Annotated in this window: 51 protein-coding genes and 3 tRNA genes (1 of these 54 cut by a window edge); 22 read left to right on the plus strand and 32 right to left on the minus strand. The window is 49.6% G+C overall.

The annotated features are described in order from the left end of the window. The coding region (locus ABFZ84_RS06720; RefSeq protein WP_369313196.1) for a calcium-binding protein at positions 1–407 on the plus strand (407 nt) is incomplete at its 5' end. An 89-nt stretch (positions 408–496) separates the two neighbouring features. Here ABFZ84_RS06720 and ABFZ84_RS06725 read toward each other — a convergent pair. The 8 genes from ABFZ84_RS06725 to queF all read right to left on the minus strand — a co-directional run bounded on the left by ABFZ84_RS06725 (position 497) and on the right by queF (position 6170). Next, positions 497–572, minus strand: a tRNA-Lys gene (locus ABFZ84_RS06725). Between the two features lie 145 nt (positions 573–717). Beyond that, positions 718–1845 carry a tRNA guanosine(34) transglycosylase Tgt gene (tgt, locus tag ABFZ84_RS06730; RefSeq protein ID WP_369313197.1) on the minus strand — a complete coding sequence of 376 codons (1128 nt, stop codon included), beginning with the start codon at positions 1843–1845 and terminating at the stop codon, positions 718–720. Next, entirely contained in the window at positions 1842–2180 is a 339-nt protein-coding gene (locus ABFZ84_RS06735) for a tRNA-binding protein (RefSeq protein ID WP_369313198.1), read from the minus strand. The genes tgt and ABFZ84_RS06735 overlap by 4 nt, the downstream gene beginning before the upstream one ends. Then, positions 2177–3226: a tRNA preQ1(34) S-adenosylmethionine ribosyltransferase-isomerase QueA gene (queA, locus tag ABFZ84_RS06740; RefSeq protein WP_369313199.1), complete on the minus strand. Its 1050-nt coding sequence runs from the start codon at positions 3224–3226 to the stop codon at positions 2177–2179. The genes ABFZ84_RS06735 and queA overlap by 4 nt, the downstream gene beginning before the upstream one ends. A gap of 34 nt (positions 3227–3260) precedes the next feature. Continuing rightward, the gene (cysE, locus tag ABFZ84_RS06745; RefSeq protein ID WP_369313200.1) at positions 3261–4094 is read right to left on the minus strand and encodes a serine O-acetyltransferase; all 834 of its coding nucleotides are present in this window, start codon (positions 4092–4094) and stop codon (positions 3261–3263) included. 11 nt (positions 4095–4105) lie between these two features. After that, positions 4106–4726, minus strand: a complete 621-nt coding sequence (locus ABFZ84_RS06750) for an NUDIX domain-containing protein (protein WP_369313201.1) — start codon at positions 4724–4726, stop codon at positions 4106–4108. Continuing rightward, positions 4723–5628, minus strand: a complete 906-nt coding sequence (locus ABFZ84_RS06755; protein WP_369313202.1) for a peptidylprolyl isomerase — start codon at positions 5626–5628, stop codon at positions 4723–4725. Before ABFZ84_RS06755 ends, ABFZ84_RS06750 begins: the two co-directional genes overlap by 4 nt. Before the next feature lie 17 nt (positions 5629–5645). Then, on the minus strand, positions 5646–6170 hold the full coding sequence (gene queF / locus ABFZ84_RS06760; RefSeq protein WP_369313203.1) for a preQ(1) synthase: 525 nt from the start codon (positions 6168–6170) through the stop codon (positions 5646–5648). A 151-nt stretch (positions 6171–6321) separates the two neighbouring features. On the opposite strand from queF, the gene ABFZ84_RS06765 reads away from it, so the two are divergent. Next, positions 6322–6397, plus strand: a tRNA-Phe gene (locus ABFZ84_RS06765). Positions 6398–6419: 22 nt separating this feature from the next. Here the strand turns inward: ABFZ84_RS06765 and ABFZ84_RS06770 are convergent. Together ABFZ84_RS06770 and ABFZ84_RS06775 are read right to left on the minus strand one after the other, a co-directional pair. After that, complete coding sequence (locus ABFZ84_RS06770; RefSeq protein ID WP_369313204.1) at positions 6420–7892, minus strand: lipopolysaccharide biosynthesis protein; 1473 nt, start codon at positions 7890–7892, stop codon at positions 6420–6422. Between the two features lie 66 nt (positions 7893–7958). Next, positions 7959–8789, minus strand: a complete 831-nt coding sequence (locus ABFZ84_RS06775; RefSeq protein ID WP_369313205.1) for a nucleotidyltransferase family protein — start codon at positions 8787–8789, stop codon at positions 7959–7961. Positions 8790–9001: 212 nt separating this feature from the next. Here ABFZ84_RS06775 and ABFZ84_RS06780 point away from each other — a divergent pair, with 212 nt between their 5' ends. Then, positions 9002–10231 carry a hypothetical protein gene (locus ABFZ84_RS06780; RefSeq protein ID WP_369313207.1) on the plus strand — a complete coding sequence of 410 codons (1230 nt, stop codon included), beginning with the start codon at positions 9002–9004 and terminating at the stop codon, positions 10229–10231. A gap of 10 nt (positions 10232–10241) precedes the next feature. Here ABFZ84_RS06780 and ABFZ84_RS06785 read toward each other — a convergent pair whose 3' ends face one another. The 5 genes from ABFZ84_RS06785 to ABFZ84_RS06805 form a co-directional block, all read right to left on the minus strand. Further along, complete coding sequence (locus ABFZ84_RS06785) at positions 10242–10910, minus strand: HAD-IB family phosphatase (RefSeq protein WP_369313208.1); 669 nt, start codon at positions 10908–10910, stop codon at positions 10242–10244. A 32-nt stretch (positions 10911–10942) separates the two neighbouring features. Continuing rightward, a complete protein-coding gene (locus tag ABFZ84_RS06790) occupies positions 10943–12532 on the minus strand; it encodes a peptide chain release factor 3 (RefSeq protein ID WP_369313209.1) in 1590 nt (529 codons plus the stop codon). A gap of 131 nt (positions 12533–12663) precedes the next feature. Then, a complete protein-coding gene (locus tag ABFZ84_RS06795) occupies positions 12664–14382 on the minus strand; it encodes an alkaline phosphatase D family protein (RefSeq protein WP_369313210.1) in 1719 nt (572 codons plus the stop codon). Between the two features lie 92 nt (positions 14383–14474). Next, entirely contained in the window at positions 14475–17132 is a 2658-nt protein-coding gene (locus tag ABFZ84_RS06800; protein WP_369313211.1) for a TonB-dependent siderophore receptor, read from the minus strand. 279 nt (positions 17133–17411) lie between these two features. Then, a complete protein-coding gene (locus ABFZ84_RS06805) occupies positions 17412–20555 on the minus strand; it encodes an efflux RND transporter permease subunit (protein WP_369313212.1) in 3144 nt (1047 codons plus the stop codon). A 210-nt stretch (positions 20556–20765) separates the two neighbouring features. Here ABFZ84_RS06805 and ABFZ84_RS06810 point away from each other — a divergent pair, with 210 nt between their 5' ends. After that, positions 20766–22370: a phytoene desaturase family protein gene (locus ABFZ84_RS06810; protein ID WP_369313213.1), complete on the plus strand. Its 1605-nt coding sequence runs from the start codon at positions 20766–20768 to the stop codon at positions 22368–22370. 11 nt (positions 22371–22381) lie between these two features. On the opposite strand, the gene ABFZ84_RS06815 is transcribed toward ABFZ84_RS06810, so the two are convergent. After that, positions 22382–23353: an NAD-dependent epimerase/dehydratase family protein gene (locus ABFZ84_RS06815; protein ID WP_369313214.1), complete on the minus strand. Its 972-nt coding sequence runs from the start codon at positions 23351–23353 to the stop codon at positions 22382–22384. A 112-nt stretch (positions 23354–23465) separates the two neighbouring features. Further along, a complete protein-coding gene (locus ABFZ84_RS06820; protein WP_369313215.1) occupies positions 23466–25076 on the minus strand; it encodes an alpha-amylase family glycosyl hydrolase in 1611 nt (536 codons plus the stop codon). A 121-nt stretch (positions 25077–25197) separates the two neighbouring features. On the opposite strand from ABFZ84_RS06820, the gene ABFZ84_RS06825 reads away from it, so the two are divergent. The 4 genes from ABFZ84_RS06825 to ABFZ84_RS06840 all read left to right on the plus strand — a co-directional run bounded on the left by ABFZ84_RS06825 (position 25198) and on the right by ABFZ84_RS06840 (position 28535). After that, the gene (locus ABFZ84_RS06825) at positions 25198–26379 is read left to right on the plus strand and encodes a glycosyltransferase family 4 protein (protein WP_369313217.1); all 1182 of its coding nucleotides are present in this window, start codon (positions 25198–25200) and stop codon (positions 26377–26379) included. Between the two features lie 32 nt (positions 26380–26411). Further along, positions 26412–27362: a glycosyltransferase family 9 protein gene (locus ABFZ84_RS06830; protein ID WP_369313218.1), complete on the plus strand. Its 951-nt coding sequence runs from the start codon at positions 26412–26414 to the stop codon at positions 27360–27362. Positions 27363–27435: 73 nt separating this feature from the next. Next, the gene (infC, locus tag ABFZ84_RS06835) at positions 27436–28020 is read left to right on the plus strand and encodes a translation initiation factor IF-3 (RefSeq protein WP_369313219.1); all 585 of its coding nucleotides are present in this window, start codon (positions 27436–27438) and stop codon (positions 28018–28020) included. Positions 28021–28217: 197 nt separating this feature from the next. Then, on the plus strand, positions 28218–28535 hold the full coding sequence (locus ABFZ84_RS06840; protein WP_369313220.1) for a hypothetical protein: 318 nt from the start codon (positions 28218–28220) through the stop codon (positions 28533–28535). 60 nt (positions 28536–28595) lie between these two features. On the opposite strand, the gene ABFZ84_RS06845 is transcribed toward ABFZ84_RS06840, so the two are convergent. Then, positions 28596–29009 carry a DUF1801 domain-containing protein gene (locus tag ABFZ84_RS06845; protein ID WP_369313221.1) on the minus strand — a complete coding sequence of 138 codons (414 nt, stop codon included), beginning with the start codon at positions 29007–29009 and terminating at the stop codon, positions 28596–28598. Positions 29010–29106: 97 nt separating this feature from the next. Here ABFZ84_RS06845 and ABFZ84_RS06850 point away from each other — a divergent pair, with 97 nt between their 5' ends. The 3 genes from ABFZ84_RS06850 to queD all read left to right on the plus strand — a co-directional run bounded on the left by ABFZ84_RS06850 (position 29107) and on the right by queD (position 30686). Further along, positions 29107–29550, plus strand: a complete 444-nt coding sequence (locus ABFZ84_RS06850; RefSeq protein ID WP_369313222.1) for an ion channel — start codon at positions 29107–29109, stop codon at positions 29548–29550. Between the two features lie 80 nt (positions 29551–29630). Beyond that, the gene (gene queE / locus ABFZ84_RS06855; protein WP_369313223.1) at positions 29631–30269 is read left to right on the plus strand and encodes a 7-carboxy-7-deazaguanine synthase; all 639 of its coding nucleotides are present in this window, start codon (positions 29631–29633) and stop codon (positions 30267–30269) included. Between the two features lie 48 nt (positions 30270–30317). Next, entirely contained in the window at positions 30318–30686 is a 369-nt protein-coding gene (gene queD / locus ABFZ84_RS06860) for a 6-carboxytetrahydropterin synthase QueD (protein WP_369313224.1), read from the plus strand. Here queD and ABFZ84_RS06865 read toward each other — a convergent pair whose 3' ends face one another. The 5 genes from ABFZ84_RS06865 to ABFZ84_RS06885 all read right to left on the minus strand — a co-directional run bounded on the left by ABFZ84_RS06865 (position 30687) and on the right by ABFZ84_RS06885 (position 38225). Continuing rightward, positions 30687–31358, minus strand: a complete 672-nt coding sequence (locus ABFZ84_RS06865) for a hypothetical protein (RefSeq protein ID WP_369313225.1) — start codon at positions 31356–31358, stop codon at positions 30687–30689. It abuts the gene before it with no gap. A 129-nt stretch (positions 31359–31487) separates the two neighbouring features. After that, positions 31488–33587, minus strand: coding sequence for a hypothetical protein (locus ABFZ84_RS06870; protein ID WP_369313226.1), 2100 nt, complete (start codon positions 33585–33587; stop codon positions 31488–31490). Next, positions 33584–36307 (minus strand): DUF4159 domain-containing protein, encoded by a 2724-nt coding sequence (locus ABFZ84_RS06875; RefSeq protein WP_369313227.1) that lies wholly within the window; start codon positions 36305–36307, stop codon positions 33584–33586. Before ABFZ84_RS06875 ends, ABFZ84_RS06870 begins: the two co-directional genes overlap by 4 nt. Beyond that, positions 36307–37212, minus strand: a complete 906-nt coding sequence (locus ABFZ84_RS06880) for a DUF58 domain-containing protein (protein ID WP_369313228.1) — start codon at positions 37210–37212, stop codon at positions 36307–36309. The genes ABFZ84_RS06875 and ABFZ84_RS06880 overlap by 1 nt, the downstream gene beginning before the upstream one ends. A gap of 17 nt (positions 37213–37229) precedes the next feature. After that, a complete protein-coding gene (locus ABFZ84_RS06885) occupies positions 37230–38225 on the minus strand; it encodes an AAA family ATPase (protein WP_369313229.1) in 996 nt (331 codons plus the stop codon). A 320-nt stretch (positions 38226–38545) separates the two neighbouring features. Here ABFZ84_RS06885 and sppA point away from each other — a divergent pair, with 320 nt between their 5' ends. From sppA to ABFZ84_RS06910, 5 genes are all read left to right on the plus strand, one after another. Next, complete coding sequence (sppA, locus tag ABFZ84_RS06890; protein ID WP_369313230.1) at positions 38546–40441, plus strand: signal peptide peptidase SppA; 1896 nt, start codon at positions 38546–38548, stop codon at positions 40439–40441. Positions 40442–40526: 85 nt separating this feature from the next. Beyond that, entirely contained in the window at positions 40527–41108 is a 582-nt protein-coding gene (locus tag ABFZ84_RS06895) for a DUF1285 domain-containing protein (RefSeq protein WP_369313231.1), read from the plus strand. A gap of 8 nt (positions 41109–41116) precedes the next feature. Then, entirely contained in the window at positions 41117–41794 is a 678-nt protein-coding gene (locus ABFZ84_RS06900) for a CoA pyrophosphatase (RefSeq protein ID WP_369313232.1), read from the plus strand. Next, complete coding sequence (locus ABFZ84_RS06905) at positions 41791–43029, plus strand: CCA tRNA nucleotidyltransferase (protein WP_369313233.1); 1239 nt, start codon at positions 41791–41793, stop codon at positions 43027–43029. Before ABFZ84_RS06900 ends, ABFZ84_RS06905 begins: the two co-directional genes overlap by 4 nt. Before the next feature lie 177 nt (positions 43030–43206). After that, positions 43207–44814: a long-chain fatty acid--CoA ligase gene (locus ABFZ84_RS06910; protein WP_369313234.1), complete on the plus strand. Its 1608-nt coding sequence runs from the start codon at positions 43207–43209 to the stop codon at positions 44812–44814. A 72-nt stretch (positions 44815–44886) separates the two neighbouring features. Here the strand turns inward: ABFZ84_RS06910 and ABFZ84_RS06915 are convergent, their stop codons facing one another. Further along, positions 44887–45570 (minus strand): ChrR family anti-sigma-E factor, encoded by a 684-nt coding sequence (locus ABFZ84_RS06915; protein WP_369313235.1) that lies wholly within the window; start codon positions 45568–45570, stop codon positions 44887–44889. Then, a complete protein-coding gene (locus ABFZ84_RS06920) occupies positions 45563–46210 on the minus strand; it encodes a sigma-70 family RNA polymerase sigma factor (RefSeq protein ID WP_369313236.1) in 648 nt (215 codons plus the stop codon). Before ABFZ84_RS06920 ends, ABFZ84_RS06915 begins: the two co-directional genes overlap by 8 nt. 111 nt (positions 46211–46321) lie before the next feature. Here ABFZ84_RS06920 and ABFZ84_RS06925 point away from each other — a divergent pair, with 111 nt between their 5' ends. Genes ABFZ84_RS06925 through ABFZ84_RS06935 form a run of 3 tightly spaced genes read left to right on the plus strand, consistent with a single transcriptional unit; the run spans position 46322 to position 49013 of the window. Beyond that, complete coding sequence (locus tag ABFZ84_RS06925) at positions 46322–47689, plus strand: NAD(P)/FAD-dependent oxidoreductase (RefSeq protein ID WP_369313237.1); 1368 nt, start codon at positions 46322–46324, stop codon at positions 47687–47689. Further along, a complete protein-coding gene (locus tag ABFZ84_RS06930; RefSeq protein WP_369313239.1) occupies positions 47686–48489 on the plus strand; it encodes a DUF1365 domain-containing protein in 804 nt (267 codons plus the stop codon). The genes ABFZ84_RS06925 and ABFZ84_RS06930 overlap by 4 nt, the downstream gene beginning before the upstream one ends. An 8-nt stretch (positions 48490–48497) precedes the next feature. Beyond that, positions 48498–49013: a DUF3833 family protein gene (locus tag ABFZ84_RS06935; RefSeq protein WP_369313240.1), complete on the plus strand. Its 516-nt coding sequence runs from the start codon at positions 48498–48500 to the stop codon at positions 49011–49013. Here the strand turns inward: ABFZ84_RS06935 and ABFZ84_RS06940 are convergent. After that, a complete protein-coding gene (locus tag ABFZ84_RS06940) occupies positions 48994–49740 on the minus strand; it encodes an SDR family NAD(P)-dependent oxidoreductase (protein WP_369313241.1) in 747 nt (248 codons plus the stop codon). The two genes, ABFZ84_RS06935 and ABFZ84_RS06940, sit on opposite strands and share 20 nt — an antisense overlap. Before the next feature lie 133 nt (positions 49741–49873). Between ABFZ84_RS06940 and ABFZ84_RS06945 the strand changes: the two genes are divergently transcribed. After that, a complete protein-coding gene (locus ABFZ84_RS06945) occupies positions 49874–50380 on the plus strand; it encodes a fasciclin domain-containing protein (protein ID WP_407067074.1) in 507 nt (168 codons plus the stop codon). 65 nt (positions 50381–50445) lie between these two features. Here the strand turns inward: ABFZ84_RS06945 and ABFZ84_RS06950 are convergent. Then, positions 50446–50532, minus strand: a tRNA-Leu gene (locus ABFZ84_RS06950). A gap of 245 nt (positions 50533–50777) precedes the next feature. Between ABFZ84_RS06950 and ABFZ84_RS06955 the strand changes: the two genes are divergently transcribed. After that, on the plus strand, positions 50778–51746 hold the full coding sequence (locus ABFZ84_RS06955) for a complex I NDUFA9 subunit family protein (RefSeq protein WP_369313242.1): 969 nt from the start codon (positions 50778–50780) through the stop codon (positions 51744–51746). On the opposite strand, the gene ABFZ84_RS14760 is transcribed toward ABFZ84_RS06955, so the two are convergent. The 5 genes from ABFZ84_RS14760 to glmS all read right to left on the minus strand — a co-directional run bounded on the left by ABFZ84_RS14760 (position 51743) and on the right by glmS (position 56942). Next, positions 51743–51919, minus strand: coding sequence for a hypothetical protein (locus ABFZ84_RS14760; RefSeq protein ID WP_407067075.1), 177 nt, complete (start codon positions 51917–51919; stop codon positions 51743–51745). The genes ABFZ84_RS06955 and ABFZ84_RS14760 overlap by 4 nt on opposite strands. After that, positions 51882–52808: a UDP-glucose 4-epimerase GalE gene (gene galE, locus ABFZ84_RS06960; RefSeq protein WP_407067076.1), complete on the minus strand. Its 927-nt coding sequence runs from the start codon at positions 52806–52808 to the stop codon at positions 51882–51884. The genes ABFZ84_RS14760 and galE overlap by 38 nt, the downstream gene beginning before the upstream one ends. A 7-nt stretch (positions 52809–52815) precedes the next feature. Next, on the minus strand, positions 52816–53862 hold the full coding sequence (locus ABFZ84_RS06965) for a mannose-1-phosphate guanylyltransferase/mannose-6-phosphate isomerase (RefSeq protein ID WP_369313243.1): 1047 nt from the start codon (positions 53860–53862) through the stop codon (positions 52816–52818). Further along, positions 53859–55010 carry an AGE family epimerase/isomerase gene (locus ABFZ84_RS06970; RefSeq protein ID WP_369313244.1) on the minus strand — a complete coding sequence of 384 codons (1152 nt, stop codon included), beginning with the start codon at positions 55008–55010 and terminating at the stop codon, positions 53859–53861. The genes ABFZ84_RS06965 and ABFZ84_RS06970 overlap by 4 nt, the downstream gene beginning before the upstream one ends. 105 nt (positions 55011–55115) lie before the next feature. Continuing rightward, a complete protein-coding gene (gene glmS / locus ABFZ84_RS06975) occupies positions 55116–56942 on the minus strand; it encodes a glutamine--fructose-6-phosphate transaminase (isomerizing) (RefSeq protein WP_369313245.1) in 1827 nt (608 codons plus the stop codon). A 233-nt stretch (positions 56943–57175) separates the two neighbouring features. Between glmS and ABFZ84_RS06980 the strand changes: the two genes are divergently transcribed. Continuing rightward, a protein-coding gene (locus tag ABFZ84_RS06980) for an ATP-dependent zinc protease family protein (protein ID WP_369313246.1) crosses the window boundary here: on the plus strand, positions 57176–57434 show its start. 266 nt of this gene lie beyond the right edge of the window; the window shows 259 of its 525 coding nt (coding positions 1–259); its start codon is at positions 57176–57178; its stop codon lies off the right edge, out of view.

Here is a 57434-nt window from a genome sequence, read left to right on the forward strand (position 1 = left end):
GGATGAAGGAACGCGTCATTCAGATTGGTAATGGCGGCGATGACACTCTGGTCGGTGGTGCTGGGAACGACTATCTGCGTGGTGACGCCGGTTCAGACACGTTAACGGGCGGTATAGGAAATGATACACTAGTCGGTGGCGATGACTCTGACGTCTTTGTCTATGAGCTCGGTGACGGATCTGACCGTATCTACGGTGGTTCAGGTTGGACTGATACGATTCAACTCGACCTTGGTGATATGACGATGGCCGACTTTGGAACCGACTGGACAGTTAATCTGACCCAAGGCTCTATCGTTTCGCAAGACGATAGTGGACTTGTCTTTAGTGATGACGCGAATGGGATAATCAACTTCGAAGACGGTTCGACAATTCAGTTCACTGAAATAGAGCAGGTATTAATCTAACGTGTTGGGCAATCAGAGTGCGGATTTCCTGATTGAATGAAAGTTCGCCCGTTGCTTGGTGAATTTCAGTTTTTGATCAATCAAGAAAATGGTGAGCCCAGATGGGTTCGAACCATCGACCTACTGATTAAAAGTCAGTTGCTCTACCGGCTGAGCTATGGGCCCACGACGTCGGGGATTTGAAATAGGCATCCCGTCTAAAGAAATGCCGCCCACGATCCCGTGAAGCGGCAACCGCCTTGGAAGGCGCGGAACATAGGGGCGCGTTTTGACGGGGTCAACCGATTCGGCACCATAAAATGATGCTTTTTTACACTAATTCTTCGCCCGTATCGTCTTTGAACTTTGACACAAATTCGTTGAATTGACCGGCGCTAATCGCATCACGTATCTCAGACATAAGGTCTTGATAATATTGAAGATTGTGCCAAGTCAAAAGCATGGGTGCCAGATATTCGCCGGCGCGGAACAGGTGGTGAATATAGGCTTTTGAATAATCGCGGCTGGCTGGGCAGTCGCTTTCGGGATCAAGAGGGGTCGGGTCATCAGCAAATTTGGCGTTCTTGATGTTGATGGGACCTGTTTTCGTCCACGCCTGCCCATGGCGTCCCGATCGGGTTGGGGCCACGCAATCGAACATATCAATGCCGCGAGCGACTGCGCCGACAATGTCAGCGGGCTTCCCGACCCCCATCAAATAGCGTGGTTTAGTTTGGGGCATGTGCGGCGTGGTGAAATCAAGAACGCGGAACATTTCCTCTCTGCCCTCACCAACGGCAAGGCCGCCGACGGAATACCCAGGAAAATCGATTTCCATTAATCGATCAAGGCTTTCCCGCCGTAAATCTTCGTAATTTGCGCCTTGCACAATGCCGAACAATGCTTGACCTGGTTTGGACAGGTTTTCAAAAGCTTGTTTGGAACGCTCGGCCCATCTCGCTGACAATAGCATAGAGTTTCGCGCGTCTTCATGAGCAATTGGAATGGCCGGACATTCGTCGAGTTGCATTTGGATATCCGATCCCAAAAGGCACTGAACTTCTATCGAACGTTCGGGCGTTAACATGTGCTTCGAGCCGTCAATATGGGACTGAAATGAAACACCTTCTTCAGTTAGCTTTCGTAATTTAGAAAGTGACATGACCTGAAACCCACCCGAGTCCGTCAGGATAGGCCGAGGCCAATTCATAAATTGGTGAAGCCCACCAAGTTTTGCTACACGCTCAGCCGTAGGTCGAAGCATCAAGTGATAAGTGTTGCCTAGTACAATGTCCGCACCGGTGGCCCGCACGTGATCGGGCAGCATTGCTTTGACTGTCGCTGCGGTGCCAACTGGCATAAAGGCTGGCGTTCTTATCTCACCTTTTGGAGTTGAAATATGGCCGGTGCGCGCTTGTCCGTCGGTGGCGGCAAGTGAAAAGCTGAATTTATCGGTCAATGCATCCTCCCGCCATTAGGCACTTTGCGTTCTGGTCCAATCAAAACGATTGCGCCGTCATTGTCGGAAAATCCGAGGACGAGGACCTCTGACATGAAATCGGCAATTTGGCGTGGTGGAAAATTGACTACCGCCGCTACCTGTCGGTCGATTAGATCTTTTTCGGTATAATGAACGGTAATTTGTGCGGAAGTTTTTTTGATACCAATTTCTTCACCAAAATCGATCCAAAGTTTCCATGCCGGTTTGCGTGCTTTAGTAAACGGTTCAACCTTTTGTACGGTGCCGACACGAATATCCACATTTAAAAAATCGTCTATTGAAATTTGGCTCATCTATCCCGCTCCAGCAAACATGCATCACCATATGAATAAAACCGGTACTCATTTTCGATCGCGTGTTTATAAGCATGTTTCATTTTTTCAACGCCCGCAAATGCGCAGACCAACATAAATAATGTTGATCGGGGCAGGTGAAAATTCGTAAGAAGAATATCTGCGGTTTTGAACTTGTACCCCGGCGTAATGAAAATATCAGTTTCATCTGCAAAAGATTGGATCATACCACAATCATCCGCAGCGCTTTCCAATAACCGCAATGAGGTCGTTCCCACTGCGACAATGCGGCCGCCGCGAGCTTTGCAGCTGTTTATTTGATCGGCTTGCTCTTTGGTAATCTCGCCCCATTCGCTATGCATTTTGTGAGCGGTCGTATCTTCTACGCTCACGGGCAAAAACGTGCCTGCACCAACATGGAGTGTGATCGAAATCTGGTCGGCACCACGTTCCTGAATTTTAGATAATAGTTCTGGCGTAAAGTGCAGGCCTGCTGTTGGCGCTGCGACCGAACCGGGCTCGTTAGCAAAGACTGTCTGGTAATTGAATTTGTCTTCGTCGACGGCGGCGCGTTTTCGTGCGATGTATGGTGGTAAAGGCATTACGCCGACTTGCTCTATGGCATCATCAAAACTTAGATCGCCAGTATCAAATTTTAAAATTGCTTCCGCACCTTCGCGTTTCATCACCTCACCACAAAGAGCTTCTCCGAATTGAACGACGTCACCAATTTTTAGCCGTTTTGCCGGACGGACGAATGCTCGCCAGCAGTTATTCCCAAGGTCGCGGTGTAGCGTGGCTTCGATTGAGACACGGTTCCCATCATTACGAGATGGACGAGTGCCAAAAAGTTGTGCCGGGATGACTTTAGTGTCGTTAGAAACAAGTAAATCGCCTGGACGTAATATATCGACCAGATCTCGGATGCTTTGGTCACCGATCCCGCTCGCACTGACGTGAAGCATCCTGGCACTATCTCTAGGAGATGCGGGCGCAACGGCTATACGTTCTTGCGGTAGTTCAAAGTCAAAGAGGTCTACGCGCATGCTCCGCGTCCAATCATCAGGCTACGGTACAATACTAAATTGAATAGGTGTCGTAATTAAATTTTTGATCCATCGTTTCTGACGGCGATGTATCTTGGCACGCGCCAACTGGTTTGGCTGGAACACCAGCAACAGTACAATGTGGTTCAACATCTTTTAGAACTACACTACCGGCTGCGATTTTGGCCCCTTCGCCAACGACAATGTTGCCGAGCACTTTGGCCCCAACGCTAATCAAAGCGCCGCGGCGGATTTTGGGGTGCCGGTCGCCTTCGTCTTTGCCCGTACCGCCAAGGGTAACGTTTTGAAGAATTGAAACGTCATCCCCAATTTCAGCTGTTTCTCCAATAACAATTCCGGTGGCATGATCGAAGAAAACGCCCTTGCCGATTTTTGTAGCGGGATGAATATCAACGGCGAAGAGTTCTGACATTCGGCTTTGAAGAAACTGAGCAAGTGCTTGGCGGTCGTTGCGCCATAACCAATTGGCCACGCGCTGCGCTTGTAGCGCGAGGTAACCTTTAAAATAGAGAAATGGCTGCATAAATTCGTGACAAGCAGGGTCGCGGTTGAACACGGCGCGTAAATCATAAAGGCCGGCATCGACGATGCCCGGCGCGCGACGATATGCTTCGGCACAAACTTCGCGCCAGAGCATCGCATTCATTTCTGGATCTGAGAGCTTTTGAGCCAGCCGATAGGAAAGAGCGATCTCAAAGCTTTCGTGATTTAGTATTGTGGCATGTAGGAAGCTAGCAAGAACTGGTTCAGACGCGGCGGCAGAGGCGGCTTCTATACGCATTTTCGACCAGGTTTGGTCCTGGGACAGCGCAACAACGTTTGATTGATCTGCGGAAGGTTTTGCCATGGCTTAGTTTCCTACTTTCGCTCGTGCGCATCAAGTATGTGGGCGGAAATAGGCGCTGGAACCTCGCCGCGCAAGGCCTTGGTATAAGCGGTCAGGGTCATCACGATTGTGAGACTGTCCGAAATTTCGCCGCTGAGAACCATTTCCAACAGTTTTTTGAACGGTACTTTCCGTATGGTTAATTCTTCTGAGGGCTCGGGTGCCGAAGTCCCTTGCTCCAAATCCCACGCTAAAAAACATATTGCGCGCTCGTCGGTCACTGAATTTGATACGTCGAATTCGGTCAATTTGATCCATGAATTAGCGCGTAATCCCGTTTCTTCGGCTAATTCTCGCGCGGCAGAGTCTAAGGCGGGTTTGTCTTTCTGCCCGCCGCCTTCGGGTAACTCCCAACTGTAGCGGTTGAGCGGAAATCGATGTTGGCCGACTAAAGTCACATTACCTTCCGCGTCAATCGGCAAAATACCTATGGCTAGGTTTTTGAAATTGACCACTCCATAAGTCCCGGATGATCCGTCGGGCTGAATGACGTTATGGCTAATTAACTCAATCCAAGGGTTGGTATAAATCTTTTCCGTAGACTCTATTTTCCAAGGGCCGACCATTGGCCTGGCATCGCCATTTTTTGTCATTCTTTGGCTGAACTGTCAGCGACAACCCGAACAGGCACGTTTGCCGCGCAGATATCGATATGGTCTGGCCGGAAATAGAAAAAGTCTTCCGGACGGTTTCTGCGGGCCTCAACGTATTCTTTGTATAGATCTGTATCGGTACGGAGGTATTGTAAGCGAGGCTGTTCTTTTGTGGGTAAGTCCGCAGCTATTCGCATGGAAACTATGATCTCGCCGGTGTCGTCTTCCGGTGTTTCTGCCGGGGCCACACGTCTTAGGGCTTGTAGATGTTCCATCCCTTTTACCACGCGTCCAAATACGCTCAGATTGCGATCGAGATAACGCTGTGGCTGAAGGGTAATATAGAATTCGGTGCCGGCAGTATTTTTGGCGGTATCACGCGCCATTGCCATTGCACCAGTGCAATGTAGATGCCAAATCGAATCATTCTCTGTATCGCGACCAGTGGGAAGGAACCCAAGGAACCCGACCTGCTCTGCATATCCATCGTGGTCCTTCAGCGCCGAAAATAATGACGCATCGCCGATTGTTTCTTCAAACTCAGCGGCCAATGATTTCATTGCAGTGTTTAGGGGGCGTGTTTCAAATTGATCGCCGCCCTGCGCAACAAAGCCGTCAATGACGCGGTAAAAAGACAAACCGTCATAAAACCCTTCTCGGGCGAGTGCTTTGATTTGGCTTGTGTGGTTGTTCGCTAGCTCGGTCGATAGTGCGACCACGACGTCACCTCGCTCTAGTTTTATAACAACTAGATTGTCGGGATCGAAACGTTGCCAATCGGACTCGGCTGTTGCTTCCAAGATTTCGCTGCTTGATCGTTTGCCTTCAAGCTCGTCCGCCGTTGCTGTGGTCAAGGAAATTGCGCTCACTGCCCACAAGCCTAGTAGGATATGCCGGTTCATAGCTCTTCCCTAATAATTTACCCTCGGCCACGATAAGGCGCTACGCCCGGTTCGGGAAGCCATAGCCCTTTTGGGGGGATTCCGGTCTGATAGAATACATCAATAGGAATACCGCCACGGGGGTACCAATATCCGGCAATTCTTAGCCATTTTGGCTTGATCGTGTCGACAATCCGCTTGCCGATCGCAATGGTGCAATCTTCATGAAAAGCGCCGTGATTTCGGAACGATGTTAGAAACAGCTTTAATGACTTAGATTCGACAATCAGTTTTGACGGGACGTAATCGATCACAAGATGCGCGAAGTCTGGCTGTCCGGTTACAGGGCAAAGTGATGTAAATTCGGGCGCTGTAAAACGCGCCAGATATAAATCAGTCGGATGGGGGTTGGGTGCAGTCTCTAAAATTGCCTCCTCGGGTGAGGCCGGCGCTGCTGTCTGCGCCCCAAGCTGAGACAAGTTATCCGTTTGGCTGCCAGGATTGGCCTTCGGTTTGGTTGATTTGGCGCGAGAATGCGTCGTTTTACGAGATTTTGTGGTCATGTTCGCCTTCTGAATTTACTTCTCCATAATGGAGTACGGTCAATCACGCAAAGAGGGGAGATTTTGGCGGCACTCCCCATAGACAAGCGCAGTAATCTTGGCCTATAAGCCCCGCTCCGCCAGATGGGTTTACTCATTTTTGGTGGCAGATGCCCGGGTAGCTCAGTTGGTAGAGCAGCGGATTGAAAATCCGCGTGTCGGTGGTTCAAATCCGCCCCCGGGCACCACTTTCCTGACAATTCGTCGATCTCAGTTGGCTTTGACTGGTTTCTGTGGCCGCAATAATTTGCGCGCAATCATAATATAACAAGACAGGAAAATAGATCCGGCGATAAATTGCATTGGCAATTTGTTGTCACCGAACTCGAGAATTCCGTATCCCAAAATGGTCGTGATAATTGCCAGAGTGAGAATGTGAAGGTAACTCCAGTTGAAAATCATGAAACCGAAAAGTCGCTTGACCAATATCAGTCTTATGGATGCGAGGGTGAGCATGGCCAATAAGAAACCTATTGCCGCGCCCATTGCGCCAAAATAGTGAGCAAAAAGACCAACTAGCATGCACTCAATGAAAACGGTGAATAAGATCGAGCGGGGCGGCCAGCGGGGGTGACGAAACACGACGGGAAGCTCAGTTAAGGCAACGGTTCCATCAATCAATTCTGAGAGCAACAGAATGACTAGGACGCTTGCCCCAACGGCGAAACCTCCACCGAACCAAGTCATGATCTGTTCTCCGAACAAAACGGTGAAGCTCAACATGCCCAACTGTACGGTAAATATAAAAAGACAAAGCCGGCTAAGGTGTTCGCCAATTTTCCCGTCCGTTTGCGCCTGTGCAATGATCGGTGCGAGCATTGGTTCATACATGTATCGGATTTTTTCAACCACTGTCGCCAGTTGTCGCCCTAGGTAATAAACTCCGGATGCCGAAGGGCCCACGACCAATCCAAGAATAATAATATCTATACGCCGTAAAGCAAAAATTCCGGTCTCATTAATTGCAATCGGGAAGCTTCGTTGACCCATGCGAAGGCTGTTTTTAATGAGTGGTGATTGCTGGGGCAGACCATACATTTTTGTAGCAACAAAAAATGCAAGTAGAGCCGCACAAAATAGCGATAATATGTAGCCGCCTATAAGGGCCTCAATCAGCGACACTTTTAGCTGGTCCCCGAGTATTTGGCTTGAAGATAGGAAATAGCCAAGTAGGGCGAAAATCAAAAACCCCCAAGGTTTCACAATAGCTTTTGCGATCGTGTCCCAAGCAACCGTACGAAAGTGACGAGTTGCGGTAAGTGCTACATCACTCATAGCAATCAATGGCACGCCCAGAGCAGCGAGGCGCGGCGTCGCGCCGGTGGGAAAAATTACCCCCCAAGAAAACCACAACACGATGGCAATAGTGATTGATATGATTGTCGCGAGCAAAAGCCCTTCATACACCGTAGAACTAAGGGAATGAGCGGTGCCATCGGTATTTGCCAATTCACCCAGCAAGGTCTTGTTTAAACCAAAGGTGGAAAAAGCGGCGCAAAGCTCGATAATTGCGACCGTTTCGCCAAGTCGCCCAAAAGCGGCTACGCCATACATTTTTGCAACAAAAACGATCAGAAGTATCCGGGCGATCATCCGAACACCCGAACCTGATAATATTTGACGAGCACCGCGAGACAGGTCGCGTTGATCACGGATCATTTCACTTTGTTCGTGGTGAGGCATTTATAGCTCGGCTAATGGAAGTGTTACTGGCATTGGTGAATGCGAATTCGGGAGCCTCTTGTTGGATTACTGTTCAGTCCGGAGTATATGATTTACCGTCTCAAGATCGGAAACTTTGTCCACATCCACGGCCGCATTGGCATGCGACAGTGTAACAGGTCGCACCGAACAGCCGAGCTTATTTGAAACCCTGCGGAATGCTGTTTCCAGTGTAAAAATGCGTAGGGCAAATCCGACCAAGTTCAGTACACCAAATTGTGAAATCATTTTCCACGGGCGTTTTCGATTGGCTTCAATTCGCTGAAAGAACTTAATTGCATCGCGTCCGTCTGAACCACTGATCGCAAATAGGTTTGCGCCGGATATTTCTGTGTCGCGCAGCCGCAGATAGGTTCTATTCATCTTAGGGTGTGCGGCTTCAATCACGGCTTTGTTAACGAATGCTATATTGATCCCGACCTGCTGCTCGGCTTCACTAAGGAAGTCGTCCACCATCTCCGCAGTAAGAAGAGGGTGGTCAGATGTCGTAATCAAAAAACGGCTGTCATTCGGGCGCTGATTAATAGCGTCTATGACGCTGTCGCTGATTGTATTTCGAGCTGGCGATATCGAGTATGGAGTTCCCCCAAAGGCACTCGGCAGCCCGGTAATATTTTCAACGGAGCCAAGATCATCGGCTGCGACGAGAATGACATGGTGGATGCGTTTTGTTCCGCAAAGAGCGCGTATTACACGGGTCAGCATAGGTGTGCCGTTGACCTCTACCAGCGCTTTATAGGTTTGGTTGTGGGCGGCAGCTACTGGATCAATGCCGGGACGTTTGCCGGCGAGAACAATTGCGGTATACCCTCCCGAATACTGAGGGGCCGCGCTATTATCGGTGGCCACAGATGGCATATTTTGGTTCCTCCAAGTCGACGATTACAGCCAATAAGATGCGGCTAAAACTCCCAGCCATGCACATTTTTCGTAGATTTCTAGTTTGGTGGAGGGCTAACTATCGGGTATTTATTCGAAATTATTCCCTCGGGCACTATTGGGGGAGTTCTGCGGATATCCAGAAAGTAGACATAGGCGAATTTCGTCGAGTTCCCTATAAGTTAATTGCGATGACAGGTTTGAGCACATTTGAAGCCTCTGAAAAGGTAACGCGGCGGGTCGAAAACCGCAAAACCAATAGCGCTAAGCGCGTTATTGGTTTTTTGTTCTTGCATGAACAGCCGCATCAAATTCCGCATCTCGCACCGATCCTAGAATCGCTAACAAGCATCAGCGAATATGACGAAATCCATGCTTATGTGATGGGGCAGGAAAATGCGGACCTGCTCAAGGCATTGATGTCCGAGGAAGTCTTTGGCCAAATTAATTTAGTTGTTCTCGAGCCGCCGGTTTTATCAAAGGTGTTGGAAGCTTTGATTGGTAAAGCTGCCCCTTTGAGACGCATCGGCGCGTTATATTCTATCCGCAAAGATTTAGCCCGGATGGATGTGATCGCATCGCCTGAGATGACCTGCCTTCTTCTAAAAACGCATTTCGGAATTAAAAATGCAAAACTAGTGTGGACGCAGCATGGGTGTGGCGATCGAGCGGCGGGATTTAAAAAGAGTATAAAAAATTTCGACCATGTATTTGTACCGGGAAATAATCAACGGAACCGGATGTTAAAAGAAGACGTGATTTCCGATGGTAATTTCACGGTTGTGGGATATCCAAAATTTGATCTCGTTCATGATAAAACATCAAACGCTTCGCGATTTTTCGATAATGAAAACCCGACCATCGTTTATAACCCTCATTTTGATCCAAGCTTGTCATCTTGGTACAAACATGGGGAGCAGGTTCTGGAGTTATTCGCTAACCGGTCTGACTTTAATTTAATCTTTGCGCCACATATTATGCTGTTTTCTCGAAAATTGCATATGACGGCAAATTTGAGCGCTATTGAGTGGCGCAAATCTCTAAACAAGCGGTTCTATAACCTTCCGAACATTCATATTGATACAGGGTCGATTAATAGTATCAATATGACCTATATGCGGGCGGCGAATGTGTATTTAGGTGATGTTTCAAGCCAGCTTTATGAATTTCTATTTAAGCCGCGAATGTGCATCTTTTTAAATAGTCATGGCGTTCAGTGGGAAAATGATCTGAATTATGCCAACTGGTCTTTAGGACATGTTGTCTCCCGGCCGGATGAAATAAATGCTCTTTTGGATCGGTACCATGACATTAAAGATGATCACAGAGCCCGTCAAAACTTGACGTTTAGGGAAACATTTGAAGAGCCATTTTTGGGTGGCTCGGAACGTGCTGCGCTTGCGTTGAGCCGAATTCGTTAGGGGCTGTATGTTACCAATTTAAGACCGGATATTCGAGGGCATCAGTCTTCTTTTTGGTTTTTGGATTGGGTGAAATTACGAAGGGCGCTTCAACTTTTTTGAATAAAGCGATGTCGGAATGGTGGTCGCTATAAAACGTCCAATGTTGTTCTTGTCGGCTTTGTTCAAGCGCACCACTCATTTCCTTCGTTACCATATCGAGTTTGTTCTCGCCGTAGCAATTTCCACCTAGAATTATCGGCGGGCCCGAAGAAATTTGCTCAAAATTAGTGACCGTTGAAATACTTTTGTCGAAGCCTAATTTTTCAGCAAAAAGATCAGCATAAAAATCAACACTAGCGGTGGCGAGGACGGTATAATCGCCGTTTTTCTGGTGATGCTTTAACGCTTCAATCGCTTTGGGACGAATACCGGTTAACAGCGTCTGGTCGACGAAAGAATGGGAATGTTTAGCGATTTCGTCGGCCGTAAATTCAGACAGAGCAATCTCCATCATTTTGTTCTTTAGAGAAACTCGATCCAGCCGACCTTGGACGTAGGATACCAATGGCCCAGTAAAGTTCGGCGCTAAGGTTAGTTTTGAAAATGTGTTGGCTCTCGTGCTGAGAAGGAACGGCGTGAAGGTTCCGATTTTTGTAATCGTCCGGTCAAGATCGAATATGGCAACGCGTTGGGTCATTTATAGCTCGTAAAAACTGTGAATTGAGGTGCTTAAACGCGTTCGCGTGTTTTTAGAAATTTGAGTTTAGGGTTTTTTTCTTCGGTGTAGCCAGCTTCCCATTGTGAGCGGGCGAGGAAAACCGGTGAGCCGTAGCGGTCGTGGGCAACAGCGTTTCGATTTTTTCCGATGAATTCGTCGATATCGCTTGTCGCCCCACTTAACCAACGAACGGCGTCATAGCCACACACTTCTAGAGAGGCGGCGACATCATATTCGGCTTTCAGGCGCTCTTGAATAACATCGAGCTGCAAAGACCCGACGACCCCAACGTAAAAATCCGAGCCGAGCGTAGGCGTGAAAACTTGGCTTGCACCTTCTTCGGCCAAGGCAATCATAGCTCGTTTCATCTGTTTCGACTTCATCGGATCATCTAGCCGAACACGGCGGATAATTTCTGGGGCAAAATCAGGGAGACCCAAAAATTGTAACCCGTCCCGTTCTGTCAATGTATCGCCAACGCCCAATGCGCCGTGGTTGGGGATGCCAACAATGTCTCCGGCCACGGCCTCCTCGACCAATTGGCGATCTTGGGCGAGGAAGAAAATGGGGTTCGCGACGGCGAGTGATTTATTCGTTCTCGTTACTTTTAGTTTCATTTTGCGCTGAAACTTTCCGGAACACATACGGACAAAAGCGATGCGGTCGCGGTGGTTCGGGTCCATGTTTGCTTGGACCTTGAAAACAAAACCAGAGACGTAGTCGGCATTAGGCGGAACTTTTTCTTCGATGCCTTGCGCAATACGTGCTTTTTGCATGCCCGGTGGTGGAGCATATTTTCCGACGTCTCGAAGCAATTCCGCAATCGTAAACTGACGCAATGCTGAGCCAAAATAGACCGGGGTTAGGGTGCCTTCGCGAAATGCCTGAAGGTCGAAAGCGCTATAGCCTTCGGCCGCGAGTTCCATCTCGCCACGAACCTCTTCCATTATTTCAGCGCCGACGAGGTCATCGAGGCGAGGGTCTGCTGGCGATGACACATCAACAGCGCGATCAAAACCTATTGCGCTATCTTCGGCGGGCAAAAGCACACGGTTGTGATCCATGTCGTAACAGCCGCGAAACCGCCCGCCGGTGCCAATAGGCCAGACCTTGGGGGTAACGTCGAGCGCTAATTGGTCCGATATTTCTTCGATAAGGTCGAACGGGTCGCGGCCTTCGCGGTCGACTTTGTTGATAAAAGTGATGATCGGAATGTCGCGTAATCGGCAAACTTCAAAGAGCTTTCGGGTCTGCGGCTCGATCCCTTTGGCAGCGTCAACGACCATGATTGCTGAATCGACGGCGGTCAGTGTGCGGTAGGTGTCTTCGGAAAAGTCCTCGTGCCCCGGCGTATCGAGGAGATTGAATACATTCCCCTCGAATTCGAATGTCATAGCCGAAGTAGTCACCGAGATTCCGCGCTTTTGCTCGATAGACATCCAATCGGAATGGGCCCGGCGCCGCTCGCCTTTGGCTTTTACCTCGCCGGCCAATCGGATTGCGCTGGACGCCAATAAGAGCTTTTCCGTCAGCGTGGTTTTACCAGCGTCCGGGTGGGAAATAATGGCGAAGGTTCGGCGATTTAGGTATTCGTCGGTCATGAAACTCACGGAATTTGCGTAGGCACTCTATAAACATATGCCCCCAATTAAAAAAATGGGGGCATTTCTTGAGTGCTTTACTTCTATAATGTCGGTTAGTCACGCAACATCCGGTAAGAATCTGTCCTTCTTTATTCGGTTTTGACCAAGGTTGATGGGCCTTGTGGTGTCAAATGGGATTGTACGGTGAGGAATTTGGTCGTTTCGTAATCCTGACTTTGGGTTGTGCTGACTTTTATATAATCCGCTTTAATTTCGGATTTTGATGCCGTGACAACCACAAAACCATGATCATGAACATTGGCATGTGCCACATCTGAATTCTGGGCGATTACGCCTTTTGCTGCGATTTCAAAAATGGCGGGATCATCGCTCAGCATTTCGTAGCCGCCGGGGGAGGTGATGCCGCCAGTTCCAAATTCAATGCCAATCTGGCTTTCATCTTTTGCGGAATGAAGGTTGTTTGCCCAGAACATATGACTGTCGCCAGAAAGGACGACAAGATTGGCGTTCGTTGCTTTGACTGAGTCGTAAAGACGCTCACGAGCGGCGGGGTATCCATCCCAAGAATCTAAACTAACGGGGAGGCCAAGCTGTGAGCGTTCCAGCCACATTGCGGTGTAGCCACCCTTACTCATCGAATCGTTCAGCATCTTTGGTGGGAGTAGTTTCATAAAGTTTGGCGTATTCATCCGTGCCATGACGGTCTGATTGCCGAGTATTTGCCATGCGGCACCACGATCACGAGATTCTTTTAACGCACCCTCCAGCCACTTTTCCTGCGCGGCACCCATCATGGTCCGCGAAGGGGCACCTAGAACGTCATTTCTGAATAGCTCGATATCTGGCTCCCCATTTTTCATGGGTAAATCGCGGCTATAACTTAGGGGTTCGTTTCGACCGGTTAGTCGTGTTTCAATGACCAATAGGGATGCAATGTCACCAAAATCATACGTTCGGTTTAGTCGTTCGGCGGCGGACCCAGCGACAGGGTCGCGCATGGGCATCCATTCAAAATAGGCGCGCAAAGCGGCATCACGCCGCGTTTCCCACTTTCCTTCGGCATCTTCGTGATGATTGGAAGAGCCGCCAGACCAGCTATTATTTGCGGTTTCGTGGTCATCCCAAATGGTAATGAAGGGTGCATTTGCGTGGGCGGCTTGCAGGTCGGGGTCTGATCGGTATTGAGCGAAACGCTCGCGGTAATCAGATAGGGTGACAATCTCGTGGGCTGGTTTATGCAAACGCCCTAATGCTTCGCCGGTTTTGGAATCATATCCGTCTGCGGCGTATTCGTAGATATAATCACCGACATGTACGACGGCATCCAGGCCTTCGATTTTTGAAATTTCGCGATAGGCATTATAGAAACCTGAAGGGAAATTCGCACAGGAAGCAAGTGCAAACTTGATCGACCGTACATCATTGTTCGGTAGCGTGCGTGCGCGCCCGGTGGTTGATACGTTCTCACCGCCTGTGAAGCGATAAAAATATGTGGTGCCGGGTTCTAACCCGGTGATATCGACCTTGACCGTAAAATCTCTATCGGCGGTCGTTTGTATTTTTCCGCTCCGAATAACGGCATCAAAATTTGTGTCTTTTGCAATGTCGAAACCTACATTGGCGATGTTATTACCATTCGCTGGTAGCGCTCTCGTCCAAATCACAAAGGAAGTTTTTGTAGGGTCACCCGACGCGACGCCGGATTGAAATTCTGCAAAAGTTGTTTTTGCTGAGTTAGAAAGTGTGGTGCAACTGCCTAAAATCGAAAAACCTGCGCCCGCCGAAATGCCCTTCAATGCCTGTCGGCGTGTAACCATCTGATGATGTGGGGTGCCAGAATTTTTCATATAATAAGCGTCCTTCTGATGAGCGATATTACTGGAGTTTATATGTATAAAAGGCGCGATCCATTATGATCGCGCCCCATTAGTTGTCTATTTTAGAAGTCGTAAGAGAGAGACACGCGGAAAATACGTGGAAGACCGGGCATAACGGCTACTTCTTTGTAAACTTCAGCGGATGGTGTGAAGTATCGTTTGTCAAAGAGATTATCGACATTCACTGAGAGCGTAAATTGCTCAAATTCTACGAAAGCGGCAATTTTTGCCAATGTGTACGAAGGCAAAACGATATCATTTTCAAAGATACCGCCTGTTTCCGATACGTAGCTCCCGCCCGCAGTGATACCTGCGGTGGCGTTTCCACCAAAGAAAGTAAATGGGTTCGTTGTGTATGTACCATAAACGCTAGCAACAATATCGGGGATCGTTGAAAGCGTATAGCCATCGGCTAAACTTGGGACGTAACCCGCATTGTTGAATGCGAATGTTCCGCCATATCCAAGAATACCGTCTACCCCAAATTGATCGGGACGTACTTGCAGGTATTCACCGCGACCGGCACCAGGTGCATCGACGTTGGTTTCTTGCTTCGTGAAGGACGTTGTGAAGCTAAGGTTATCGGTAGCGAGCCAGTGAATTTCGGCTTCGAATCCTTCAGCGGTTGTTCCGCTGATATTACCAAGCAAGTCTGTCTGACGGCGGAATTGTTCATAATACGCAAAACTACCGAACAAGTTACCATCAAGAATAGAGAACTTAATGCCTGCTTCTTTAAGTTTGGACGGAGAGATGTAGAGGCCAGAACCGATGGTCCCTTCACTGACGCCACCAGTCTGTGACGATTCAAGCGAACGGGGTTCGGCATAGGTAATGTATGGTGTGACCCCAAATGGCGTCTCATAACGGCCAGATAATGACCAAGTTACCGCACCACTATCACCTTTTACGAGTGTGTTGGCGACGCCAAAAACAGTTTCCCCAGTGTTGATAGCCTGTAGGTCAAAATAGTCATATCGGAGGCCAGCAAGTATACTAAACCGGTTGAATAGCTTGATATCTGACATTCCAAAAACTGAAGAGGAATTCCACTTCATGTCCCGGCGTGAATCCCATGCGGGTTCTCCGCCAATCATGTTCGGTGCTAAGATGCGATCACCGCTAGTTGCGCCGAATGAAAGATCACGACGGTCGAGCGCTACATACCCTGACAGGAATGATTCATATTGTTTTGCATTGTGTCGACGATGAGCAATTCCGACTACGGAGTCTGCCGTTAAATTGTCCCCAAACGAAGTATTAAAGCTATAGCTTGCCCGACCTTCGACGGCTGTAGCTTCGTAATCTGCGGCAAAACCAAAGCTGTTAAATTTTTGATTTTCCATGTGATCAACAAAGAGTTGAAACGAGAATTTGCTGTCGTCACTATAAACGCGTTCTAGCGCAGCGTAGCCAGTGATTGTCTCGGTATTGTTGTAGTCACCTTCGTCAGCGAAAATCTGACTTCCATCCAGCTTTGTAATGCCGACACCTTCGTCGAGTGCAAATTCTGGAAGAGCAGAACCAAAAAACTCTGCAATTTGGCGAATGTTTGAGGTGCCAAAGAATGATCCGATTGCGGTATCGATTTCACCATAATTAAGGTAACCATCGCCATCGAGATCGCGGATGTCAGTATCGCGACCCGTGATATAATTTCCATTATCAACGAGATCTTGTGTGAGGCGGTTCCAACCGGGGGATTGGATGCGGCCAGACTCGGTGAAGTACATCAAATTAAATTCGACACTCCATTGCTCGTCAATATCACCAACATAGGTACCCTGGAGGTTTGTATGTTTTGGATGAATGTTTTGGTAATACGAATCTGAATCTTCATGTTCGCCAAAGAAGTGAAAACCACCATTTCCAACAGGAATAGAAATTTCCCCTGAAAATACTGTTTTGTCATACGAACCGGCGGTTACATTTAGAGAGCCAGAAAGTTCGTCTACATATTTTGAATTTTCACCGCGCGCTGTCTTCGGCATAAAGTTTAATAGACCACCGACTTTTCCGGGGCCATAAATTGGTGACGATGGTCCGCGTAGGACCTCGACATAAGATGCCGCGCTGAGGTTTGAAGAGTAAGTTCCCCGGTTCTCGATTCGTTTGAAGCCTTGGAAATATGTGTCAGCGAGCGTTCCGCGAACGTTCAGGTTCCCCGGTACGCCAAAAAAGCTAGCGGTAAACGTACCTGGAACGGCTGCTAACAAATCATCCACATCTTGCATGCCGTAACGGTCAATCGTGATTTCACTGACCCGGCTTGCCGCGCGCGGCGTTTCTAACAATGAAAGTGAAAGACCTGTGAGTGAGTCTGTCGCGCCTTTTTGCAAAAGGTTGAGCGGATCTAACCGTGTGCCAGTGACGATGATTTCATCGCTTTGCATCGTTGCGGGTTCAACAACGATTGAACCGTCGGAAAGCGTACGATAGCTGAAATTTGTGCCGCGAAGAAGTTCAGACAACGCTTCACGAACTGACATTGTTCCGGATACGGTCGGTGCACGCAGATCGGACAGGCGAACACTATTCGTATTAATCGAAATGTCTGCCTGATTAGCAAGCGCTTCAATGGCAGAGTTAAGTGATTGTGCTTGAATACGTATATTAGTTTGATTGTCCAGATTTCCTTGAGCGAATGCGGTTCCCGAAAATAGGATAGTGGCAACCGATCCCAGAAGAAGTTTTCGGATTCTGGAATTAAAAGTAGTCATTGTAACACCCTGTTTTCTCGCGCCTCGGCGCGATCACTAATTACTAAAGGCAGAAACGCCCCCGAGGATGTCCATGTGCGGACAATGTGACAATAATATGTAGCTTTTGTGAAATGAACTATAAGTTCTTGGATAGTGCACTTATGTCGCTGTCATGCATTTTGAAACAAAGAAATTGTTATGACTGTCGTAACTGAAGGGCGTGATTAAAGAAACTAACGCGCAGTTATGACAGTCATAACCCGGATGATTCGATTACTGTTGTTTTGTTTTTTGCACTTATCGCTTTGGTGCACTGGCTAATTCTTCTGCAACTTTCTGACTTTCCGATGCGCGTGGTTTCGAAAAGCCTGCGAGCAATAAGAATGCTACCGGTGTTAGGAAGAGTGTGAAGAAAGTAGCAAAACCCAAACCACCGACAACGACCCACCCAAGAGCGGCACGGGATTCCGCACCCGCACCACTTCCCAAGATAAGCGGGAAGCCACCCAGAAAGGTTGAAATTGCCGTCATAAGAACGGGCCGGAAGCGCGTAATGGCTGCGCGTTCAATCGCTTCGCGCACGCCGGCACCATCATCGCGAAGTTGGTTCGCGAATTCGACAATCAAGATGCCATTCTTTGCCATGATGCCGATGAGAAGTACCAAACCAATTTGACTATAAAAATTGATAGAACCGCCGGAAATGCCAATGGCGTAAATTGCAGCGGCCAGACCGAATGGCGCAGTTGCCATCAAAATAAAAGCGCTCACAAAGCTTTCAAATTGTGCGGCCAAAACAAGTAATACGATCAGTGCGGCCACGCCGATAACAATTATATAGTTTTGGTTTGAGTTTTCCAGAACGCGGGCCTCGCCGAGCAGCGTTACCGACATGCCGCCTGAAAGTTCTTCGGCGGCTACTCTGCGCATTTCAATGATTGCATCGCCAAGCCGCGTTCCTTCGGCAAGGGTTGCGGTAATCGGGACCGCTCGGCGACGCTGTTCGCGCGATAAATTTGAAGCGACGGCTGTTTCGCTGACAGAGGCGACCGACGATAACGGAACCGAAACCCCGCTACTGGAGCGAAGGAATATATTCTCTAAGTCCGTTGGGTCATTTACGGGATCGCCGCCCGTTGTGGCCAACACTTCAATGATGTCATCGCCAACAAATATATCAGCAGCTCTATACTCATCAGCCATCGTTTGAATGGTGGTCGTGATGCTGTTGATGGGAATATTCAAAGCTGTCGCAGCTTCACGGTCGATACGGATCGAAATTTGAGGTTGCGACACTTGGAAATCCAAACGTACATCATCAAACATTGGATCACTGTTTAGGCTGGTGGCTAATAGCTCGGCTGCGTCAGCGGCATGTCCATAATCGTCACCGATGACCGCAAACTTCAACCCTTGGCCTGCGCCCCGAATACCGAGCGAACTACCGCTTCGTATGAAGATACTGATTCCGGGAATGCCGCTGGTTAAGTTGCGAACGGTATTTTCCAACTCGGCCTGACCATATTCACGTTCGCTCCACGCTGGCATGCGGGCGATGATGAAGGAGCGTGTTCCACCACCAATACCGTTTATCGACTGAATGCTGGATACTTCCCCCGATTCAATTAGAGGGGCGATCCGGTTTTCAACCTCGAGAACTTTGCGGTCGAGATATTCAAAGCTTGCCCCTTGTTGGGCGGCAACCAATATGAAAACACGTCCACGATCTTCTTTTGGCGTGAGTTCCATCGGCAAGGCTTTGAAGGTGAAAAATGCACCAGATGCAAATAACAAACATACGCCGATAACCGCGATGGGGTGCCCTAAAAGGTGGCGTATGACGACGCTGTAAAGGCGTGTGAGTGCACTTTGCTTAATGGCTGTGCTTGGGTTCTCGGTGGCGGTCGCATTTTTAGGGGAGGGCGATTTCTCGCCGCCTCCGAACTTAATCGTTAGAACAGGACACAAGGTCAAAGCGACTAATGAAGAAACAACAACTGCAAAAGCGAGCGTAAACCCAAATTCGGAAAATAATTGCCCTGCTTCGCCGGGTAAGAATGAAATTGGAATGAAAACCGCAGCCAGGGTTGCTGTGGTTGAAAGAACCGCAAAAATAATTTCACGGGTCCCCAAGATCGCCGCGGCCCGGACACCTGCGCCCTTAGAGCGCCAACGCTGAATGTTTTCCGTTACAACAATGGCGTCGTCAACAACAAGACCAGTTGCCATGACGAGCGCCAATAAGGTGATGAGATTTATCGAAAACCCTGCAATCCAAAGAAGCGCGATGGTGCCCAATAGAGAAACCGGTATCGTGATTGCCGGGATTACCGTTGCACGGAGTGAGCGTAGAAAAAGAAAAATGACGCAGACAACAATCAGTGTAGATAGTAAAAGATTTCGAATAACTTCATTCACGGACTGCTGGATAAAAATTGCATCATCGCTGACGATATCAACGATAACGTTGGGCGGAAGTTCGCGAGTTAGCTCATCAACTGCGGCACGAACATTTTTGGCCACTAAAAGCGTGTTTGATTGCGCTTGGCGGACAATACCAATCCCGATGCCGGTCGTACCGTCTACACGTGAGCTTGTTGTCTGATCCTCAAAGCCCCACTCGACGATGGCAATATCAGAGATGCGTGTGTTGTCATCTAGTTTCAGCGCGCCAATCTGTTCCGGTAGGACCGCCTCGGATTCCGTTCGTATCAAAAGCTGTTGGCTCGCGCTTCGTAGTTGACCACTTGGCGCGCTTTGAGAGGCGGTGGCGAGAACCTGCATTACATCGTCTATGGTATAGCCTCGCGCGGCCAAAGAAACTGGCATAATGCGAACGCGAATGACGCGATTTTTAACCCCATAATCATCTGCTTGGGCAACGCCTTCGATCGCTTGTAGTCGGGGAAGGATGACGTCATCGACGAGGTCTGCAAGAACGCCGGGGTCCATTTTTTCGGCGGATACTGCAATACGCATGACGGGTGAGGAATCGGAATCGGCTTTGACGACCCGAGGTTCATCTATGTCATCCGGCAAATCGCGGCTGATGCCTGACACGGCATTTTTGATGTCTGTTGCGGCAATATTGATGTCACTGGAGCTTGAAAATTCTGCGACGACGCGGCTGCGGGCATAGCTTGATGACGACGAAATTGATTGAACCCCATCAACCTTAGCGACGGCGCTTTCAATGATCGATGTAACCTGCGCGTCCATGGCTTCTGGCGTTGCGCCAGGATAGCTCGTGTCAATCGTAACGACGGGACGATCCACATCGGGTAACTCGCGAATTTCGATGCCCTGCATCGCTGCAAAACCGGCAATCGCAACCAGCAGACTAAGCACCGCCGCAAGAACTGGGCGCTGAATGAAAATACCGACAAACCCGGCGGCTTGGCCAGAAGGTTGCTCGGAGGAATGAGAGGAGCCTTGCTGCATTATATTGCTGCTTTCCAAATATTAGCCGTCGCGGCGAGAGATATTCCAGTGAACATATTAAGTCAGCCCTAATGGGCGGGGATATCTATCCCCCAAAAAAATGCATGTTTGCTGTCCCGAGGATTGTCGTGTTTGCCGCGCACGGATAGGTTGAGCGATTGTCCTGTATCGAGCGGGTGGACCAAAGATCAACCACGGGATGGTTCTACGATGGCGAGCAAAAAATATGACGCGGTTGTTGTGGGTGGCGGGCATAATGGGCTCGTTTGTGCCTTTTATCTTGCACGTGCTGGTCTGTCTGTTCGGGTCTGTGAACGGCGTCATATCGTTGGCGGAGCCGCAGTCACCGAGGAATTCTATCCTGGTTTCCGCAACTCCGTCGCTAGTTATACGGTGAGCTTGCTCAATCCCGTCGTTATTTCTGAAATGAATCTTGCGGGGCGTGGGTTAAAAATTGTGCCTCGACCCATCTCTAACTTCCTCCCGACTTTGAATGGGGGCTATCTTAAAATCGGCGGCGACCTTGAGCAGACGCAAGCAGAAATTCGGAAATTCTCTCGGGACGATGCGGATCGGCTGCCCGCATATTATGCGCGGCTAGAGGCGGTGGCGGATCTCTTGCGGGAGATCGCGGTCAAAACACCGCCAAACCCGGGCGGGGGAATTCCGGCGGCACTTCGTGCGGCGACCCAATTATGGCCGGTGGTCAGGGGTGGGGCGGCGCTCCACCAAGATGTTCTCGACCTTTTCACCAAGAGTGCCCGTAGTTTTCTCGATGCCTGGTTCGATTCAGACCCCGTAAAGGCAGTTTTTGGATTTGATGCCGTGGTCGGGAATTATGCCAGTCCGGATACGCCGGGGTCTGCTTATGTTTTGTTGCACCATGTATTCGGCGAAGTGAATGGTGTGAAGGGCGCGTGGGGACACGCCATTGGCGGTATGGGCGCAATAACTGAAGCCATGCGAGACGCGTGCGTCGAACTTGGTGTCGAAATTACAACCGATACGCCAGTACAAAGTGTCACTGTTACGGCAGGGCAGGCAACCGGGGTCGCACTCGAGAATGGCGACGAGATCACTGCTGATCGTGTGGTGTCAAACGTCAATCCAAAATTGTTATATGAAAAATTGACTCCCGCCGATGCTCTTGAACCAGAATTCCGTCGACGGATGGAAGGGTGGCGTTGCGCATCGGGGACGTTACGCATGAATGTTGCGCTGTCGGAACTGCCGAATTTTAATTGCCTGCCCGGCGCGTCTGTTGGTGATCATCACCAATCGGGAATTATCATTGCGCCAACTTTGGACTATATGGACAGGGCGTTCAGCGAGGCAAAGCTTCATGGCTGGTCAAGTCAACCGATCGTTGAAATGCTAATTCCGTCAACGCTCGACGACACGCTTGCCCCAGAAGGGATGCATGTGGCGAGTTTGTTCTGCCAGCAATTTTCACCTGACTTGTCAGATGGTCGCAGTTGGGTTGACCACCGTGAAACAGTAGCCGATTTGGTGATCGACACGGTTACAGAGTATGCGCCGAATTTTAAAAAATCCGTATTGGGACGAATGGTCCTGACCCCCCAAGATTTAGAAGATAAATTCGGGTTGATCGGCGGCGACATCATGCATGGTGCGATGACGCTGGATCAAATGTGGGCAGCGCGCCCAGCATTGGGTTATGGCGATTATCGGGGGGCGTTAAAAAAACTCTATCATTGTGGTGCGGGTGCGCATCCCGGCGGTGGTGTAACCGGTTTGCCGGGGCGGAATGCGGCGCGTGAAATTTTGCGCGATACGGGAAGACCTCTCGGTTGAGGCTCGGTCGACTACTGGCCGGTGTATCGGCGATACCATTCAACAAATTGATGCAGTCCATCTTGGATCGGCGTTGATGGGTTAAAACCGTAATCGGCGATAAGCCGAGAGACATCAGCGTAGGTTTGTTGAACGTCGCCCGGTTGCATTGGTTTCATGTCCAGTTTGGCGGTGCAATTTGTTGCTACCTCCAGCGTTGAAATCATCTCAAGCAGCGGCACCGGCGTATGATTTCCGATGTTGTAGACCTTATGAGGGCGTTCGGATGGTCCAAATTTTGGTGGTTTGTTCGCAATTGCTTCTATGCATTTGGTGACGTCGTCGATGAATGTGAAATCCCGGCGCATATCACCATGATTGAATACTGGAATTGATTCGCCGCGCAATAGTTTGTCGGTAAAGGTCCAATAGGCCATGTCGGGCCGTCCCCATGGTCCGTAGACGGTGAAAAACCTAAGCCCAACCTGTTTAAGATTGTATAGATGGGCGTATGTCGAGCTCATCAACTCGTCACTCTTTTTCGTCGCCGCATAAAGTGATACGGGTGCATCAACCGAATCATCCTCGCTAAAAGGTATTTTTTCATTTCCGCCGTATACAGAGCTAGATGAGGCATATATCAAATGCGATAAGCCAGTTGCGTGACGGCACGCCTCTAATACGGAAAGATGTCCGAGAAGATTAGACCGCGCATAAGCAAAGGGATTGTCAATCGAATAACGGACGCCGGCTTGTGCCGCCAAGTGAATAACGACATCTGGGGCTTGCGCCTTTACATAGGCGCTAAACGCGTCAGCATCCGCGATATCGACCTCGGAGAATGCGATAGTGTCACCAAGTTCGGCGATGCGTGCTTTTTTTAGTGCGGGAGAGTAATAATCATTGAGATTGTCGACGCCAGAAATCGTGTGTCCAGATTTCGCCAATCGTGTTGCCGTATGAAACCCGATAAATCCAGCGATACCTGTGATTAGAATTTTCATGGATGGACCAGCCTCAATTAACCTTCAATATATTCTACATTACGCAAGAATTGCGCCGCAATAAGGTGTGGTTATGGCCCGCTCTGCCGCCAGCGCCAATGCGAACTCTAACTTATTTTCGCGCAATATAACCGCACAGTGGCGGAATGGTGTTGTTGCCCTTCGTATGTTCGATGGGTAACGCGGTTGAAAGTAATATTTCTTGAATTCCGTCAGGTGACCATTCGACGGGCTTATTCGACAGGTTAAACACACAAATCAGATGGTCGCTATTTATCGAGCGTTCAAAAACGACAAGCCCGTCAGGGGCGTCGCAGAAGCGAATCCTTCCTTCGCGCAAGACTGGTGTTTGACGCCTGAGGGCCAAAATCCTGCGCGTGAAGTTTAAGGTTGAGCTGTCGTCAGTGTCTTGTTGCTCGGCTGAAAGGCGTTCGTGGTCTTGATCAATGGGAAGCCACGGTTTCTTTTCTGAAAAACCTGCGTGTTTTGCGTTCTTTAGCCATGGCATTGGTGTGCGTGCGCCATCGCGCCCCAAGGTATGGGGCCAGTTTGCAATCGCTTCAGGGTCTTGTAAGTCCTTAAATGGGACACCCGCTTGGGGTAGGCCTAATTCCTCGCCCTGATAAAGAAAGATGTTTCCGCGAAGGCAAAGCAATATCATTAGGTATAATTTTGCGCTGTTGCTGTCTTTTTGTTTCGACCATCGACTGAGCACGCGGGGCGTGTCGTGATTGGAAAATGCCCAAGACGGCATGGCGGAATCGTCGGAACCGTTCCAGCCATCGAGAGAGTTTTTAATGGTTTCTCGGTTAATGTTATCCGCATAAAGAAAATCAAAATTATAGGCGGTCGTTAAATGCCGGTTTCCTGCGGTGAACGCTTTCATTTCGCCCAATGGATCGGGGCCGACGACTTCGGCTACGGTGAAAATACCTGAATACTCGTCAATGACAGAACGCAACTCGCGTAGGAAAATTGGAATGTCGGGGTGTGATTGATTGTAAAGGTGATTTTGAAAGTCGAACGGACGTGTCGGATGTGACGCATTCGACGGCGGATTGTCGCGTAGCTTTGGATCATGCATTGCAAAGTTGATTGCATCTAACCGAAACCCATCCACACCGCGATCTAGCCAGAATCGAGCAACGTCGATCAGTGCGTCGCGAACAGATTTATTGTGTAAATTTAAGTCTGGCTGACACCGAAGAAAATTGTGCAGATAATATTGCTGTCGCCGCGCATCCCATTCCCATGAAGAACCTGTGAATACTGATTGCCAGTTGTTCGGCGGCGATCCATCGGGTTTTGGATCCGCCCACACATACCAATCCGCTTTGGGATTGTTCTGATCCTGTCGGCTTTCTTCAAACCAGGGATGTTGATCGGATGTGTGGGAATAGACCTGATCGATAATTACGCGCAAACCGCGCGCATGGGATCGAAAAAGCAGTTCATCGAAATCTTCGAGGGTTCCAAAAATTGGATCAACATCACAATAATCGGCAACGTCATATCCAAAGTCTTTCATGGGAGAGGTGAAAAATGGCGACAACCAAACGCCATCTACGCCAAGTTTTTCAATATAATCGAGTTTGGAAAGAATGCCCCTGATGTCACCGATACCGTCATTGTTGGCATCCATAAAGCTGCGGGGATAAATTTGATAAATCACTGCGCCGGTTGGCCAATGACCACCTAATGATTTTTTACCGTTGTCAGCCATCTGCGTCTCACTGGGTCAAAGATATCTAGAATTAATCCGCAAAAGGATATTCTTCGCAATTATTCACCATTCAGCTCTAAAAACGCGTTTGTACCGAGCGAAAACGGTCTATAAACATAACATGATCCGATTTAATAAAACTGTCTTGCAAATCGTCCCACGATTGGATGCTGGTGGTGCCGAACGAACGACGCTCGAAGTGGCCGATGCTGTGACGCGGTCGGGCGGTCGAGCGATTGTTGTTACCGCCGGGGGCCGTTTAACAGAGGCGATAACGAATCTCGGGGGTGAGGTCATTATTGCCCCGGTAGCGTCGAAGAACCCAATTCAAATTTTGCAAAACGCCCGAATTCTAACTGACCTGATAAATCGTGAGCGGGTCGAAATTGCCCATGTGCGGTCACGAGCGCCCGCCTGGAGCGCGCTTTTGGCTGCGCGTAAAACGGGCATTCCTCTGGTTGCTACCTATCATGGGGCGTACACCGCTAAGTCGTCCATAAAACAGTTGTATAATTCGTCTATGTTGCGGGCGGACCGGATTATTGCGAATTCGCGGTTTACCGCTGACAATATTGCAGCCTTAGACAATACGGTTCTTGAGCGGGTTCGGGTTATCCCAAGAGGCGTCGATATTGGACTATTTGACCCGAAAAAGGTGTCGTCGGAACGGGTTAATCAGTTGGCAGCAGAATGGGGCGTTCCTGAAAAGCCGGGATTTCGTGTATTATTGCCGGCTCGATTGACGCCGTGGAAGGGCCATGAAACCGCAATAGAGGCTATTTCCAAGGTTTTTGTTGGGAATGGCAAGCCAGAGTCCTCTGGCCAAGGCCCCGGTTTGGCGTTAGTTTTTTGTGGGGGTGCGTTGGGAAAGGTCAGCTATGAAGACCGTTTGCGCACATTGATTGACGAGCTTGGGGTTGGTGACATGGTGTATTGGGGGGGCGATTGTGCCGATATGCCAGCGGCATATGCGTGGTCTGATATTGTTCTTACTCCCTCAGTGAAACCCGAAGCGTTTGGCCGTGTTGCTATCGAAGCGGGCGCAATGGGAAAACCGGTGATTTCGGCCAAGCATGGTGGCGCGCAGGAGACGATTATTCATGGGGAGACGGGAGTGTTGGTGAGGCCAGCCGATAGCGATGCGCTTGCAGAGTCTATTTCTGCGCTAATGGCCATGTCGATCGATGAGCGAACATCAATGGGTGAAAAAGGCCGGGCGAGGGCAACGAGCTTATTCTCATCAGACGCCATGTGTGACGCAACTATTGGTGTCTATCGAGAGCTTTTGGCGGAACGGGCATAAGTCGAATGTTAGGGCGTAAACAGAGCAATATTTTGGTTATTAAGACAGACGGATTATGTGGCTTTGTTGCTGCCGATCCAGTCTTTGAAGCTATCCGAAATGCGCACCCAAAGGCGAAAGTTAGTTTGCTGACAACGCAAGGGTTACAGCGTATTGCGCGGGCGTCCCCATATTTCGATCAAGTGGCGTCGATGCCTAGCATGGGTGAACGTGACGCGCGCAAGGAATTTGTACGTCAGTTAAAGGCCTCAAAGTTTGAGCAAGTTTACGATCTTTCGGGGGATAGTGCCGCACGCCGCCTCAAAGGGGCTATGGGGCCGTTTCGTCCAAAATGGTTTTCGGCGGAACAAGCACCCAAGGCGTCAGCTAAATCGTCAGCCATGACACCGCTACCCAAGTTAGACAAAATCACTGAGCTTTCTGGAATATCCCTTAACGATCGCCTTCCCGACCTTCGATGGGCAGTTTCCGCGCGAAAAGACAGCGCGAATATGCAGCCGTCCTGGTATGGAATTTCGGGCCCGTTTGGCCTCTTTTTACCAAGTGAAAACCCAGATCGCCGTTGGAGCGTTGAGGGATATGCGAGCCTTGCCGGTCAAATGTCCGAAGCGGGCTTTATGCCGGTTTTGGCGGGTTCCAAAGAATTGCATGGGTTTGGCGATGCCATTGCCAATGAAGCACCTCAACTTCTGGATCTATCGGGCAAGACCGATCATTTGCAACTCGCCGCTTTGGCACAAGAAGCGGCTTTTTTTGTGAGTGATGTCGCCCCGGAAATGGAGCTTGCGCTCAGCGTTGGTTGTGAAGGCGTGGTGATTTGCCCAGCGAAATCACCTTTTTATGCCGAAGGTCGGCATATAGTCACTCTGACGACCGAGAGTGACTTAAATACCGTAGAGCCGTTATTTGTCTGGCGAACACTAGACAATATGGGGCTGATTGATATTGGTTCTGGTGATCAGATGATCGCCGAAGCCCGTTGATTGATGGGCCTAAAACCTTATATACCCTCGTCTCTGACACATTTTAGAGTACGGTTAACCGTTTCTCACAGAAATGGCGTCAGGAATTTGTCCGTTAGTAACCGATGGAGAGAAGTCCATAGCACGTAGACCATTTGCAGCCCCGCCGTCCAAATCAGACGGACCTCGCGTCAATGAAGACATTGACGTTCCGCAGGTTCTGTTGATTGACCATACTGGTGAAAAACGAGGGGTTGTCGCAACCGATGATGCGATCGCGATCGCGACTGAAGCCGGCCTTGATCTTGTAGAGGTGTCGCCGAATACGACGCCGCCCGTCTGTAAGATTCTTGACTACGGAAAATTCAAATACCAGCAACAGAAGAAGAAAGCTGAAGCCAAAAAGAAGCAAAAAGTCGTTGAGATTAAAGAGATCAAAATGCGACCGAATATCGACGCGCATGACTATGGCGTGAAGGTAAAAGCGATGAAACGCTTCTTTGACGATGGCGATAAGGTAAAAGTTACGTTGCGATTCCGTGGCCGTGAAATGGCACATCAGGATCGCGGCGCAGATTTGTTGAAGCGCGTGCAGGACGAATTTGAGGAAATTGCGAAAGTTGAGCAATATCCGAAAATGGAAGGCCGCCAAATTGTAATGGTTATGGCTCCGCGCTAACGCGCGAGCTAACGACGACCGAAATTTTAAACCGCCCGCGTCTTCGTGGGCGGTTTTTTACATCCGGCATTATCCTCGCCATTAACCATTGAAATTTTGGCCCATCCCTTGCTTGATGGAAACGTGAACATACCAGAATTCTGTCTTGGCGCGACGTGCCAAGCATTATCGGGTACGAGTAGTAAGGCGGACGGCCGATGAGTATAGATGCGTTTATTGAGATGCTTGCGAGTGGTTGGCCCCTCGCACTCGCTGGATTTTTGCTTGGTGCGCTGACCGGCGGATTTATGCCCCGAAATGAGAAAAGTGCTGCATCGACCTTAAAACGAATGGCACCGGACGGAGATGGTCTTGCGGCATTGGCATCGGAGTTGGCGGTAGCTAAGGAACTTTTGGAGGCCGAAGAAGCTGAAACCGGCGAAATGGCCGATAACCTCAAAAATCTCGATCATTCGATAAAGCGGGCGAATGGCCGCCTAAAGCTGATTATGAAGGCGGTTAAACGCGCGAAATAGGTCAGTCGCGACTTTACCAATATCAGCATTGAGACGTCGGATACGGAAAAGCTGTTATCGTCAGAGTTCTACGCCCGGCAATGTTGATGCCTGCCTAACCCAATCCGCAATCTGTTCTTGGTCCAGCTCATCATCTTCATAAATGTTGAGATAACGGGTCCCGTCGACTTTTGATGAGACCGGTGGAGTCGGCGCTAACGACGTTCCGCGCATGAATGTCAGTTGAACATATTTCTTGTAGCAATACATGGCCATGAACCAGCCGTCTTCTTTACCGTAAAGCGGCGTATTCCATTTGACGGCCTTGTGGATAGCTGGGAAATTTTGATTTACGATGTCGTCAATGCGGCTGCCGATATCGCTTTTCCATCCCGGCATGGCGGCGATATAGGCTTGGACGGGCGCATCGCCGTCACCCTTGGGAATTTGTGGATTGCCACTCGAGAGAAGCTTGGTTTTGTTGTTGTCGGTCATGCGCGTAGGTTAGCATAAGCTCTGATGGTGCCCAATACTGTATTGTTCGATTTAATTTAGAGTGCAGTCTAATATTGGAACAAGTCACGGTGAGGAAATGACAGGTGCAGACTTACATCTCCAACTTTTGACGTCGGCGGTTCTTATTGCCGCGACAACATTTGTACACGGTGTATTCGTCGCTGCGGCTGCGGCGGTATTTCGGGCGACCACACAGCAAGCACATGGTAGTATTCGGTTTGTCCGTGATAGTATTGTTCTTGTTTTGCTGGTGTCCTGGCTGATGATTGCCCATGCGATCGAAATCTGGATGTGGTCGCTTACATTTCTTCATTTCGAATTGTTCGATAATTTGGAGACCGCATTATATTTCTCGGCTTCGAGCTATACGACATTGGGTTTTGGTGATGTTTTGCTTCCCGAAGGCTGGCGTTTGCTGGCTGGTGCTACTGCCGCAAATGGGTTTTTATTGTTTGGCCTATCTGCTGCGTTTTTGTTCGATGCCGCGCGGCAGCTCCATTTAGGTGGCACCCGAAATTAAAGGCATCTTCGAATATTAGGCTGACGTGGTGGGGTCTTTCCTATAGGGAATGGCCGACACGCCACAAGAAATGCACTGATATGACCTATGCCGTAAAAGAGATTTATTACACCCTACAGGGAGAGGGCGCTCAGGCCGGGCGGCCAGCGGTCTTTCTTCGGTTCGCCGGGTGCAACCTCTGGTCTGGACTAGAGCGAGATCGCGAAAGCGCCGTGTGCACATTCTGTGATACTGATTTTATTGGTACTAATGGGCCGGGCGGCGGCAAGTTCAAGACCGCCTCCGCCCTTGTTGATGCGGTCAAAAGCGAATGGCCCAAAGAGAGTACACGCGGCCAACCCTATGTCATTTGCACTGGTGGCGAACCATTGTTGCAGTTGGATAAGCCTTTGATTGATGCATTCCATGCTGAGGGATTTGAAGTTGGCGTGGAGACAAATGGTACTATCGAAGCACCCGCGGGGCTGGATTGGATTTGTGTCAGCCCTAAATCGACAGCGCCGCTTGTTCAGCGCACGGGAAGCGAATTGAAGCTGGTTTATCGCCAAAAAGATGCGCTGCCGGAGAAATTTGAAGATCTGGCATTTGACTTTTTCTATTTGCAGCCTATGGACGGGGCCTCTCGCGTGGCGGAGACCGCAGCAGCGATTGAATATTGTCGGACCCATCCCCAGTGGCGACTGAGCCTACAGACCCATAAACTTGTGGGCATTCCATAGCTGTTAGGGTTGGTAAAAAACGCCCTTGGTATAAGAAAGAGGATCACCATGCGCATCATCAAGTCGATGAATTTCGATGCCGCGCACTTTTTGGATGAAGAAGGCGAGGCAGAGCCTAATGCGCGCCCGTATGCACGTATGCATGGCCATTCGTTCCAATTAGAAGTGATGATCGAAGGCGAGCAAGCACAGAGCACTGGTTGGGTGGTTGATTTTGGTGATGTCACTGATGCCCTGGCCGAGCTTCATGATGCGTTGGACCATCGACTTTTGAATGAGATTGAGGGGCTGGAGCGCCCGACGCTTGAAAATATTTGTAAATGGGCCGCGGACAAACTAAAGCCGCGCTTTCCGGGCCTCGTTCAGGTTCGGGTGTCGCGGCCATCAAATGGCGAAACCTGCATTCACGATCTGTGATTACAGGTTCGCCACTTCTACTTTCATTCGTGCAATGAGGTATTGCGCATCTCGGCAATAGCTAGCAGCGGCGCTATCCGCTCGACTAAGGGCGTTGTCGAGTTGAGACAATACACTATCTATTTCGCTATGATCCGAAAATGCGTCAACCGGTGGCGCAAGGTTGAGGCCTCGTTCGCCTATATCGAGACGGACCGGAGATACGGAGTATTTAGCCCTGCCGCCAAGCGTGACGTCCAAGTGGTGTTGGCTTTTTCCAATGAGTGCCGCCGCCCGGGGGTCAGTTTTCTCAAGCGCTTCATTTATCGAAAGCCGCAACTCGTCATAACTTTCCGCGAGTAATGCGCGCCCACCGATATCATCAACATCCTTGGCAGAAATGGTGACTTCGCAGGCTTGCTCCAAAATGTCCCGCACCCGGTCGATCGCATATAGTGCGGCCTCGATCGCCGAGAGCGTTTCACGGATGGGGTTTTCCTGATGGTTATCTTCTGGCTGTTCCAAAACCGCAATTTTATTGCGTAAAGCGCGATCAAGACCTGCTGCCACATCCATTGCTGGGATGACGTCATCAAGATCAGGCGCAGCCTTCTTGCCTAACCAGCCCGCTAAGGGGCTTCGTTTTTTATAGCTGCCTGTGGTTTCAGGCGATTTATTTAAAGCAAACGCCACGCGTATTGCTCCTTCTTTAGGGGGCACTAAAGAAGGAAAATACCGCGCAGCAGTTTTAGCGGCGGTTAAGTAATTGATTAAATTTCTCCGATTACGGAGTGAGTAAATTAGGGGCGGTTAACCCTAATTTTATTGAGTTTTTCGGGATGAAAATCGTCCGCTTTCAAGTGCCCACGCGCCGAGCAAGGTTAACATGATGATGAGCAACCACAAATAAGCTGGAACGAGTGGTGCATCTTTTATACTTTCAATTCGTGCAGCTGACCGAGTTGTGATCCCGGCCCAATTCGCATTTGCGCGTGTTTTGCTGTTCTCTTTAACCCGGCGAATCTCCGGGAGAGTGACATTATTCGCGGAGCGAATTGCGAATACGCCGCCGAGCGTGGCATCGGCGAGCGGTTTTAACGCGCCGCCTGATGAGACGACGTTTTGAAATTCCGGTATGGTGCCCAAACCGATTGCGCCAATAGCGAATAGGTCATCGGATGTGGCCCGATAAAGACCTGTTTCAGCATCTGTAACTCTTGCATTAAACAGCCCCGGATCAGTTTCAGTGAGGGAAACAGTTTCTGTGTCGCCATTGGGGTGTTCAACTATTACTTCCGGGACTTCATTTCTAATCGACCTGCGTTCGATCAGAAGGGTGCCGTTTTCGTCGCGCAAACTAAGTGCTTCTTCTTCGAGTTCGGGCTCTTTCATCAACCAATGGGCAATGCGGCGCAATAATTCTGCATGAGGGCCACCACCATCAAACCCGCGTGCCCAGAGCCAGACATGATCAGACAGAAAAAGACCGATGCGGCCTTCGCCAATACGATCCAAAATCAGTAAAGGTTCACCGTCGGGTCCGGTTAAGAGCGTATCACCCCGCAGTTGGGTAACGGGCATCAGTCGCAGCCACCGTCCCCAGATATCGCCATCTTTTAGGTTGGCAGTGACGGGGTGTCGTTGACCAAGTTTGGAGATAGCCGGTCGGAATGCTTTTTCGATGGCGGCCCCCGCAGGCAGGGCAGGCAGAATAAACGAAAGATTGCGACGCATCGCTAAACTGAGCGGCCCGTTATATTCAGGACCCGAAGCAATTAAAACCGCGCCGCCTTTGTCAACAAAACGTGCGATGTTATCGAAATGAAAAGAAGATAACACACCGCGATAAGTGTATCGGTCGAATATCAACAGATCGAATTCATCAAGTTTATCTATGAACAATTCATCTTGGGGGAACGGAATTAGCGCCAGTTCGTCCACTGGCGTACCGTCGTTTTTATCGATGGGGCGTAAAATAGTGAAATGCACAAGATCCACGGCCGGATCGGATTTGAGTAGATTTCGCCAAACCCGCTCGCCCGGATGCGGTTCGCCAGAGATCAACAATACGCGCAAGCGGTCACGAACGGCTGTAATCGGCAAAACAGCAATGTTGTTCCGTGTGGTCAATTCACCGGTGCGTGTCGCTGCCTCTAGTTCAATTATTGTCTGTCCGGGTCTGTTTAACGGTACGTCAAATCCTGCCTCAGTTCCGACCGGGACTGCTTCGCGTAGAACCTCTTCGCCATTTACGCGCAGTGAAACCTCAGATGATTGTCCGTCCGCTAACGCAACGCCATCGCGGCCAAGGTCGTCAATACGAAACGAAACCCTGACGGACTGGCGGACGATGCCGTAACGCGGCGCATTGACCAATGTGATTTTGCGATCCGTTTCGGAATCTCTACCGGTCGTTAAGATATGGATTGGTGCGTCTTGGATTGTCGGCGTGTTTGCTTCGTCAGCGTCAACGGTCTGGCCATCAGTTATTACGAAAACGCCGCCAAGACGTCGCTGCGGCGTGTCGGCAATGGCCTGTCGGACGGCGTTAACGGTGCGAGTTTCGTCGGCACCGCTAAATGGGATCGTCTCAACGTCAATGTTTCCCAACGCTTTGATTTTTGACTGTAATGCTTCGGCGGCTTTGGTCGTAATTTCGTCGCGACCATCAAGCGATTGGCTTGCGGTTTCATCCACAAGGATCAATGCGATGTCTTCGAGCGGTGTTGTTTCGGCCTCGCGCTTTGTGGGGTTCGCGAGAAGCATGGCTAGGGCAGTAATTGCCAGTAGGCGCAAAACGCCCGAACGCCAGCTTGCGAATATGCCGATGCTTGCAAATAAAAGCCCGGCAATCAAAACCGTGATCATCGCCCAAACAGGAAGAGCAGGATCAAATACGATGTTTGATGAAAAAAGATTCATTTCCCCAAACGCTCCAATAGGATTGGGGTGTGGACCTGATCGGATTTATAATTCCCTGTGAACGCAACCATCACCATATTGACGCCGGCCCTATAGGCCAATTCGCGACCGCGCGGACCACCATTTCCCATTGGACGTAGGGGGCGTCCGAAATTATCAGCGGCCCAAGCGCCCGCCCAATCACGTCCGCCGATGATCACACCGGTTACGCCATCGTTTGAACCGCTGGTGTCGGCTTCTACCCAAACAGGATTATTGTTCATGCGGCCTGTAAGCCCGTTCAGTAAGTAAAATGAGCGGGTCAGAACATGCTGATTTGTGACTGGTGTCAGGGAGGGTATATTGAGTTTTCTCAAAATACGTTGAAGGGCTTCGCCTTCAGGTGTTGAGCCCGCCCCGACTGATCGTTCATCGTCGCGGGTGTCAATAAGCAGTAAGCCCCCAAAATTGATAAAGTTCTCTATATTGGCGAGTGCAGCATCGGATGGTGTTGGTGTTCCGGGGGCAATCGGCCAATAAAGAAATGAATATACCGATAAATCATCTGTATCAGGATTGATCGAGGCCGGAGCTGCGGGTTCAATCGCTGTGCGCCGGTGGAGTTCACGGCTTAATGCGGCGAGACCTTGCTCTGATAAATTATCAATTTCGGAATCATTGGTTTCAATATAAGCAAGTCGTGTCACCAGTGCTGCGTCAGTGGTTCGTCCTGCAATGGCGGGGTCTAGGGGTTGTGCGTAGGCGGGATCTTGAAGTGTTGCTGCGCTTAGGCATATGAGGGCAGCCAACCCGGCGAGGGCGGGAATGCGTAAACGCCCACTGATTCTTAATGACGCTATACCATCAAGCAACAGAAGAATAAGCGCGATAAAAATGATTGGCGCGCTAAGGTTTTTGGGTGGTGCGCTCACATATGGTTTGATTTCAACACCGGACACCGAAATTGGTTCAAAAAACGTGTCAGCGCTTATCGCATTGAACGCTAGCGGTGCTTCTTGCGCACCATAAAAGCCGGGAATGCGATTTGCTGATGGCGGTAATAAAAGTTCCGCAGTGGTCAGTGCTCTTGCGGTTTCGTCGGGGCGGTTCAAACGCCCTTGACCGTCTAATAATCGTAATGGCGGATATTTGAGGTTCGCACCTTCGTTCACGGCATCTGGACCGATGGTCGAAAGAAACGTCAACCTACGGAGCATGTCGACAAAAAGACCAGAAATGGGAAGGTCAGACCAGTCCGGCGTGGCGGTCACATGAAACAGCGCGATGACGCCCGAACCGGTGCGAGTGCCGGTGACGAGGGGGGTGCCATCCGCTAACCTTGCCCAAGTCTTTTCCGTGGTCTCCCCGCCCGGTTCTGCCAAAACCTGCCGGCGTACTAGAACATCCTTTGGTACAATGAGGCCGGAAAAAGGGCTGTCATTTGCAAATCCGCCGAGGTTTTGTGGTGTTTCCCACGTCAATGCGCCGCCAAATGCGCGCCCTCCCCCGCGAAGGGGGGCTGGAATCAGCGTAGGCGCGCTGTCCTGTGCGGCTTCGGCAAGAACGGGACCGGCGAAACGAATTAAAACCCCGCCGCCCTCTACCCATTCTTGAAGTGCGTTGGTTTCGCTCGTTCGAAGCTTTCCAACATCATCCAAAATGATCACCGACGCATCGCTGTTCAATAAGCTGTCTAAGCTACCATTGATAAAGGCTGCATAGGGACTAAGAGATTGCTGAATGTAATGCGCACCCGAGAGCAGGCTCGCAGCGCTCCGCTCGGTTCGGTCCACCATACCTATGAGTGCGCGTCGGTTACGAGCATCAGATAATTGTACCGCTCCGGCTGAAGAAACCGCTTCTATTCGAACGACCGAAAGCTCATTTGAAAGAGCGAGCGGAAGATTGATGGTGACGTCGCGGGATAGTTCATCTTGTGCCATCTCGAACGGTGCTCGCCCTAGCTCGCGGCCGTCACTGGCAATGGCGACCAAGATGCCTTCTGCTTCGGAAGCACCGTTTAGGCGATCAACCCGAAATGCCATTCCATCACCGGCCCTTTCCGCTGGGCGCAGTATATATTTTGGCGCTGTCGTATCCGCGTAAATTGAAAGATTGCCGCGCTGGTTTAGGGCTTTTACAAGGTCTTGATCTGCGTCACTAGAGATGCCGTCAGAAAGCCATCGGATATCAGCGGGTTCGTTTAAATATGTGTCGAGCAGTGCAAGGCGAGAAATTGTCTCGGCTCTGTTCGCAAAAAATGGTGTAGCGTTTAAACTGTTCGCGGCCTTTCGCGCCGTCTCGCCGGTCATGGGCTCGATTTCCGATGGAATTTGCTGCGGCGCGGTTGTAAGCAAAAAAAGTGGCCGGTTTGCTTGCGCTGCTTCAGACGCAGCCTCGCGGAGTGCATCCCGCCGCTTTTCCCAGTGTTGCGCGGCGATAAGTGTATCGTCCATTACGATCACAATCGGCCCGTTTTGCTCGCTCGCAGGCGGCGCGTTCAGTATCGGGCCTGCTAGAGCAATGATAATCAGTGCCGCCAGTAATAATCGTAACACTAATAGCCACCATGGCGTACGGTCTGGTGTTTCTTTTGCAGTTTTCAGTTGCCGCAAAATAACAAATGCGGGAAAGCGCTCTCGTTTCGGCGAGGGTGGCGTGGCCCGCAGTAACAGCCAAATCAATGGCAGCGTTAAAAGTGCGCCTAGGATTAAAGGGAACGAAAAGCTGAGTGCGCCCATTACGTTTTCCACCCACGTAGGTCTGACAGCGCAGTGAAAAGGGATAGAAGAACTGTTTGCGGCGAGTTATCGGTGCGGTGTGCCGTGAATGACCAACCATATTTTCGGGCGATACTGATCAACTCGTCACGATGCCGGTGAAACTTTTCTTTGTAAGAAGATTGGAGTGATCCAGTTTCGCCAAAGGTCAAACGATCATTGCTTTCCAAATCTTTGAACTCAACCCGTCCTTCAAAGGGAAAGTCCTCTTCTGCGGGGTCGCATATCTGAAGCAGAATGCCTTTTGCGCCTGCGTTTGAAAACGCAGCGACCGAGCGATCAATTTTTTCCAGACTTGTGAAAAAATCACTGACAAAAACGGTTCGTGCGCCTGTTGGTAGGATGCTCGCTGTCGGATGTTCTGCGGTTTCATTGAAGCGCCCAATTTCGAGTGCTTCAAGCATGCGTTCGGAGGCATTGCGCCCTTGAAATGGCCGTCGTTGAATCTTGTCGTCGATAAGGCCAATACGTTCACCCGCTTGTGAAAGCAAAATTGTCAGGGCGGTGATCAATGTGTCCGCGCGCATTCTTTTTGTCGGTGTGTTTTTGTCGGATGAAAAATCGAGTGACCGCGATGCATCGCGCCAAAAATAGGCGGCGGCTGCGGCTTCCCATTCGTTTTGGCGCACATATAACCTATCCGCTGCTCGTGCTGATTGCCGCCAATCAATGCTAGAGACAGGATCGCCAAAACTATAGGGGCGGTGTTGCCAGAATGTTTCGCCGGGACCTGCGCGCCTGCGCCCGTGCATGCCAACCGATACGGATTGGGCGATGCGTTCTGCCTCTAGTAATAGGGCAGGGAAATGCGCGGCTGCGTGTTCGGCAGCATGACGAATTTCAATCGTTGACCGGTTTGACGGCATGTCGGCACGCCCTTTGTTCAGAACGCCCCCGCGACAAGGTCTTTGATAAAGCTATCGATATCGATCCCTTCGGAACGTGCGGTGAAATTAAGTGCCATGCGATGACGTAAAACTGGCCCAGCTAAACGCCGAACATCGTCTAGCGATGGCGCGTGGCGTCCTTCGATCAGTGCCAAAGAACGGGCCGCAAGAGAAAACGCTTGGCTGGCACGCGGGCCGGGACCCCAAGCGACGAAATTTTTTACCGCCGCTTTGGCGTCGTCTGTTGGGCGAGCGGCGCGCACAAGGCTTAGAATTGCTTCGACAACTTGTTCACCAATGGGCATCTGTCTGACCAGTTGCTGCGCGGTAATCAAATCCTTGTCGGTCATCACAGCTTTGATCGCGGCACTTTGTTCGCCGGTCGTTGCGCCAAGCATTTGCCGTTCTGCATCTAAATCCGGATATTGGATATCAATTTGAAGTAAAAAGCGATCAAGCTGGGCTTCGGGAAGCGGGTAGGTGCCTTCTTGTTCGATGGGGTTTTGCGTCGCGAGAACGTGAAATGGCGACGGCAGGTCGTGTCGTTCGCCTGCGACAGTCACGTGCTGCTCTTGCATCGCTTGTAAAAGGGCCGATTGGGTGCGGGGGCTGGCGCGGTTAATTTCATCCGCCATCAATAACTGGCAAAAAATGGGGCCGGGAATAAACCGAAATTCCCGTCGTCCGGCAGCGCTTTCTTCCAAGACTTCGGAGCCGAGAACATCCCCCGGCATCAAATCCGGGGTGAATTGCACCCGTTTGGCCGAAAGTCCCAGTAAATCGGCGATAGAGGTGATCAACAGGGTTTTTGCGAGGCCCGGCGCACCGACCAAAAGGCCGTGCCCGCCTGCGGCAATTGTCGCAAGGGTAAGGTCGATGACTTCGTCCTGACCGAATACAACCTCTCCGAGTGCTGTTTTGGCTTCTCCAAATTTTACCGAAATCTCATCAAATTTCTGCAATAAGTCATGGCTAGGCTTGGTTTCTGTCATGCGGCTCTCATCTTACGAGGGGCAAGGGCTTCGAATCTGGTCTTTATTTGGAATAGCACGGCTGAACGAAGGGTAAAGAACCGCTGAGCAAGGAATATGAACGTATTGTCGAAAAAGCCTTGCCACTTGCGGCTTCACGCCCAATGTCATTACGATATCGCAGCGGCATCTTCTAGAACTTAGGTTTTGGGGATTGCTGAAGCGGGGTGCCGCCATCTTGGCGGAGAATTGAATTAACTCTGGCCATTTGCTGGAGAGCGGCTGAAGCGCTGAGCCTGAAACGTTGGGCGTGGCATGGCTAAGAGTAAAAGGGGACGTTTGTGTCTGATCACGAGTCAAAATTTACGGTCTGGGGCTTTGTAAAAGGTTTTGCAAAGCTCATCATTGGTACTTTGCTTTTACTGCAGGGACTAATCGGTTTGGTCGTGCTGCTGTTATTCGTTGGGGTGCTCGTTAGCGTCACAAATGGTATCGCCGGTAGCGAAGAAGATAAAGTGTCTGTCTCCATTCCCGATGAAGCTGCGCTTGTGCTTGATCCCAACGGAATTCTTGTCGAAATGACCGAGGAAGTGAATCCGTTGGAGGCCATTCAAAGAGAAGCGTACGGCATCAGCGAGCCGACGCAAATCTCCGTTCATGACCTAGTCAAGGTCATTCGAGCCGCCAAAGACGATAAGCGGATTAAGGGGATCGTTCTTGATCTTGGCGCGTTCGGCGCGTCAATGAGTAGCGCCAGTAAATTGCACTATATCAATGACGAATTGATCAAGTTCAAACAGAGCGGTAAAAAAGTTATTGCGGTTGGTGATTATTATAGCCAAGACCAATATTTGCTGGCTTCGACGGCCGATGAAATTTACATGAATGATTATGGCAATCTGATTGTATATGGGTATGGGGCATACGGAACATATGTCAAATCGTTCCTCGAAAAGCTAAAAATTACAAGTCATGTTTTTCGGGTAGGAACGTTTAAATCTGCGATCGAGCCATTCATTCGCGATGACATGTCGCCAGCGGCAAAAGAAGCAAACATTGCATATCTTGATGTGTTGTGGCGCGAATATGCAAACCGAGTGAACTCGGCGCGTGGTTTAGCACCAGGCACGATTGAGAATTATGCAAATAACCTTGGTTCTATCATGTCTAGTGTTGATGGGAATTTCGCCAAGGCCGCGCTTGAAACCGGTTTGGTTGACGGGTTGCTCTCTCGGGCGGAGATGAATGAGAAACTTGTTGAGCTTTTTGGTGAATCGAAAGACGGCAAGTCCTACAAAAAAGTTGGCTTCACCCGTTATCTGATGGCCCAACATGGCCCTTCCGATGGTGCAGCACCTAATGTTGCTGTTGTGACTGCTGCGGGCGCGATCGTCGACGGTGAAGCACCGGTGGGGCGCGCGGTTGGTGGCGATACATTGGCCGCAACACTAAAGAAGGCGCGCGAAGACGATAAGGTTAAAGCAATCGTCTTGCGTATCGACAGCCCAGGCGGATCTGCGTTCGCATCGGACATTATCCGTGACGAGATTATTGCTCTGAAAGCTGCGGGTAAGCCGGTTGTTGCATCTATGGGATCGTTGGCAGCATCTGGCGGATATTGGATTGCGGCGGATGCTGATGAGATTTGGGCGTCTCCCACAACAATCACCGGATCAATCGGTATTTTCGGCTATTTCAATACATTCGAAAATACAGCAGCGGAGATCGGTGTCTTTGTTGATGGCGTTGGCACAACGACGCTTGCGCCGATGCTTGCGACAGGGATAGGACCACTGCCGGAGAGCGCCAGCGAAATCATCCAGCTTTCTATCGAAAACGGATATGATCGGTTTTTGACGATTGTTGGGAATGGGCGCGGCCTTGAAAAGACTTATGTAGATGAAGTTGGGCAGGGCCGAGTATGGATCGGCGAACGCGCAAAAGACCTGCGGCTTGTGGATAATCTCGGGTCTTATGATGATGCGATTGTGGCGGCGGCAAAGCTTGCTAAGCTCGATAAATATGACGTCGTTGACCTGCGAGAAAGACGCACGCCATTTGAAATCATCTTAGGGAATCTGTCTGCAAAGGCTGCGACGAGCTTAGGTTCCGGTAATCCGCAACAATCACAAGGAATGGTGACCAAAATTCTCAAAGCCGTCGAAGATCAGGCGGCATTCTTTGAAGAGTTTAATGATCCAAATGCAGCTTATGCACGGTGCATCACTTGCGAATAAGAGCGGCGTAGCTTCCAATACGGCAAGCGATGCAATCTAGCAATTATGGGCCGGCGTCGTTAATAAGCGACGCCGGTTTTCCTTTATGACAGATCTTATGCGCTATGCGGCCAAACTAGAGAATGCGGGCGAGAAGTCGCTACCGCCAGTCGAAAAATGGAACCCTGAATTTTGCGGGGACATCGACATGGTGATCAAGCGTGACGGCACATGGTTCTATGAGGGATCGCCCATTGGCCGGGCACGGTTAGTGCGGCTGTTCTCAACCGTGCTTAGGCGCGAGGGGGACCGCCACTTTCTGGTTACCCCAGTTGAGAAGCTTGGTATTCAGGTCGAAGATGCGCCGTTTCTTGCCGTACTCATGACGCGCGAGGGTACCAATAAAAACCAGACATTGAAATTTACGACAAATGTTGGCGATGAAATTGTGGCAGGGTCAGAGCACCCAATTGATTTCCGAAAGCCCTCTACTAATGAGGCGGGGAAACCCTATATCGGTGTACGGGCTGGCCTCGAAGCACTAATCGCACGATCGGTATTTTATGACCTCGTGGGATTGGCCGAAGTTGAAGACATAAATGGCGAGCCGACATTTGGTGTTTGGTCATCGGGCAAATTTTTTGCGTTCGGACCCGCCGATGAAATTTTTGGTAAACATTCAGATTGAATGAAGTGATGAATAGCTCAAGTATTTTTACGCCCGATTCCGCTGACGGAATCACAGCGCGCATTGAAGAGAACTTACGAAGCGCGTCCCCCGGGCGTGTGCGAGAGCTATTCAGAGAAATAAATCCGCATCTGGTAGGCGAGAAAAAATTCGAAAGTCGGTGGAGCAATAAACGTAAAGAAGCTTCTGTTCTTGTGCCGCTTATCCGCCGCGAGGATCAGCTAAATGTCGTTATGACGGTACGCTCACCCGATATGCCATCTCACCCAGGTCAGATCAGTTTTCCTGGCGGTAAAGCCCAGCCTGAGGATGATGGCCCCATAGCGACAGCGTTGCGTGAGGCCCATGAAGAAGTGAATATTGAGCCAGAAGCCGTGCAAGTTCTAGGCTCTCTTGGTGTTCATATGGGTGGTCTCGGTTTTGCTGTGACGCCGATTGTCGGGCTCGTTGATTCTGCGGCGGCCATGAAACCTTGTCCGCGCGAAGTGGACGAGATTTTTGAAGTACCGCTCGATTTTATTGCTAATCTGGAAAACCACATCACGGAAGACCGACATCTTGATGGTGTGATGTATAAGATGTATGCGGCTCCATACGGACGATATCACATATGGGGGTTAACCGCCGGGATACTTCGTAGCTTTGCAGAATTGGTTCAGGACGCGAAAACCGAGATCGCAAGATGATACAATCGGAGCCTCTTGTTCCGTTAACAGACGATCAAAGAAATAATTTTCTTTGGTTGAATGAGCCTCATATAGAAAAAGTAGTGCAGGCGCTTTATGCAGCTAAGCCTTTCTCGGTGCGGTTTGTCGGCGGGTGTGTGCGCGATAGTTTGCTTGGGCAAGACCCTAAAGACATAGATGCAGCCACGATTTTGCAACCTGACGCGGTAATGCATGCTTTGGAGAGCGCGGGTATTACCTGTGTTCCAACCGGTATAGCGTATGGAACAATCACAGCAATTATTGATCACAAAGCGATAGAAATAACGACCTTGCGGACTGATGTTGAAACGGATGGTAGGCACGCAACCGTAGAGTACACTGACGATTGGATGCATGATGCGGTACGGCGAGACTTCACAATCAATGCGATATACCTAACGCCTGAAGGGGCGATGTTTGACCCAGTCGGTGGGCTAGGTGACCTGAAGAAGAAAAAAGTCAAATTTATTGGTGATCCACAGGACCGTATTAAAGAAGACTTTCTTCGTATATTGAGGTTTTTTAGATTTTCGGCGCGATTTTGCACAGAGTTTGATGCGCCGGGGCTGGCAGCTTGTGCAAAATTACGTGCGGGCATTTCCACTCTCTCTGCAGAGCGAGTGGGTGATGAATTTTCGGCAATCCTTCGGTTGCCGAATGCCGGCATGGCAGTAAGAAAAATGGTCAGTACGGATGTTTTGAGTGAAATTTGGCAGACAGATCCGAACATAAGTGCCATTGAGAATTTAAAGAACTTGGAGCCGAATTCGCCTGTTCCGCTGGTGTTGGCAGCGCTATTTGGTGATAAGGGGAATGGAATAGATAAACGGTTACGCCATTCAAATGCGGAAAGAGCGATTAGAGAAAACGCGCTTCGTGCTGTCCGCCTGGTTTCATCTTCATTAACGGATCAAACGCTTCTCGAATATTCGTATTGTCTTGGTAAAGATGTGCTCGCAGACGGGGTATTGCTTGCTGCATCAAAATGCGAGATCACGAGTGCTGAATTCGATCAGTTCATGCAAAGCATAGCCAGAATTACAGTGCCCGTTTTCGCTATTTCAGGAAAACATGTTGTCTCAGCAGGCGTACCAGCTGGGCCGGCAGTTTCAAAAATATTGAAAGCTGTCGAGAAGCGCTGGATTGAGGAGGGGTTTCCGGACGAACAGCGCCAGCATGCCTTGTTGATGTCAGCGCTTTCCGGCGAACCTTAATGACGACCACGACCCGTCTTTATGCTCTAAGTATAGTGTTTAGTGCATTCCCTATTTGACCAATAGCACCATGGTGGGCTCTATTGCAGCTATAAAAATGCCAGAAAACTGGGCGTTGCGAGATTTTCAACGATTCCAGTTTCGCAAGTGGGTGATGGAAGCGAGAGGACAAACGCTATGATGGGTTTGATGATGGATCGGCCGCTTTTGACGACCGAAATCCTGAAACATGCGGTGCGAAATTACAAAGATACGGAAATAGTCACCCGAACTGTAGAAGGGCCGATTCATCGATATACCATCGGTGACTCGAACCGGCGGATTGCGAAGCTTGCGAATGCGCTGATTGATATGGGGGTTAAGCCCGGTGACCGCATCGGGGTTATTGGTTGGAACACCCACAGGCAGTTTGAATTATATTACGCCATTGGCGGCATCGGCGCAGTTCTTCATACGGTGAACCCGAGATTAGGACCAGAGAATGCAGCTTTTGTCATTAATCATGCTGAAGATGATTTTCTCTTTTATGATACGACGTTTGCGCCATTGGTTGCTGCGCTTAAACCCTTACTTAAAACCGTAAAACAGTTTTGTGCACTGACGGATAGCGATCATGCGACTGACGATGCATTGATTTATGAGGACCTAATCGCGCCTGCGAAAGATACATTTGAATGGCCAGACTTTGATGAGAGCACGGCCGTTGCGATGTGTTACACCTCTGGCACGACAGGTGACCCAAAGGGCGTGGTGTATAGTCATCGCGCACTCGTGCTTCAGGCATTTGGTAGCGTGTTGCCCACAGCGCTTGGCGTCGTCGAGGGCGACTCTATTCTCCCCGTTGTTCCGATGTTCCATGTTAATGCTTGGAATACACCTTATTCGAGCCTTATGGTTGGTTTGAAGCAAGTGTTCCCTGGCCCCCGTTTGGACGGGGAGGGGCTTTATGAATTGCTGGAATCCGAAAAGGTTACCTATAGTGTTGGTGTGCCAACTGTATGGCTTGGACTGCTCCAATATCTTGAAAAAACAGGCAAGGAACTAACTCATCTAAAGACGGGATTGAGCGGCGGGTCGGCTCTTCCTGAAGCATTGATCCGTGGATTTGCGAAATACGATGTGCACTTGCGCCAAGGGTGGGGAATGACCGAAATGTCCCCGATCGGCACGGTGAACTCTTTACCGCCTCACATTCAAAAACTTTCCTTTGAAGACCGCATTCCATATGAGTTAAAGGCTGGGCGGGCCCTGCCTTTCGTCGATATGCGGATCGTTGATCCGGCAGGAAAAGTGTTGCCGCACGACGGTCAGGCTGATGGTCATCTACAGGTTCGTGGGCCATGGATCGTCGGGGAGTATTATAAAGCCACGAGTGAAACGCTGACAGATGATGGTTGGTTTGATACTGGCGACGTTGCCATTATTGACGAGGATGGATTTCTTCAGATTACGGATCGGTCAAAAGACGTTATTAAAACGGGCGGGGAGTGGGTTTCGTCGATAGAAATCGAAAATGCGGCACAATCGCATCCCGGTGTTGCTCAGGCGGGCGTAATTGGAGTTTATCATCCGAAATGGCAAGAGCGTCCATTGCTGATCATTGTCAAAAAAGAAGGTCAAAACCCTAGTGCCGAAGAAATCCAAGAATTTCTAAAGGACAAAATTGATAAAATTGCTTGGCCTGATGCGGTTGAGTTTGTCGATGAAATTCCATTGGGTGCGACCGGCAAGGTTTTAAAAACAGAACTCCGCAAAGCCTTTAGAGATTACAAGCTTCCGGTATAAGCCTCATATAGAAAAAGCCGTCAGTGTTAAGGCGGCTTTTTTATGCGAAGGTGATTGATTTATTGTCGTCGTTCAAATTTTGGTTATGGGTTGCAATAAATTCAAAATAGGATTGTCGAAGATCAAAGCACCTTCATCGACCACCAAAGAAATGCAATCTTCACCGTCGTCGTCAATGACAGGTTGGTGCATGCATGTTTCATCTTCACAGTGAAGATCGCCGCGGATAAAGCCTTGGCCGTTGACGTGGTACCCCCCTTGAAGAATAAGAGTCCATTCTTGTCCACTATGGGAATGAGCGGGTAATTTTAGTCCCGGCTTTGCTTTCAATAGATACAATCTTTCATTTTCCTGCTGGCCAAGAAATGCCCGTTCAACACCGGGCCCGCTCTTTTTCCATTTGAGATTAATCTCTGAATTATCCAGAAAGTTTTGTAAGGGGCGAGGTATCCAAGTCGATTGCGACTCGCGGGATGAGCGCCGTTCAGCATTTTGTGCGCCCTTACTCTGGGTGTCAGAAGGCAATGCCGCCGATAAGCGGTCGAGAAAATCGTCCGACAGTTTTTCGCCCTGTGCGCTTTCGATAAAAGCACCACCAAGATCGTCCAAGACATTTAGCTTTGCTTTTATCGATGGCTCTATTGCGGACTGACATTCAATCACTAACCGCTTTAGTTCAGAAAGTGCACCAGATGAATAAGACGCCAGCCATTCTTCACTAGCGGTGTGGCGGGGTGAAATGTTTCTGTTACTCATCAAAATACTCCGAGAACTCAGCTAGGTTTTGCTGCATCTTTTTTAAGGGAGAGCGAATCCGGCTTTTGACGGTGCCCAAGGGAAGCCCGGTCTTTTTTGCGATCTCGCCGTGGGAAAGCCCTTCAAAGAACGAAAGATATAATAGTTGTTTCTGATCAGTGGGTAGAAGCGCCAGTTGTTTATGGATGGCCACAGATATTTCATTCTGCGCATAATCAGAATCCGCTCCGTTAACCGTCGTATCTATGAGTTGGATGAAATCGTCGGGATCAGTGACGTCTATTTTTTTTGACTTTCGCTTGTGATCTATCCAACGATTGCGTGTGAGTCGGAAAACCCAGGTAGAGAATTTTCCTCGGGTTGGATCAAATTTATGGGCCTTTACCCAAACTGACACCAATACATCCTGAACAATATCTTCGGCTGTCGAAGGCTCTTCACCTCGGTGGGTTAACCATGATTTGAGGCGTGGCCCATAGTGTAGGGCCAGCGTATCAAGTGCATTCCGATCACGTTCATTGCGGATGCGACCGATTAATGCCTCATCGGTTTCGCTACGGTTGGGCATGGCTATAACGGCCCCCGAGATCGATGGTCGCGGCCGCATTCCAAGGCGTTGGCGACTAGATTCTGTAACCATTCTATTCTCCTATGACTATTTACGGGCCAAGGAGATATTTGGATCAATTGATCCAAATGGGCCGCGATAGCGTAGAACAGTGGTATATCAAAAACGGGCATCACAAATTATATGAGCAAGATAAACCAATTAGCCAGCTCTGAGATAGCCCGGCCAAAACCACGCATTGCAATAATTGGATCCGGGATTTCGGGGCTTTCTGCGGCGTGGGGGCTACACAGGGACTGCGAGGTCCATGTTTTCGAAAAGAATGATTATGTCGGCGGCCACACCAACACTGTGACTTTTGATGCCCCAGAAGGGCCTGTGCCGGTTGATACTGGGTTTATTGTTTATAATGATCCGAATTACCCAAATTTGTCCGCACTGTTCAATCAACTGGGAATTGGCTCAACAGAAACTGAAATGCACTTTTCGGTTTCTGCCCGCGATCGCGGATTAGAATATGCAAGTAATGGCATTTCCGGGATATTTGCTGATTTACGAAACATCACACGTCCGCGCTTTTTCGCGATGCTTGCCGACATTCTGAGATTCTACGCAGCGGCACCGAACCTAATAGGTGCGTCCGATGACCTTACGCTCGGCGAATTTCTAAAACGAAAAAAATATGGCGCGTCTTTTATACACGACCATATTTTACCTATGGCGGCTGCAATTTGGTCCTGTCCTGTGGGAACAATTCTTGACTTTCCTGTTAAAAGCCTGGCCCGGTTTTTTATCAATCATGGTCTTGTGGAATTAGGAACGCCGTTTGAATGGAAATCGGTTCACGGAGGAAGTGCTTCCTACATTGCACCAATGACTGCTAATTTTCGTGACCGAATAATATGTAATACCCCTGTACATTCTGTTCGGCGTTTGAATAATGGCGTCGAATTACTATTTGAAGGTGGGAATAGACGCCACTTCGATAAAGTTGTATTCGCGTGCCATGCCCCGACGGCCTTGGCGCTCCTTGATGATCCATCGACCGAAGAGCAGAACGTCTTGCGGAAGTTTAAAATTCAGCCCAATAAAGCAGTTCTTCATACAGATGATAATTTTATGCCGCGCCGAAAGCGCGCGTGGGCGAGTTGGAACTACCTTTCAAACTTTTCCAGTCAGCAGGAAATTTCTGTAACCTATTGGATGAATGCCCTACAGAACTTGCCCACTTCGACGAACTGTTTCGTTACGTTAAATCCCTTGCATATGCCGCAGCCTGAAAAAATTATCGCGAGCTTTGATTATGATCACCCGATTTTTGACCCCGCAGCATCAAAAGCCCAGCGTGAAATTTGGAATATCCAAGGAACTAACAATGTCTGGTTTGCTGGTGCGTGGATGGGATATGGATTTCACGAAGATGGACTACAGGCCGGACTCGCGGTCGCCGAAATGATGACAAATTGGCGGCGTCCTTGGGCGTTTGATTATGCGACGGAACGGCTCTCACGACCGGACGCCGGTGATTTTTCAAAACGGATCGCGGCATGACATTTGGCCATTTTTATAAAGGATCTGTGTTTCACGCCCGCTTAACTGCACCGTTACATAAGTTCCGTTATAAAATCGCCTATATATGTGTCGATCTTGACGAAATCGCGCGCGCTCCGGCAATTTCAAAGTTGTTTGGCTGGCGTAAACGACGGCCAATTTCTATCGACCCAAAAAATTATGGTGATGGACAAACGGGTAATCTAGCAGGCTGGGTCAGGGAAATGTTGTCAGGGCAAGGTATAACGACCCCGGCTACGCGAATCGAATTGCTCACGATACCCAAAATTTTTGGTTATGTATTTAATCCGATCTCGATCTATTACATTTATGACGGCGAAAAGCTTCATCATCTCATTTATGAGGTGAATAATACGTTTGGTGGGCGACATCACTATTTCGCAGCGACAAAACCAGACGGCGGAGTCCAATTCCATCGCTGTACAAAGGCACTATATGTTTCGCCATATTTTGATGTGAAGGGGTATTATGAATTTGAAATAATTCCGCCCAGAGACAAAATTAGTCTGGACATCGATTATTTTGATGATCACGATACTCTGGCAATGAAAGCTAGCTTCAGCGGAAAAAAACTGCCTATTACTGATCGGCAGTGCCTAAAAATACTTCTGGCGTTTCCATTTATGACGGTTGGGGTTGTGGTTGCTATCCATTGGGAGGCGTTAAAGCTTTTCCTCAAGGGCGCGCGATTGAAGCCAGCAAATGGCACGGACCGGAGCCTAGGCGGCCTTACCCGAGAAGATAAGAAAATTACGCCTCGCCATATAGAAATACAGTAGAGCGGCACATGATTGAAACCGTGGATTCGAATACAAATTCTGCTTCCCGTTATTCGTTAGCCTTTCAGTTCGCGCGAAATTGTTTGGCTGGGGACCGTGTATGGACCGGTCAGGTGGAGTCTTTATGGGGGATATACACCCGGAAATTTCGCATTTCTTCGGGGGGCGTTATTCAAGGAAAAGATTTATTATTTGACGAGCGAATTGATTTCGCGGATGGCGAGAGTCAGAACCGATCATGGCGGTTGCTGGATACGAAAGATGGCGTTGATCTGATCGCAGATAACGCAATGCCAATTCGTCTGGGAGAAATAGAAAAAGGAAAATTTGAAATAGAGTATCGCTTAAAAATGTCCGGCATATGGTTTCGGTATACTGATATTTTTGATGTCGATGATCGTGGGAATGTTTCTAATATCGGCATCATAAAAATATTTGGAATTCCTATCATGCGTGTCACTGCCTATTCGCCGGGCAAGGCTGAGCTGACTTCTGGTTTTGAAGTTAACGCAGCATTTTCTTAGCGATGTGCAGGAAGACAAATTTTGGAAGAATGGCCAGAGTTTTTAGCCCCCATGCCAAACGCCGAGGAAATGCAGTTTCAAAACGATTTTGAGTTATGCCATTGATTATCCGGTCGCTAGCTTTTTTGACGTCCATTAAAAGCGGCATATCAAAGTCATTTTTGTCAGTAAGCGGTGTTTTTACAAATCCAGGCGAAATTAGTTTTACATCAATGTTTAATGGTTCAAGTTCTACGCATAATGTTTCTGTTAGGCGCATCAACGCTGCTTTTGAGGCGCAATAGGCTCCGGCTTGCGGCAACCCTATATAACCGGCAACCGATCCAACGATTGCTATGGTGCCGCGGCCTTGTTTTTTCATTGCAGGAATGACCGCGTCAAGGCAGTTCAATGTACCGAAGTAATTGGTTTCCATTATAGAAATATAGCTTTCGAGGTCAAAATCTCGGGCGTCAGTGGGTTTATGATTACCGGCATTCAGTATTGCGAGGTCGAGCGATCCGACCGAGGAAACGAAACGCTCTATACATTTTTTTGCTTCGGCTTTGTTCGTCATATCAAAGACGATTGGATGTGCGTTTGGGAATTGTGTGCGAATTTCCTCTAATGCTTCAGTGCGACGACCGCATATACCGACGGTCGCGCCTTGCTTTAGGTATCTTAGAGAAAGTGACCTTCCGATGCCACTTGAGGCCCCTGTTATGAGTACTGTCTTAATTTTTTCCATCTCTCTATAACGTTTGAACCCTCCGTTTGGTTTATATAATTTTGGAAAAAAATTCCCATAAAGATTACATCTGAATTCCAATCATATCCGTAAAACCAGCATCTATCCAATTAATCAAGAAAAGGGTTTTACAATGTCATTTTTAAAAGCAGCGTTAGCCGCTACCGCTTTTGCTTCCATGTCTGTGTCGTCGTGTGCCGCAGGGCCGGACAAAATGTCTGATTATTCAGAGAAGGCGGACATCGTTGATACAGCGATTAAAGCGGGATCATTTTCAACACTTGTTGCTGCTGTTCAGGCCGCAGGGCTTGAGGCCACGTTACGAAGTGAAGGTCCGTTCACAGTTTTCGCACCGACGGACGACGCGTTTGCAAAATTGCCTGATGGTACGGTCGAGAGCCTGCTGCTTCCAGAAAACAAAGACAAACTTGTATCAATCCTAACCTATCATGTGCTTCCCGGTGCGGTGATGTCAGAGGACATTGCAGGAAAACAGCTTGAAGTAAAAACTGTTCAGGGCACCACGGTTTCCGTTGATGCGACAGACGGCGTCAAAATTGATAATGCGAATGTTGTCAAAGCGGATATCAAAACATCCAACGGTGTCATTCACGTCATCGACACTGTTTTGATGCCTTAGGCATGATCGCGGGATTGGGAAATCCCTTTCCCGCTTTCGTTATCGGATTTTCTGGGATGTTCCTTTGGTGCCCAGGAGAAGACTCGAACTTCCACGTCCTTACGGACACCAGCACCTGAAGCTGGCGCGTCTACCAATTCCGCCACCTGGGCAGGTGAAGGACGGCTGATGTAGAATTGCGCGGTGGTGATGTCAATTGATCTTAATGTGCCGATAATTGAGGTAACCTGTGGAAAATTTCGGTCGCCGGCAAAAACCATCGAAATTGGCGAATAAGCCAGAAAATGGGCCAAACGCGGCAATTCTGGCAATTGTACCGGGGTGAAAATTCGGATAGTTGCTGTCACAAATAGACGTAGCCCGCGACGGAAATGCGGGCCTGACGGAGGCATTGTACGTGGCGGGCAAATTAGCGGTCGTTTTTGGTGGATCGGGCTTTTTGGGCCGGAATGTCGTGCGCGAGCTGGCGCGTCGCGGTTGGCGGGTCCGTGTGGCTGTGCGTCGCCCACATTTGGCGCAATTTCTTCGTCCTATGGGCGCAGTGGGGCAGATTCAACTAACGCAATGTAATATCCGCCATAAGGGATCTGTCAGAGAAGCGCTACGTGGGGCTGACGCTGTCGTGAACCTTGTGGGGCTTTTGTTTCAGTCGGGGAAGCAGGCATTTGACAGCGTTCAGTCGACTGGCGCGGCGAATATAGCGAGCCTGGCTGCTGAAGCTGGAATTCAGAATTTTATTCACCTTTCGGCAATTGGCGCTGATCCTGAGAGTGACAGTCTTTATGCGCAAAGCAAGGGCGAAGGAGAGCGCGCTGTGCGGTCATCTATACCAAGCGCAAAGATTATTCGGCCTTCTGTGATTTTTGGTGTTGAGGACGAGTTTTTTAATCGTTTTGCGACCCTCGCATCCTATTCGCCAGTGCTGCCGCTTATTGGTGGTGGCAAGACTAAATTCCAGCCAGTGTATGTGGATGATGTTGCTGACGCAGTATGCGAAGCGCTTGTACGTAAAGATGCGGAGGGCCGAACATTCGAGGTGGGCGGCCCGCGTGTTTATACATTCCGTGAGCTGATGGAATTGATGGTGTCAGAAACGGGCCAGAACCGCATACTGGCACCTGTGCCTTTTCCTATTGCTTCGCTTATCGGATTATTTGGCGAGGTTGCCGGTAAGTTGCCGTTTGTTGAACCGCCACTGACGCGAGATCAGGTGAAGCTGTTAAAACGAGATAACATAGTTAGCATTGATGCCGAAGTGGGTACGTTAAACGACTTAGGCGTTGAGCCCCAATCGGTTGAGTCGGTGTTGCCGACTTATATGGTTCGCTATCGTCGTTATGGACAATTTTCTGAAACTACAGCTTAGTCTTTGTAGCCATTGGGATTTAGGCTTTGCCAGCGCCAATGATCGGCGCACATTTCATCGAGTGTCTTTTCTGCCCGCCATTTCAGTAATTCTTCGGCGCGAGATGCATCGGCGTATATTTCTGCGATGTCTCCGTCACGACGCGGCGTATATTTCTGCGATGTCTCCGTCACGACGCGGCGTTATTTCAAAAGGGATGTCGCGATTAGATGCACGTTTGAATGCGGCAACTGCTTCGAGTACTGAATACCCTTTCCCGGCTCCCAGGTTGATATCGATCGCACCTTTTTTGTCTTCGGCTAGATAATCCAATGCAGCTGCGTGCCCCTTTGCCAAATCGCAGACATGAATGTAATCGCGGACGCCAGAGCCATCGCGCGTGGGATAGTCATTGCCGAAGACTGAAAGCTTGTCCCGTTTCCCGACAGCGACTTGGGCCATAAACGGAAACAGATTATTCGGAATGCCGTTTGGGTCCTCGCCAATTCGTCCCGACGGGTGAGCGCCCACCGGATTGAAGTACCGTAAATTGACGATCTGCCAATCGGCGTCGCTTATGGCGATGTCTTTTAGTATTTCCTCGATGAAAAATTTTGTCCGCCCATATGGATTGGTTGGTGCAGTGCCGCCGGATTCGTTCACCGGATTGGTGTTGCCATCACCGTATACTGTCGCTGATGACGAGAACACGAATTTTTTTGCATTAGCCGCTTTCAGTGCTTCAATCATTGTCAGTGCAGAGCCGATATTTACATTATAATATCTTTCGGGTTCAGCAACAGATTCGCCCACGGCCTTAAGTCCTGCAAGATGTATGGCACCGTCAGGGCGAAATGCCTTGATCGCTTCGAGTATGTCCGCTTTATGCATTGGGTCAGCGAGATCGCGCTTTAGGACAACAACGTTAGCATTGCTTAATTCGCGTATGCGGTCGATTGCTTCTGGATGCGCATTAGAGAAGTCGTCAATGATAAGAAGCGTATCACCACGCGACATTAATTCGACGCATACGTGACTGCCGATATACCCAGCACCTCCAGCGATGACGACTCTTTGGCTCATTGTATTCTCACAACAGATCTTCGCGGCCACGCCGCTTTAGCTCGTCTACAACTTTTCGGACATCTTGAGCACAGTCTTTGCGGGCAACCAACACTGCATCACCGGTGGCTACGATAATCAGGTCATCGACGCCAATAGCACCAATTACCGGCCCGCTGGACCGGACAGTTATGTCGTTACAATCAGATATAACGTGATCGGAACTCTCACTTGATGCTTCGCTCCAGCTACCGATATCGGTCCAACCTATATCGACTGGTGCTACAATCGCGGCTTTGTCGGTCTTTTCCATTATGGCGTAATCGACAGAGTCGCTGGGACAAGCTGAAAATTCTTTCTCGTTCAGCATTCGTGCATTCCCTTGCTCGGTGCATTCCTTTAAGGACTGTTTTGCAGCGGCAGAGATATCGGGCGCATGTTGATCAAGCTCGTTTAGCATAGACTTTGAATTGAAAAGAAATAGCCCGGCATTCCAAAAATATCCGCCGCTCTTGATATAGGCTTCTGCGGTGGCGTGGTCAGGCTTTTCTTTGAATGCCGCGACCTCATAGACATGCTTGCACACATCATTCCCAGACTGAATATATCCGTAACCTGTATGGGGGTGCGCGGGTTGAATACCAAAAGTAACGATGTGGTCTTTGGCGGCAGCCACGGCACCATCTTTGATCGCACGATGAAATGCGTTTTTATCTTCGATGTGGTGATCTGCAGGAGATAATAAGGCGAGAGCATCTGGGTTTTTGTCGGCGGTCCATGCTGCGGCCACAGCTGCGACGGCCGCCGTATTGCGCGGGCACGGCTCTAGGATGATATCCGCTGCGTCTATGCCAATTTCTTTGAGTTGTGTTTCAACGAGTTCGGCATGGTCGCGCCCGGCAATGATAAGGGGCGCAGAGAATAGGCTCGCGTCGCCAGAAAGCCTTAGGACCGTTTCCTGAAATAATGAGCGATTAGAAACGAGGTTAAGAAACTGCTTAGGGTAACTGCGGCGTGAAAGGGGCCATAGCCGCGTTCCAGAGCCGCCGGACATAATGACGGGCTGAATTTTCATTTCGTTTGTCCTTTACGCTGGAAATTATCCACGGCGATCACGGCCTCTATTATATGATAGAGAATGCTCGCCGGTACATTATCAGAAACCGGTCTTCCGTCAGCATCGAATTCGTCGATCCACAATCCCTGATGCATCACATTGAGATAGGTTTGAAAGAAGTTCTCGATGATTGAAACGGCGTGGTCAGAAGCATCACCATGGTTCCGGGATGCCATAATTATAGATGCCCGCAGAAACTCTGTCTGTGGCCAAAGTCGTTTTGCACTATGGACGATAGAGCCTCGTAGGTCGCATTTGTTGTCTACAAAACCATAGAAATTCGGATCACTTCCAATCGTGATCGCGGCGTCATAAAGCTCTGCGCAAATGTCCGAGCTTTTGCTGTCTCTAAAGGCATCATAGGCCGTTAGAAGTGACACCCATTCAAGCATGTGTCCCGGCTCAACAATATTAGCGCTTGGGTCGAGGGTCCAGTTGGTGTCAAAAAATTCGCGAATAACGCTGTGCTTTTTATCAAAAAAACGGGTACGGAATAAATCAAAAATCTGATCTGCATAGCTTAGATATCGTTCATCGCTAGTGACGCGAAAAAGAGCGGTAAATGCTTCGAAAAGATGCATGTGGGGGTTTTGACGCCGGGGTAGTTCAAAACGACAATTCTCTAACCAGCCTCCATTTTCGCCGCGAAGCTCGTTTTCCATAAAGCTGATTGTATTGTCGGCGAGAACTCGCGCGTTTTCGTCCTTTGCGGCTTCCCAACGCGAAGCGCAGGCGAGGAGTAGAAAGGCTTGGTCATAGAGATCGCGCTGATCGTCAATAATAGCGCCATTGTCAGCAATCAGATGCGCGCACCCACGTTTTCCCATATCAGGGCATGCTGTCGTCGTGAAATATTCAAACCCCTTTGCCGCGATAGACTCAGCGTCTTTATTCCAATGGCGAAGTCCGGCTTGGCTAAAACTATGGATTTGTCTGGCTTGCGAGCGAACGCGGCGTGGCTTTCCCATTATTGGCGACGCATGAAAATCTAACGCTTCGAAAAACCCGCCCTGAGAATGATTATACCCATTTTCGGCCCATACGGGTAAAGCGTGTTGGCAGAACCAGCTGACAAACTTTTCCGAAGATTTTTCAAGCGACTTCATTCTGGCCTACATTTTCGAAACGACTAACTTATTTATACGGATGATTTTGTTAGGGCTCTATAATCGGTCAGCGCTAGAAACTGACACTTCCGATGGTTTGGCGACTTATTCAACAGTCACGGATTTGGCCAGATTGCGGGGTTGATCAACATCCGTGCCTTTAGTTGTGGCAGTAAAGTAGGCAAGAAGCTGAATGGGCACGGCGTACACGATCGGTGCAAGCATCGGATGTGTTTTGGGTGTTTCGATGTTTGCCCATGTCTTCGCGCCAGCGCGGGCTATGCCTTCTTTGCATGAAATCAACAGCGCTTTGCCGTCGCGTGCCATTACCTCTTGCATGTTTGATGCGGTCTTTTCGAAATGGGCATCCATCGGCGCGATAACGGCGATGGGCAAATTTTCGTCGATCAATGCAATTGGGCCGTGTTTTAGCTCACCGGATGCATAGCCCTCAGCATGAAGATAAGAGATTTCTTTCAGTTTTAGCGCGCCTTCTAGTGCCATGGGATATGAAACCCCGCGTCCGATATAAAAAATTCCGGTTGCTTTGGCGATATCCCGCGCAATACCTTCTATTTTGTCACTTTGCTTAAGCGCTTCGGCGACCAGCCTAGGGATTTCGAGTAAACTAGAGACAAGTTCTTGCTCTTGTTCTGCGCTTAGGGTTTCGCGCTCTCGCCCGGCGGCAATGGCGATGCAGGCGAGCGCGGCTAACTGGCATGTAAACGCTTTTGTTGAGGCGACGCCAATTTCGGGACCAGCCGCCATTGGAAAAACAATGTCCGATTCCCGCGCAATCGAAGATTCAGGAACATTCACAACAGCTGCGATTTGTTGGTTGTTGGCGCGGGCTTCGCGCAAGGCGGAAAGCGTGTCAGCGGTTTCGCCAGACTGTGTGATGAATAATGCGCCACCATTCTTCGTCCACGGAACATCACGATAACGAAGCTCTGAGGCGACGTCGATTTCGATAGGTAGACGGGCCCATTTCTCAAACCAATATTTGGCAACTAGTCCTGCATAATAGGCAGTACCGCATGCGGAGATTGTCAAGCGATCCAATTTTGCGAAATTAAAAGATCCGTCCGGCAGGTGCACAGTTTTGGTTGTGGGATCTACATAGCGGGAGATGGTGTGGGCGATAACTTCTGGCTGTTCGTGAATTTCTTTTGCCATGAAGTGGCGGTGGCCATCTTTATCCACAAGCCCTTGTGAGGCGGATGAAATTGACACAGGCCGTGATACTTTGTTTCCAGCCTCGTCGAATATTTCTAGCGTGCTACGGGTGATAACGGCCCAGTCACCTTCTTCAAGATAAACAATCCGGTTGGTGAAAGGTGCAAGCGAGTATGCGTCCGAACCTAAATACATTTCGCCATCGCCGCATCCAATAGCAAGCGGGCTTCCTTTTCGGCCGCAGATCATCAAATCGTCTTCACCCGAAAAGAGTGCGGCAAATGCGAATGCGCCGCGCATTCGCTCGATGGCTTTATGGAACGCTTCTTTTGGGGTGCAGTTCTCGTTTTCGAGGTAATAGGTTATGAGCTGGGGGCAGACTTCGGCGTCCGTTACGGATTCGAATACGACGCCTTTGTCTTCGAGCTCTTGCCGGAGCTCTGCATAGTTTTCGATAATTCCATTGTGAACCACGGCGACGCGGTGGGTCGCGTGTGGATGGGCATTGGTTTCGTTCGGTGTGCCATGAGTTGCCCACCGGGTATGTCCGATGCCCGCATTTCCACTTAAGGGGGAGGTCGATAGTGTGGTTTCAAGGTTGGATAGTTTGCCCGGTGCGCGGCGGCGGTCAAGCTTGCCAGCGGCAATGGTCGCAATGCCAGCCGAATCATATCCGCGATATTCTAGTCGCTTTAAGCCAGTCATGATCCGTGGCGCGGCGTCCGTTGACCCCAAAATGCCGATAATTCCGCACATATACCTTTTTTCCTGTCTTATCGCCCGAGCCGCAGCAAATACGGGGTCGTCTGGTTCTTTTTAAAGCAAAAATCTGGCCGAATTGCGCGTATATTTTCAGGTATTTTCTTGTCTGTCCGTTTGTTAAGCCGGGTTTGCCGTATAGTACAGAGAGAGGTTATTTACTTTATAAACTGCTTTGGTATTGGATCGTCCGCTGGGCCGATGAATGCTAACCCGAGGAGTAGGGGCAAATGCTTAATAGCCGTTCAATAGTTGGGATAATTGCCTCAATATGGGCGGTTTCTCTTCCTGCATTTGCTGATGATGAGCCGCGCGGGGAACCTGTAACGCTGGGCTACATTGAAAATGTCGCCGTAGGCAATCTTGCCTTAGAAATGAAGGGTAAGCTTGATACAGGTGCCGATACAAGCTCGGTTCATGCGTTCAACGTCAAAGTTTACAAGCGCGGGGAGCGAGACAACTGGGTTCGATTTCGCCTGGTTGGCAAAG

Origin of the sequence: Hyphococcus lacteus, from assembly GCF_041058985.1 — a bacterium.
Lineage (GTDB): Bacteria > Pseudomonadota > Alphaproteobacteria > Caulobacterales > Parvularculaceae > Hyphococcus > Hyphococcus lacteus.

Excerpts from the sequence above, each read along its gene's own strand:
- ABFZ84_RS06735 (WP_369313198.1), bottom strand. The coding sequence starts at position 2,180 with ATGAGCCAAATTTCAATAGACGATTTTTTAAATGTGGATATTCGTGTC.
- queA (WP_369313199.1), bottom strand. The coding sequence starts at position 3,226 with ATGCGCGTAGACCTCTTTGACTTTGAACTACCGCAAGAACGTATAGCC.
- cysE (WP_369313200.1), bottom strand. The coding sequence starts at position 4,094 with ATGGCAAAACCTTCCGCAGATCAATCAAACGTTGTTGCGCTGTCCCAG.
- ABFZ84_RS06750 (WP_369313201.1), bottom strand. The coding sequence starts at position 4,726 with ATGACAAAAAATGGCGATGCCAGGCCAATGGTCGGCCCTTGGAAAATA.
- ABFZ84_RS06755 (WP_369313202.1), bottom strand. The coding sequence starts at position 5,628 with ATGAACCGGCATATCCTACTAGGCTTGTGGGCAGTGAGCGCAATTTCC.
- queF (WP_369313203.1), bottom strand. The coding sequence starts at position 6,170 with ATGACCACAAAATCTCGTAAAACGACGCATTCTCGCGCCAAATCAACC.
- ABFZ84_RS06770 (WP_369313204.1), bottom strand. The coding sequence starts at position 7,892 with ATGCCTCACCACGAACAAAGTGAAATGATCCGTGATCAACGCGACCTG.
- ABFZ84_RS06775 (WP_369313205.1), bottom strand. The coding sequence starts at position 8,789 with ATGCCATCTGTGGCCACCGATAATAGCGCGGCCCCTCAGTATTCGGGA.
- ABFZ84_RS06780 (WP_369313207.1), top strand. The coding sequence starts at position 9,002 with ATGACAGGTTTGAGCACATTTGAAGCCTCTGAAAAGGTAACGCGGCGG.
- ABFZ84_RS06785 (WP_369313208.1), bottom strand. The coding sequence starts at position 10,910 with ATGACCCAACGCGTTGCCATATTCGATCTTGACCGGACGATTACAAAA.
- ABFZ84_RS06790 (WP_369313209.1), bottom strand. The coding sequence starts at position 12,532 with ATGACCGACGAATACCTAAATCGCCGAACCTTCGCCATTATTTCCCAC.
- ABFZ84_RS06795 (WP_369313210.1), bottom strand. The coding sequence starts at position 14,382 with ATGAAAAATTCTGGCACCCCACATCATCAGATGGTTACACGCCGACAG.
- ABFZ84_RS06800 (WP_369313211.1), bottom strand. The coding sequence starts at position 17,132 with ATGACTACTTTTAATTCCAGAATCCGAAAACTTCTTCTGGGATCGGTT.
- ABFZ84_RS06805 (WP_369313212.1), bottom strand. The coding sequence starts at position 20,555 with ATGCAGCAAGGCTCCTCTCATTCCTCCGAGCAACCTTCTGGCCAAGCC.
- ABFZ84_RS06810 (WP_369313213.1), top strand. The coding sequence starts at position 20,766 with ATGGCGAGCAAAAAATATGACGCGGTTGTTGTGGGTGGCGGGCATAAT.
- ABFZ84_RS06815 (WP_369313214.1), bottom strand. The coding sequence starts at position 23,353 with ATGAAAATTCTAATCACAGGTATCGCTGGATTTATCGGGTTTCATACG.
- ABFZ84_RS06820 (WP_369313215.1), bottom strand. The coding sequence starts at position 25,076 with ATGGCTGACAACGGTAAAAAATCATTAGGTGGTCATTGGCCAACCGGC.
- ABFZ84_RS06825 (WP_369313217.1), top strand. The coding sequence starts at position 25,198 with ATGATCCGATTTAATAAAACTGTCTTGCAAATCGTCCCACGATTGGAT.
- infC (WP_369313219.1), top strand. The coding sequence starts at position 27,436 with ATGGCGTCAGGAATTTGTCCGTTAGTAACCGATGGAGAGAAGTCCATA.
- ABFZ84_RS06840 (WP_369313220.1), top strand. The coding sequence starts at position 28,218 with ATGAGTATAGATGCGTTTATTGAGATGCTTGCGAGTGGTTGGCCCCTC.
- ABFZ84_RS06845 (WP_369313221.1), bottom strand. The coding sequence starts at position 29,009 with ATGACCGACAACAACAAAACCAAGCTTCTCTCGAGTGGCAATCCACAA.
- ABFZ84_RS06850 (WP_369313222.1), top strand. The coding sequence starts at position 29,107 with ATGACAGGTGCAGACTTACATCTCCAACTTTTGACGTCGGCGGTTCTT.
- queE (WP_369313223.1), top strand. The coding sequence starts at position 29,631 with ATGACCTATGCCGTAAAAGAGATTTATTACACCCTACAGGGAGAGGGC.
- queD (WP_369313224.1), top strand. The coding sequence starts at position 30,318 with ATGCGCATCATCAAGTCGATGAATTTCGATGCCGCGCACTTTTTGGAT.
- ABFZ84_RS06870 (WP_369313226.1), bottom strand. The coding sequence starts at position 33,587 with ATGAATCTTTTTTCATCAAACATCGTATTTGATCCTGCTCTTCCTGTT.
- ABFZ84_RS06875 (WP_369313227.1), bottom strand. The coding sequence starts at position 36,307 with ATGGGCGCACTCAGCTTTTCGTTCCCTTTAATCCTAGGCGCACTTTTA.
- ABFZ84_RS06880 (WP_369313228.1), bottom strand. The coding sequence starts at position 37,212 with ATGCCGTCAAACCGGTCAACGATTGAAATTCGTCATGCTGCCGAACAC.
- ABFZ84_RS06885 (WP_369313229.1), bottom strand. The coding sequence starts at position 38,225 with ATGACAGAAACCAAGCCTAGCCATGACTTATTGCAGAAATTTGATGAG.
- ABFZ84_RS06895 (WP_369313231.1), top strand. The coding sequence starts at position 40,527 with ATGACAGATCTTATGCGCTATGCGGCCAAACTAGAGAATGCGGGCGAG.
- ABFZ84_RS06900 (WP_369313232.1), top strand. The coding sequence starts at position 41,117 with ATGAATAGCTCAAGTATTTTTACGCCCGATTCCGCTGACGGAATCACA.
- ABFZ84_RS06905 (WP_369313233.1), top strand. The coding sequence starts at position 41,791 with ATGATACAATCGGAGCCTCTTGTTCCGTTAACAGACGATCAAAGAAAT.
- ABFZ84_RS06910 (WP_369313234.1), top strand. The coding sequence starts at position 43,207 with ATGATGGGTTTGATGATGGATCGGCCGCTTTTGACGACCGAAATCCTG.
- ABFZ84_RS06915 (WP_369313235.1), bottom strand. The coding sequence starts at position 45,570 with ATGAGTAACAGAAACATTTCACCCCGCCACACCGCTAGTGAAGAATGG.
- ABFZ84_RS06920 (WP_369313236.1), bottom strand. The coding sequence starts at position 46,210 with ATGGTTACAGAATCTAGTCGCCAACGCCTTGGAATGCGGCCGCGACCA.
- ABFZ84_RS06925 (WP_369313237.1), top strand. The coding sequence starts at position 46,322 with ATGAGCAAGATAAACCAATTAGCCAGCTCTGAGATAGCCCGGCCAAAA.
- ABFZ84_RS06930 (WP_369313239.1), top strand. The coding sequence starts at position 47,686 with ATGACATTTGGCCATTTTTATAAAGGATCTGTGTTTCACGCCCGCTTA.
- ABFZ84_RS06935 (WP_369313240.1), top strand. The coding sequence starts at position 48,498 with ATGATTGAAACCGTGGATTCGAATACAAATTCTGCTTCCCGTTATTCG.
- ABFZ84_RS06940 (WP_369313241.1), bottom strand. The coding sequence starts at position 49,740 with ATGGAAAAAATTAAGACAGTACTCATAACAGGGGCCTCAAGTGGCATC.
- ABFZ84_RS06945 (WP_407067074.1), top strand. The coding sequence starts at position 49,874 with ATGTCATTTTTAAAAGCAGCGTTAGCCGCTACCGCTTTTGCTTCCATG.
- galE (WP_407067076.1), bottom strand. The coding sequence starts at position 52,808 with ATGAGCCAAAGAGTCGTCATCGCTGGAGGTGCTGGGTATATCGGCAGT.
- ABFZ84_RS06965 (WP_369313243.1), bottom strand. The coding sequence starts at position 53,862 with ATGAAAATTCAGCCCGTCATTATGTCCGGCGGCTCTGGAACGCGGCTA.
- ABFZ84_RS06970 (WP_369313244.1), bottom strand. The coding sequence starts at position 55,010 with ATGAAGTCGCTTGAAAAATCTTCGGAAAAGTTTGTCAGCTGGTTCTGC.
- glmS (WP_369313245.1), bottom strand. The coding sequence starts at position 56,942 with ATGTGCGGAATTATCGGCATTTTGGGGTCAACGGACGCCGCGCCACGG.